The following is a 49,644-nucleotide window of genomic DNA, read 5'->3' as shown; positions in this document are numbered from 1 at the left end:
GACAATCCGCCACACGTCCAAACCTCCACGCATCCCGGGCGTGTCGCCGCCGAAAACCCCGGAAACATCACGATCCCGCCCCAGAACGCCGCACACGGCGTCTCCGACCCGGTCGACGGAGCCGGCGGACGCCTCGACGAGGCGGCTCCGCCGCACGTGTCGGCTCTCCAACCGGGCAGGCGGACACGCGGCTACCCGGACACCCGGGACACCGGGACACCGGGACACCCGGGACACCGGGACACCGGGACACCGGGACACCGGGACACCGGGACACCGGGACACCGGGACACGATCGAAGCGTGCGACTAGGAACTACGCCAGCGGCAGCAGCTGGACCGCGCCGAGCGAGACGACCGCGATGAACAGCCACGACGCGAGACCGACGGCGACCGCGCGGCCTCCCGTCCGGACGAGCTTCTCGAAGCGGATCCCGGTTCCGAGTCCGAAGAGCGCGAGTCCGAGCAGAACCGTCTGGGCCACGTCGGCCGCACCGACCACGGTCTCGGGGATCGGCAGGAACGTGCGGATGACGACGGCGATCAGGAACCCGACGACGAACAACGGGACGATCGGCGGTCGCGTACCCGCGCCTCCCCCTCGTCGGCGGATGACCACCGAGGTGATCGCGACCACGGGTGCCAGCATGACCACCCGGGTCAGTTTGACCACGACGGCGATGGCGAGCGCGGAGGCTCCGGCGGTCTGAGCGGTGGCGACGACCTGCCCGACATCGTGGACGCTCGCCCCGGTCCACGCGCCGAACTGCATGTCGGTGAGCCCGAGCGCGGCGCCGATCGGCGGGAGTATCGCGATCGCGGCGGTTCCGCAGAGAGTGACCAGGGCGACGGGCGTCGCTGCGTCGCGCCCTCGATCCCGAGTGACTGCGCTCATCGCACCGATCGCCGACGCGCCGCAGATCGAGAAGCCGGCCGCGAGGAGCAGCGGCTGATCACCGGGGAGTCGCGCCCACCGGCCGAGAGCCCATGTCACGAAGAACGTGGCCGCGAGGATCGCGATGACCACGACGATCGTCAGCCAGCCCAGACCGGCGACGTCGACGAGGCTGAGCTTCAGACCGAGGAGCACCACTCCGATGCGCAGCAGTCGCTTGGCCGAGAGGGTCAGACCCGGAGCGAGGACCCCGTCGAGAGCCGATCGAGCCTGCGGGATCTGCGCCACCACGATGCCGAGCAGTACGCAGACCGTGAGGATCGGCACCGCCGGAAGCAGCAGATGCACACCCCACGCCAGACCCAGGGCGATCGCCGCGACCGCCACCCCCGGCACCCATGGCGCGCGTCGGCGCGAGATGTCAGGGGTCGAGGTCACGGGGAGTCCGGGTCAGACGCGGTTCTTGGCGGGGTTGATCAACGAGCCGATGCCCGAGATCGCGACCTCGACGGTCTGACCGGAGGTGAACGGGCCGATGCCGGAGGGGGTGCCGGTGAGGATCACGTCACCCGGCAGCAGGGTGAACACGTCGGTCACGTACTCGATCAGCTCGGGGATCTTGTGGATCATCTGCATCGTCGACTCGCGTTGCATGACCTCGCCGTCGACGCGGGTCTCGATGGTCGCGTCGCTCCAGTCGAACTCGTTCTCGATGTACGGACCGAGCGGCAGGAACGTGTCGTACCCCTTGGCGCGCGTCCACTGACCGTCGCTGTTCTGCACGTCGCGAGCCGTGACGTCGTTCGCGATCGTGTAGCCGAAGACGACGTCCTCGTAGTTCTCGGCCTTGACGCGCTTCGCGATCGAGCCGATCACGATGGCCAGTTCACCCTCGAAGTCGACCTGACCGACGTCCGGCGGCAGCTGGATCGAATCGCCGAAGCCGATGACCGTCGTGTTCGGCTTCATGAACAGGAGCGGCGCCTCCGGAGGGGTCTGCCCCAGCTCGTCGGCGTGGTCGTGGTAGTTCAAGCCGACCCCGACCACCTTGGAGCGGGGGATGACCGGCGCGAGGATCTTCGCCGACCGCAGCGAGATGCGCTCGCCCGTGGTCTCGTAGCCGCTGTACATCGGGTCGCCCGCGAGCACGATCAGCTCGCGCTCGTCGACGATGCCGTAACGGGGGTCTTCGCCGGGGGTTGCGAACCGTGCGATCTTCATGCGTCGAGCCTCGTCATCCATCCGTGAACATCGGGTCGCCGACCGTACTGGATGTCGGTCAGCTCGGCACGGAGCGACATCGTCAGCTCTCCGCCTTCGGCTGCGGGAGAGCCGATGTGCACGCCCTCGCCCTTCAGTTCGGCGATCGGCACGACGACCGCGGCGGTGCCGCACGCGAACACCTCGACGATGTCGCCCGAAGCCACACCGTCGCGCCACTCGTCGAGGGTGACCCGTCGACGCTCGACGCGGTGCCCCCGCGCCTCGGCCAGTTCGAGGATCGAGTCGCGGGTGATCCCCTCGAGGATCGAGTCGCTGTCCGGGGTGACCAGGGTGCCGTCCCGCTTGACGAGCACGACGTTCATGCCGCCGAGCTCTTCGATGTAGTTGCTCTCGGACGAGTCGAGGAACAGCACCTGCTGGCAGCCGTTCTCGTAGGCCTCCTGCTGCGGGAGCAGGGACGAGGCGTAGTTGCCGCCCGTCTTCGCCGCACCCGTGCCTCCTTTGCCGGCCCTCGCGTAGTTCGTCGTCAGCCAGATCGAGACCGGCGAGACGCCGCCCGTGAAGTACGCCCCCGCGGGGCTGGCGATCACGTGGTAGGCCACCTCGTGGGCGGCGCGAACACCGAGGAACGCCTCGGTCGCGATCATGAAGGGCCGCAGGTACAGGCTCGTCTCGGGCGCCGAGGGCACCCAGTCGAGATCGGCGCGGACCAGCTGCCGGACGGACTCGACGAAGTCGTCGGTGCTCAGCTCGGGCAGGGCGAGCCTGCGCGCCGAGCGCTGCAGCCGCCGGGCGTTCGCCTCGGGGCGGAACGACCAGACCGACCCGTCGGCGTGACGGTAGGCCTTCATGCCCTCGAAGATCTCTTGCGCGTAGTGCAGCACCGAGGCCGACGGGTCGAGCTGCAGCGGGCCGTAGGCGTGGACGGCCGCTTCGTGCCACCCGCCCTCGAGGCTCCAGCGGATGGTGACCATGTGGTCGGTGAAGTGCTTGCCGAAACCCGGGTCGGAGAGGATGACCTCTCGCTCGGCCGCATCGCGTGCGGTCGACGACGGCCTGAGGTCGAACTGCAGACCGAACCCGGACGAGGTGCCGTCGGTCGGAGCGTCGGTGGTGGTCATGATGCCCTTCGAGCAGAGGCGGAGGAGGACGCGGACGCCGCGGGGCCGGCGGTCTGCAGACGCTCGGCGATCGCCGAGCCGATCTCGGCGGTGGTGCGGGGCGCCGCCGAGGAGGCGCGGGTCGAGCGGTCGGCGATGTCGCCCTCGACCGCCGTCGTGACGCGTGCCGCGGCGTCGGGCAGCCCGAGGTGCTCGAGCAGCAGGGCCACCGAGAGGATCGCCGCCGTCGGGTCGGCCTTCTGCTGCCCGGCGATGTCAGGGGCCGAGCCGTGCACCGGCTCGAACATGCTCGGGAAGACGCCGTCGGGGTTGATGTTCGCCGACGCCGCGAGACCGATGCCCCCGCTGACGGCGCCCGCGAGGTCGGTGAGGATGTCTCCGAAGAGGTTGTCCGTCACGATGACGTCGAACCGCGACGGGTCGACGACGAGGTGGATGGTGGCCGCGTCGACGTGCTGGTAGTCGACCGTCACGTCGGGGTACTCGGCCGCGACCGAGTCGACGAGCCGCTGCCAGAGGCCACCGGCGAACACGAGCACGTTGGTCTTGTGCACCAGCGTGAGACGACCGCGCCGAGCCCGCGCCTTCTCGAACGCGAAGCGGACAACGCGCTCGATGCCGTGCGCGGTGTTCACGCTGACCTCGTTGGCGATCTCGTGCGGCGTGCCCTGGCGGAGGACCCCGCCGTTGCCGACGTAGGGACCCTCGGTGCCCTCTCGGACGACCACGAAGTCGACCTGGCCCGGATCGGCGAGGGGCGACGGGACACCCGGGTAGACCTGCGTCGGACGCAGGTTGACGTAGTGGTCGAACGCGAATCGCAGCTTGAGCAGCAGACCGCGCTCGATGATGCCCCCGCGCAGACGCGGGTCGCGCGGGTCGCCGCCGACCGCGCCGAGCAGGATGGCGTCGTGCGACGACAGCGCCTCGAGGTCGTCGTCGGTCAGGATGTCGCCCGTCTCGAGGTAGCGGGCCGCACCGAGTCGGAACTCGGTCACCTCGAACACGGCGTCGTCGCCCGTCGCGGCGGCGAGCACCTTGAGGGCCTCGGCCACGACCTCGGGGCCGATGCCGTCGCCGGGAACGGCGGCGAGTCGGACGGTGCGCGACATGGGACTCCTCAGCGTCTCGGGATGGACCGGCACCACTTTACCCGTGCGCACCGACACCGCAGACGGTCAGTCGTGGGCCGACGCGCGACGTAGGGACACCAGCGCCACCACGACGGCGACGACCATCACGCCGGCCCCGACTCCGGCGGTCGCGACGAGACCCTCGTCGAAGGCGTGGGTGGCCGCGTCGAGGAGGCGACCGGCGACGGAGGCGTCGAGGGACCCCGCTGCGGACACCGCGCCTCCCAGGGTCTCTCGGGCGGCGTCTCCGGCCTCGGCGGGCACCCCGTCGGGGATCACGAGGCTGCCCCGGTAGATCGCCGTGAGCATGCTGCCGAGCACGGCGGTGCCGAGCACGGCGCCGACCTCGTAGGCGGTCTCGGAGACGGCCGACGCCGCCCCGGCGCGGGCCGGCGGGACGGCCGCGATGATCTGATCGTTCGAGATCGTCTCGGCGGCCCCGACCCCCAGCCCGACGAGCGCGAACGCGACGACGAAGAGCACCACCGGCGCCTCGGCCCCCGACAGCCACACCGTCGCGTACCCGATCGCGGCGGACGCCAGCCCGGCGGCGACGATGACGCGCGGGGTCACCCTCCGGACGATCGGCACCACGATCAGACCGGCGACGATCATGACCGCGAGACCCGGCACGAGGGTCAGGGCCGCCTGGAGGGGCCGCAGCCCGACGACCAGCTGGAGGTGCTGCGTCGTGAAGAAGAGGAACCCGACCAGCGAGAGGATGGCGAGCAGGTTCACGACGATCGAGCCGGCGAACACCGGGTTCGAGAAGAGCCGGACGTCGAGCAGCGGGCGCTCGCGGCGCAGCTGACGGCGCACGAAGAGCCAGCCCGAGACGATCCCGAGGGCGGCGAGGGCCACGACGTCGACACCGGGGCCGTGCGTCGCCAGCAGTTTGATCGCGGCGACGACCGGCGCCATCGCCGTGAGCGAGAGCAGCACCGACACCGGGTCGAACGGCCCCGGCTCGGGGTCGCGGCTCTCTACGAGCAGGATCGGGGCGAGCACCAGCAGCGGCACGAGCACCGGGACCGCGATCAGGAAGATCGATCCCCAGGCGAAGTGCTCGAGCAGGATGCCCCCCACGATGGGCCCGAGCGCCGACCCGGCGGCGAACCCGCTCGCCCAGATCGCGATCGCCAGACGACGCTGGTCGCGGTCGAGGAACGTGCTGCGCAGCAGCGAGAGCGTCGCCGGCATGATCATCGCGCCGAAGAAGCCCAGCACGGCGCGAGCGGCCACCAGAGTGCCGGCGTCGGGCGCGAAGGCGGCCCCGAGCGACACGAGGGCGAAGCCCGAGGCGCCGATCAGCAGCAGCCGCCGGCGACCGAACCGGTCGCCCAGGGACCCCATCGCCACGAGCAGCCCCGCGAGCACGAGCGAGTAGACGTCGACGATCCACAGCTGACCCGCCGCGCTCGGACGCAGCGCGGTCGAGATCTCGGGCAGCGCGAAGCTCAGCACGGTGTTGTCGATCGACACGAGCAGCACCGGCAGCATGAGCACCACGAGGGCCGCCCATTGGCGGGTGCCGGCCCGGGTGGGCGTGCCGACGGCGGAGGAGGCGCGGGTCATGGTGCGGGGTCGCTTTCGTGATGAGTGGCGGGGCGGGACGGACGGGGCCGCGGGCGGAGTCGGGCGGGATCGTCTGGCGTCGACGCGTGCTCGGCACCGGAAACCGTCCAGGCGGTACAGTAAACCGTCCGGACGGTACAGTATCAGAATGAGTCCTCGACCGTCGGCCCGCGAGAAGATGCTCGACGCCTTCGAACTGCTGGTCGTCGACGGCGGCGAACGCGCCGCGACGTTCGACGCCGTCGCCGCGTCGGCCGGCGTCTCGAAGGGCGGGCTGCTGTACCACTTCCCCAGCCGCGAAGCGCTCGTCGACGGCGTCGTCGACCGGCTCGCGGCACTCCTCGACGACGACGTGCACCGCATGACCACCGCCCCCGACGGGGCGATCGACTACTTCCTCCGCACCTCCTCGCCCCCGCCCGTCATCGCCGAAGCGCCGTTCGACCGCTGCATCAGCACCGTCGCCCACCTCGCCTCGAGCGGTCAGTGGCCGCGTGCCGTCGACGCGCTCACCGACATGCAGCAGCGCTGGTACGACGTCGTGCTCGACGCGGTCGGCGACCCCGCCGTCGCGCGCATCGTGTCGCTCGTGTCGGACGGCCTCTACTTCGGACCGGGGCAGTCGACGGCGGCGTCGGGCGCGGTCGACCCGAACCGCGCCTCCATCGACGAGGTCATCGCCGTGCTGCGGCGCCTCTCCGACGCGCGCTGAGACCGGGACGGGTCAGCCTCGCGTCAGCCGACGACGATGCAGGCGGGGCTGCCGATCGAGAAGACGTCGACGGGCGCGCCGGGTAGACCGGTCTCGGGGTCGAGCGGGAGCACCGACACCGTGTCGGAGGCCTGGTTCGCGCAGTAGAGCATGCCGGGGGTGATGGCGAAGTGACGGGGCCACTCACCACCGCAGGGCGCCTCGCCGACGAGGGCGAGCCGGTCGCCCTCGACCGAGAAGACGCTGATCGTGTCACGACCGCGCGTCGCGACGTACACCCGACCGGCGTCGACCGCGACGTGCGACGGCAGGATGTCGGGAGTCGACGACGACCCCTCGAACACCTCGACCGAGTGGTCGACGACGAGCTTCCCGCCGACGCGACGGAGCACGTGCAGGCGCGCGTCGAGCTCGCCCACGACGACGAGCCGGTCGTCGAGCCACACGAGGTGCCGGGGCCCGGAGCCCGAGGGCAGGGGGTGGACGGCGATCTGCTCGGGGTCGAGCGTGATCGGATCGACGACGTACTCGACGAGCCGGTCGGTGCCCAGATCGCTGACGACGATGGTGCCCCAGGGCGTCGGGGTGACCTGGTGGGCGTGCGGGCGCTCCTGCCGATCGAGCACGGGGCCGTGCCCGACGGGCAGCGCCAGCGATCGGGTCACCCGGGCCGGGTCGGAGGGGTCGCCGGAGAGCACTCCGATGCCGCCGGCGACGTAGTTCGCGACGACGAGGGCGCCCGACACCGGATCGACGACGAGATGGCAGGGAGAGGACCCACCCGAGGAGGCGCTGCTCGCGGCCACGAGGGAGCCTGCGGACACCGTGTACGACAGCACCCGGCCCTCGGCGGTCTCGGACGCCGCGTGCAGGGCGCCGTCGACCACGACGAGGAACGACGGGTCGTCGGCCTCGACGACCTGCGCGGCCTGCCACGGGACACCCGGCGCCGGGCGCTCGAGCACCGTGATGCCCGCGCCGCGGCCGCCGCTGGTCGGCGTGTACGAGCCGATGTAGAGGCGCTCCGGCGCGGGGACGGCCGTGCCCTCGAGGCCCGGGGTGCTCATCGCGTCAGCTCCGCCCGCCGGCCGCGGCGCCGGTCGGCTCGGTGCCGTTCGCGATGCGCTCGTGGTGGTGGATGACCTCGCCCACGATGAAGTTCAGGAACTTCTCGGCGAAGGCGGGGTCGAGGTGCGACTGCTCGGCGAGCTGTCGCAGCCGTTGGATCTGGACGCGCTCGCGTTCGGGGTCGCTGGCCGGCATGCCGGCCGCGGCCTTCAGATGACCGACCGACTGCGTGAACTTGAAGCGTTCGGCCAGCAGGTGCACGAGTGCTGCGTCGATGTTGTCGATGCTCTGCCGGATGCCGGTCAGTTCGTCGATCGCTGCCCGGTCGGTGCTGCTGAGGGGGCTGTCCGCCCCGAGGGGACTGTCGAGTGCCATTCACCGAGCCTAGCGAAGGCAGCCCCCACGAGACCGAGGAGGCGCGCCCCGGGATCTCGGGGCGCGCCTCCTCGGTGGGGTGCTCGGGTCAGTCGACCAGGGTCAGCGTGACCTCGACGTTGCCGCGCGTGGCGTTCGAGTACGGGCACACGTGGTGCGCCGCGTCGGCGAGCTCTTGACGACGCTCGGGCTCGACGTTCGGGGTGTAGATGTCGAGCTCGACGGCCAGGCCGTAGCCGCCCTCGCCGTTGCCGCCGATGCCGACGCTCGCGGAGACGGACGAGTCGGTCGTGTCGACGCCGAGCTTTTTGCCGGCGCCGTGCATCGCACTGAGGAAGCAGGCGGCGAAGCCGGCCGCGAACAGCTGCTCGGGGTTCGTGCCCTCGCCGGAACCACCGAGTTCTTTCGGCGGACGGGTGTCGAAGTCGAGACGGTCGTCTTCGCTTCGGACGTGACCGTCACGGCCCCCGCCGGAAGCGTGGGCGATGGCGGTGTATGCGATTTCCAGTGTCATGGGAGCAAGCGTGTTCCACGAGTCTGGGCGCTTGCTGAGGAGGCCAGCCGCTGCTCGAGACCGGCCCGCACACTCGGCCATTCGTCGCTGAGGATCGAGTAGACGGCCGTGTCGCGCCACGACCCGTCGGCCCGACGCTGCATCCGCCGCTGCACGCCCTCGAAGGCCGCGCCGAGGCGGAGGATGGCCGCCCGCGAGCGGTCGTTCAGCACGTCGGCCTGCAGCTGGATGCGGCCGAACCCGTGCTCGAAGGCGTGACCGAGCACGAGCAGCTTCGTCTCGGCGTTGACGCCTGAGCCCCAGACCTCGGGCGCGTAGGCCGTCCAGCCGACGTGCGCCGACTCGTTCGCCAGGTCGAACAGACCCAGCGTGGTCGTGCCGACGAGGGCCCCCGAGGAGGCGCTGCGCACCCCGAACACGCTCGCGGACTCCCACAGCAGGTAGCCCTCGACGAACCGCGCCCAGTCGTCGTAGTCGGCACGGTAACCGGCCGGGCCGCCGCCCCAGCCGCCCGCGAACACCTCGGGGCGGCCGATGGCGGCGTGCAGCTCGGGCAGATCGGAGGGTTCGAGCGGACTCACCGTGACGACAGAGCCGGACAGGGAGGCGGGGGCCGGGCGACGCGCGGTCATCGGACCGACCGGGTCAGCCGAGCAGGTCGTGACGGACGACGATCGCGTCGCGACCGGGGCCGACGCCGATGGCCGAGATGCGCGCGCCGCTCATCTTCTCGACGGCGAGGACGTACGCCTGCGCGTTCGCGGGCAGGTCGTCGAAGGTGCGGGCGCCGGTGATGTCTTCGGTCCAGCCGGGGAAGTCCTCGTAGATCGGCGTCGCGTGGTGGAAGTCGCTCTGCGAGACGGGCACCTCGTCGTGGCGGACCCCGTCGACGTCGTACGCGACGCAGACCGGGATCTTGTCGAGACCGGTCAGCACGTCGAGCTTGGTCAGCACGAAGTCGGTCACGCCGTTGATGCGCGCGGTGTAGCGGGCGATCGGGGCGTCGTACCAGCCGCACCGACGCGGGCGACCCGTCGTCGTGCCGAACTCGAAGCCGTTCGCCCGCAGGAACTCGCCCGAGGCGTCGAAGAGCTCGGTCGGGAACGGGCCGGCGCCGACGCGCGTCGTGTACGCCTTGACGATGCCGATGACGCGCTCGATGCGGCCCGGGCCGATGCCCGAACCCGTCGACGCGCCGCCGGCCGTGGCCGACGACGAGGTGACGAACGGATAGGTGCCGTGGTCGACGTCGAGCATGGTCGCCTGACCGGCCTCGAACAGCACGATCTTGTCGGCCTCGAGCGCCTGGTGGATCTCGAGCGCCGTGTCGGCCACCATGGGCCGCAGCCGCTCGGCGTACGACAGCAGCGACTCGACGACCTCGTCGACCTCGATGGCGCGACGGTTGTAGATCTTGACGAGCAGGTGGTTCTTCTGGTCGAGCGCCGCCTCGACCTTCTGACGCAGGATGCCCTCGTCGAAGATGTCCTGGATGCGGATGCCGACGCGGTTGATCTTGTCGGCGTAGGTCGGGCCGATGCCGCGACCGGTGGTGCCGATCTGGCGCTTGCCGAGGAACCGCTCGGTCACCTTGTCGAGGGTGCGGTGGTAGTGCGTGATGACGTGCGCGTTGGCGCTGACCCGCAGACGCGAGACGTCGATGCCGCGGGCGATCAGGGCGTCGAGCTCGTCGAAGAGGACCTCGATGTCGACGACGACGCCGTTGCCGATCACCGGCGTCACGCCGGGCGAGAGGATGCCGGAGGGCAGCAGGTGCAGCGCGTACTTCTGGTCGCCGATCACGACCGTGTGACCGGCGTTGTTGCCGCCGTTGAACTTGACGACGTAGTCGATGCGGCTCGAGAGCAGGTCGGTGGCCTTGCCCTTGCCCTCGTCGCCCCACTGGGCTCCGATGATCACCACTGCGGGCATGGTTGCCTCCTCATGTCGGGGGAACGCACCGGCTGAGGTGCACTTGAGTCTATCGACAGCCTTCTCACAGCTGCCCGGCGACTGCACTGGCGCATTTGTGGTCTCTTACGACAAACTACGGGGATGAGTCTCGTCGCCGGGGTCGACTCCTCGACCCAGAGTTGCAAAGTCGTCGTCCGTGACCTGTCGACGGGCGAGCTCGTCCGGCAGGGCACGGCCAAGCACCCCGAGGGCACCGAGGTGCCGCCCGACGCCTGGTGGGAGGCGCTGGTCGCCGCGATCGCCGCGGCCGGCGGTCTCGACGACGTCGCCGCGATCTCCATCGCCGGGCAGCAGCACGGGATGGTCGCGCTCGACGCCGACGGCGAGGTCGTGCGCGACGCGCTGCTCTGGAACGACACCCGCAGCGCCCCCGCCGCCCGCGACCTGATCGCCGAGGTCGGCGCCGACGAGTACGCCCGACGGACGGGCACCGTGCCCGTCGCCTCGTTCACCGCCACGAAGCTGCGCTGGCTGCGCGACGCCGAACCCGAGAACGCCGCCCGGGTCGCGGCCGTCGCCCTGCCGCACGACTGGCTGACGTGGCGGCTGCTCGGGTACGGGACCCGCGCCTCCTCGGCTCTCGGCCCCGACCTCGACGCCCTCGTCACCGACCGCTCGGACGTCAGCGGCACCTCCTACTGGAGCCCCACCGACGAGGGGTACGACCTCGAGCTGTTCGAGCGCGCCCTCGGGCGACCCGGGCGCGAGGCCGTCGGCGGCGATCGAGGTGACGCGTCCGGGGGCGTCGCGGCGGGCGAGGGGTCCGAGAGCGTCACCTCGACGACCGACGCGCGCGTCGTGCTGCCTCGCATCCTGCGGGCCGAGGAGGCGGCGGGCACGACGATCGCGCACGGCGCCGTCCCCGCGGGGATCGTCGTCGGTGCGGGAGCGGGCGACAACGCCGGCGCCGCGCTGGGGCTCGACGCCACCGTGGGCGACCTCGTCATCAGCATCGGCACGAGCGGCACGGCCTTCGCTGTGACCGACTCCCCCGTCACCGACCCGAGCGGCACCGTCGCCGGGTTCGCCGACGCCGCCGGCGGGTACCTGCCGCTCGTCGCGACCCTGAACGCCGCCCGCGTGCTCGCCTCGATCGGCTCGCTGCTCGGCGTCGACCACGACGAGTTCGCCCGACTCGCCCTCGCGGCCGAACCCGGCTCGGGCGGACTGTCGCTCGTGCCGTACTTCGAGGGAGAGCGCACCCCCGACCTGCCCGAGGCGACCGCCACCCTGGCGGGGCTGACCCTCGCCTCGACCACCCGCGAGAACCTCGCCCGCGCCGCCGTCGAGGGGATGCTCTCGGCCCTCGCCGACGGCGCCGCCGCCGTGCGCGACCAGGGCGTCGAGGTGCGCCGCGTGCTCCTGATCGGCGGGGCGGCCCTCAACCCCGCCGTCCAGGCCGTCGCCGCCCAGGTCTTCGACGTGCCGGTCGTCGTGCCCGAACCCGGCGAGTACGTCGCCGACGGCGCGGCCCGCCAGGCGGCCTGGGCCCTCTCGGGGAGCCGGCCCCGATGGGGGCTGTCGACCAGCGCCTCCTTCGATCCGGAGCCTCGGCCGGGCATCGGCGCCCGCTACCGCGCGGCCCAGGCGCTGGGGTCGCTCGCGCGCCCGTAGACGTGCGGGGTGCGGCGGGTTCGCGTCATCGGCGGCGGGTCAGCGCTGACCCGCCGCCGATGACGCGGACCCGCCGCACCTGGACTCAGGGGAGGGCCACCTAGAATCGGGGCATGCCAACGGAAGCCGGTTCGGCGCCCTCCACGATGACCGAGAACTACCTCAAGGTCATCTGGAAGGCAGACGAGTGGGCCGTCGACGGCGACGCCCCCGGCATCACGACGAACGAGATCGCGGCCACGCTCGGGGTCGGCGCCTCGACGGTGTCGGGCAACCTGCGCAAGCTCGAACGCGACGGCTTCATCGACTACGAGCCCTACCGCCGCATCGCCCTGACCGACACCGGTCGAGCCGTCGCGATCGCCGTCGTGCGCCGTCACCGGCTGATCGAGACGTACCTCGTCGAACGCCTCGGCTACGGGTGGGACGAGGTGCACGACGAGGCCGAGATCCTCGAGCACGCCGTCAGCGACCGTCTGCTCGAGGCCTTCGACGTCGAGCTCGGCCGACCGACCGCCGACCCGCACGGCGACCCGATCCCCGCGAGCGACGGCACCACCGTGCGCCCCGTCGCCCACCGGCTGGGCGAGTTCGCCGAGGGCGAGTGCGGCTACGTGGTGCGCGTCTCGGATGACGAGCCCGAGCTGCTGCGCTACCTCAGCTCGCTCGACCTGCGGGTCGGCGCCCACGTGCGGATCGGCGAGCGCCGCGACTACGCGGGGTCGTTGCAGGTCGTCGTCACCGACGCCCACGACCTCCCCGTCGAGACGGTCGAGCTGGCCGGGCCGGCCGCCGCCTCGGTCTGGGCGAACTCCGAGCCGCACACGCACGTCTGACCCCGGGGCGGGTGCGACGGGCGGCTCGCGCACCCGGTCTCGGGCCGGACCCGATCGACGCGGCCGGGCGGCCGGGGCAGACGGGCGGCTAGGGCAGACGGGTGCCGGCAGGGTCGGCGAGGAGGCGCGCGAAGGCGAGCTCGGCGGCCCCGATGGTGAGACGGTCGGCTCCGAGCTCGGCCGGGACGATGCGCAGATCGTCGGCCGAGCCGGGCAGCGCCTGAGCGGTGACCCCGGCGAGCAGACGCTCCGGCTCGGCCGCGAGCAGCGACGCGAGGAACCCGCCCAGCACGATGAGGCTCGGATCGAAGACGTTGACGACGTTGCGGAGGGCGATCGCCAGGAAGTCGACCTGGCGCTGCACCTCGACCCGCGCCTCCGACCCCGGGGTCGACGCGACGAGCGCCGCGGCGAGCTCGTCGACCTGCGACCGGTCGAGACCGGTCACGGCCAGCAGCTCGGCCTGACCGACCTCGGTCTCGAGGCAGCCGGTCGCCCCGCAGTGACAGAGTCGCCCGACCGAGTTCACGAGCGTGTGACCGAGTTCGCCCGCGTACCCGCCGGCTCCGACGAGCGGGGCACCGCCGACGAGGACTCCCCCGCCGACACCGCTCGCCCCGCCGTTGAGGAACACCAGGTCGTCGACCCCGCGCCCGGCCCCGAAGCGCCCCTCGGCGAGGGCCGCGGCGGACGCGTCGTTCGCGGCGCTCGCCGGCAGACCGGCGGCGTCGGCGACGAGCTCGGCGAACGGCTCGTCGACCCAGCCGAGGTGCGGAGCCAGCCGGACGAGCCCTCCATCGGCGCGGACGAGACCGGGCACGGCGAGGCCGACCCCGACCTCCACCACGCCGGGCGATGCGGCGCGCAGCTCGTCGATGACCGAGGCGGCGACAGCCGCCGCGCCCCGTGCCGTCGGGATGCCGTCGGTCTCGTGGCGGATGCGCGTGCGGACGACGCCGTCGAGCCCGACCACCCCGACGGTGACGGCGTCGATCTCGGGGTTGACGGCGTACGCGACGACGTCGCGGCTCGCGGCGACCACGGGGCTCGGTCGGCCGACCCGGGCGATGCCCACGGGGTCGGTCTCGACCACGAGTCCGCGCTCGGCGAGCTCGCCGACGAGAGCCGCGATGGTCGATCGGTTCAACCCGGTCGCCTGCGTCAGCGCCGAGCGCGAGCGCGGGCCTGCCGCGTGCACGAGCCCGAGCACCGCCGACAGGTTCGTCTGGCGCACACCGTCGGCGCGCGCCCCGGGTTCGATCGTCACGTGGCCTCCTCGGCCGAGCGTACCGGCTCGCGGCACGCGGGCCGCAGGCGCCGTGTCAGTCCCAGCCGTTGCCGAAGCGCTCGAGCTGCGGAGCCACGCGCGTCGACCCGGACGAGGAGGCGGTGGTCTCGACCGACACCGCGCCTCCTCGTCTCGTCACGACGAAGTCGGCCGTCTCGCCGTCGGGCGTCGTCACGGTCACCGTGCGGGCGCCGTCGCCGCCGGGGAGCACCCGCAGCACGAGCCCGTCGAGGTAGTCGTGGTCGGGGCGGTCGTCACGCCCGCCCATCGGGATGACGGCACCCTCACGGACGTACAGCGGCAGGGTCAGCACCCCGTGGGTCTCGGTGCGCCAGACACCCGCCCCCGCGTCGACGACCTCGCCCGTGAACCAGTTCGTCCAGCGCCCGGCCGGCAGGTAGACCTCGACGGTGCCGTCGGCGGAGAACACCGGCGCCACGAGCAGGTCGTCGCCGAGCAGGTACTGCGTGTCGATGTGCGCCGCACCCCGGTCGCCCGGGAACGCCAGCGCCATCGGCCGCATGACCGGCAGCCCGGTGCGGGTGGACTCGAGCCCCGCGGCGTAGAGGTAGGGCATCAGCCGCAGCTTGAGCTTCGTGAAGACCCGGGTCACCTCGACGGCCTCGTCGTCGAACGCCCACGGCACCCGCACCGAGCTGCTGCCGTGGAACCGGCTGTGGCTCGAGAGGAGACCGAAGGCCGTCCAGCGCTTGTAGACGTCGGGATCGGGCATGCCCTCGAAGCCGCCGATGTCGTGACTCCAGAACGAGAAGCCGCTCATCGCGAGCGACAGACCGCCACGCAGCGTCTCCGCCATCGATTCGAAGGTCGAGGTGGAGTCGCCGCCCCAGTGAACGGGCAGCGCCTGGCCGCCGGTCGTCGCCGAGCGCGCGAAGACCACGGCGTCGCCCTCGCCGCGGACCTCCTCGAGGACGTCGAAGACGGCGCGGTTGTAGAGCTGCGTGTACCAGTTGTGCATCCGCTCGGGGTCGGAGCCGTCGTGCCAGACCACGTCGGTGGGGATGCGCTCGCCGAAGTCGGTCTTGAACGCGTCGACGCCCTGGGCCTGCAGCCGACGCAGATGGCCCTGGAACCAGGCCGTCGCGTCGGGGTTCGTGAAGTCGACCAACCCCATGCCCGCCTGCCAGAGGTCCCACTGCCAGACGCTGCCGTCGGGGTTCCTCACGAGGTAGCCGGCGTCGGCCGCCTCGCGGAACAGCGTCGAGCGCTGCCCGATGTACGGGTTGATCCAGACGCAGACCCGGAGGTCGCGCTCGTGCAGACGCGCCAGCATGCCCTCGGGGTCGGGGAAGACCCGAGGGTCCCATTCGAAGTCGCACCACTGGAACTCGCGCATCCAGAAGCAGTCGAAGTGGAAGACGCTGATCGGCATGTCGCGCGCGGCCATCTCGTCGACGAAGGCGGTGACCGTCTCCTCGTCGTAGTCGGTCGTGAACGAGGTCGAGAGCCACAGGCCGTACGACCAGGCCGGCACGTGCGCCGGGCGACCGGTGAGCCGCGTGTACCGGTCGAGCACATCGGCCGGGGTCGGGCCGGCGATCACCAGATAGCGCAGGGTCTCGCCCGCGACCGAGAACTGCACGCGTTCGACCGCCTCGGAGCCGATCTCGTACGAGACGTGCCCCGGGTGGTCGACGAGGACGCCGTACCCGCGGTTCGTCAGGTAGAACGGCACGTTCTTGTAGGCCTGTTCGCTCGACGTGCCGCCGTCGGCGTTCCAGACGTCGACGGTCTGCCCGTTCTTCACGAGCGGACCGAAGCGCTCGCCCAGCCCGTAGACCAGCTCGCCGACGCCGAGCGACAACTGCTGCGAGACGTACGACGGGGCGTGGTCCGTCGCCGTGCCCGGACGCCCCGCGCCCTTCAGCACGGCGCCGACCATGGCGCCGTCGATCCGCGCGTCGGGGGCCACCTGGTGGTACCCGACCGACTTCGCACCCGAGCGCGTGAGCACGGTGTCGCCGTCGCGGAAGACGAGGTCGAAGGGGCCGCCGCGACCCAGGGAGGCGGTGAGCCGCCCCGAGGACAGCGTCGCGCCTCCTTCGGTCACTTCGGCGACGCCGACCCCGGCCGGGCCGCCCTCGGCGCCGACCAGGTCGAAGCCGATCTCGTCGCGACCGCCGGCGAAGTGCGTGACCTCGACGGCGATCACGCCCTCCATCGGCGAGCTGAGGCTCACGGTGAGCACCGGCCGGTTGAGCGTGTCGCCGCGGTGCGCGATGACCTTGGTGGGGGCCGTGACGGCGAGCGAGCGCCCGTCGTCACCGGTCTCGACGTCGTGGACCTCCTGGCCGAAGAGGGAGGAGACGCCGGGACGCGTCTGCCAGAAGCCGTCGGTGAACTTCATGGGGTGCCTTTCGAGCGGTGCGCGCTACTTGACCGCACCGGCGGTGATGCCGCGGGTGAGGGTGCGCTGGAAGAGGAGGAAGAACACGAGGGTCGGGATCAGGCCGAGCAGCGCCGAGGCGCTGGTCGTCGTGACGTCCATCAGGCGGTCGCCCTGCAGCGCCGTGATGGCCACCGGCACCGTCTGGTTCGCGTTCGAGACGAGGAAGGTGAGCGGGATGAGGAACTCGTTCCAGGTCCAGATGAAGAAGAAGATCGCGAGCACCGACAGGGTCGGGCGGCTGATCGGCACGATCACGCGCCAGAGGATCTGCCACCGGCTGGCCCCGTCGAGCGAGGCGGCCTCGAGGACCTCCTTCGGGAAGGTCCCGTAGACGCTCGACAGGAGGTACGTGCCGAACGCGCTCTGGATCACCGTGAAGATGATGATGACCGCCCAGATGTTGTCGTAGAGCCCCACCTGCTTGAACAGGAAGTACAGCGGGTAGAGCAGGGCCTCCTGAGGCAGCATGTTCGCCAGCAGGAAGAGCACGATGATCCAGGTGCGGCCGCGCACCCGCCCGATGCCGAGCGCGTAGGCGTTGAACACCGAGATGACGACGGCGAACACCGCGACGAGGCCGGCGATCACGAAGCTGTTCCAGAGCTTCTGCGGGAACTCGACGCGGTTCCAGAAGTTCACGAGACCGTCGAAGTAGAGCGACGTCGGCAGGCTCAACGGCCCGCCGGCCGTGTAGTCGGCGGGCGACTTGAACGAGTTGACGAGGATCAGCAGGAACGGCAGCGCGATCAGCACGCCGAACAGCACGGCCGCTGCGAGGATCGCCCAGTCGGCGGCCGTCTTCTTGCGCCCCCGCTGCTTCGCCTTCGGGAGGCGCGGGTCGGCCACCGCAGGACGGATGCGGTCGTCGTCGACCGGGGGTACGACGGTCGTGGCCATCAGCGGCCCCTCTCTGCTCGTTCGGCCCGGTTCTGGGCCTTGATGAAGAACACCGTGATGACGACGATGACGAGGGTCAGCGCCGTCGCGATCGTGGCGCCGTAGCCGACCTGCTGACTCTGGAAGAACTCGCTGTAGGCGTAGTAGCTCGGCACGATCGTCGAGTCGCCGGGCCCGCCGCGGGTCAGGGCGTAGATCGGACCGAACACCTTGAGCGCCGCGATCGTGCAGGTGAGCACGACGACGAAGATCTCGGGTCGGATGATGCTGACGGTGATGGCGCGGAACCGCTGGAACCAGCCGGCCCCGTCGAGCTCGGCGGCCTCGTACAGCTCGGGGTCGACCCGCTGCAGGGCCGCCATGAAGATGACCACGGGGTAGCCGAGCTGCACCCAGACCATGACCACCATGATGCTGAGCAGCGCCGTGTCGGGGCTGCCGAGCCAGTTGTGCTGCAGCGCCCCGAGCCCCACCGCCTCGAGCACGGTGTTGAGCGCGCCGTTCTCGGGTCGGAGGATCCAGCCGATGACGATCGCGGCGATGGCCACGGGCAGGATCTGCGGCAGGTAGTACGTCGCCCGGAGGAACGACGCGAGTCGGCCGCCGAACTTGCGGCCGATCAGGTCGAACAGCATCGCGGCGAGCAGCAGGCCGAGCAGGGTCGGGACGACGACCATCGCGATGATCAGGAACACGCTGTTCTGGAACGACGTCCAGAAGCGCTCGTCCGACATGAGCTCGCGCCAGTTGTCGAGGCCGGCCCAGGTCGGCGGCCGGATGCCGCGGTAGTCGGTGAAGCTGAGGTAGACGTTCCAGACCAGAGGGACCAGCACGACCACCGTGAAGAGGACGAACCCCGGGATCAGATAGAGCCAGAACCCCCGGCGACCGGAGCCCGGCAGCAGGCTCTCCTCCGGGGGGAGGGCGGGGCGGGCCGCGCGACCGGAGTCGCCGGCGCCGCGGCGGGGGCGCCCGGAGCCCGGGAGGGCCGGCGACGTGGGCCGACCCTCCTGGGCGCGCTGCGCCTCCTTCGTGTCGACGGAGGTCATCGCGTCACTCTCCGGTGATGTCGTCGACGCCGCTCTGGTACTGGTCGCCGAGGGTGCTGAGCATGTCGTCGGGTGAGGTCGAGCCGTTCACGAGCTCTTGTGTGCCGGCGACGAGCTGGTCGTAGAAGGTGGGCGTGGGCCAGTCGGGGTAGAAGGCGAGCCCGTCGCGCTCGAGGAGCGTGTTGAAGTTCGCGATGAGCTCCTGGCTCTTCGGGTCGGTGATGTCGGCCGGGTCGGCCTTGACGGGCACGCCGCCGTTGTTGCCGATGAGGTTCTGGATCTCGGGGCGCATCGTGATGTCGATGAACTTCGTCGCGAGGTCCTTGTTGGCGGCGTTCTCGGGGACGACCCAGAGGTTGCCGCCCGAGCCCGGAGCCATCTCGCTGCCCGGGAACAGGAACGTGCCCCAGTCGAAGGTCGCCTCGTCGGCGACACGGCCGGCCCACCAGCTGCCGGAGACCATGATCGGCGCGCCGCCGCTCATGAACGTGGTGCCCATGTCTTCCGCCTTGATGCCCGTGACGTCCTTCGAGATCCAGCCGTTGTCGACGTACTCCTGCAGCTTCTCGGCCGCGTAGGTCAGCTCGGGGCCCTGCCAGTCGACGTCGCCCTCGTAGAGCTGGTAGTCGTCGACGAACGAGCGGTCGGCCTGCGAGAGGGCGAGCTGGTAGAAGAGCTGCCCCAGCGGGTACTCGGCACCGGCCTCGGCGAGCGGGGTGATGCCGGCGTCGGCGAAGGTCTGCAGCGCGGCCTCGAACTCGTCGTACGTGGTCGGCACCTCGATGCCCTGCTCGGCGAAGGCGTCCTTGTTGTAGAAGACCTCGACGTACTCGCCGTAGTTGGGGATGCCGTACCAGCTGCCCGAGCCCATGATGCCGCGCTCGTCGTACTTCGACGTCGTGGCGATCGACGGGGCGAGGTCGTCGTCCCAGCCGTACTCCTCGACGGCGTCGTCGAGGTTCGACAGCAGCCCCTGGCTGGCGAGCAGACCGGCCGTGGCGTTGCCCTTGTTGTACTCGAGGATGTCGGGGGCCTCGTCGGAGTTCAGCACCTGGCTGGCGGTGGAACGGATCTGCTCGAAGCTCTTCGCCTCGAACTCGACGGTCGCGCCGGTCTCCTCCTCGAAGGTCTCGATGGCCTGGTCCCAGGCGATGCCCATCGCGCTGGTCTCGCTCTCGAAGTGCCAGAGCTTCAGCGTGTTCGGGTCGGATGACCCTCCGCCGCCGGCGGAGCAGCCGGCGAGCAGTGCGGCGGTGGCCACGAAGGCCGTGCCGGAAGCGGCGATGCGTCGTTTGTTCAAGGTTCTACCTCCTCGTAGAGTGCCCGTCGCCTTTATCGTCGAAGCGTTTCGACGATGAACAAGGGGCGACGGAGCGGGTGGTGATTCGGTGGTGCGGTGGTGCGGTGGTGCGGTCGGGTGGGTTCAGGAGGCGCGGGTCGGCTCGATGACCGACCCCTTCGCCAGATAGGTGGGCGCGATCAGCTCGACACCGGTGTCGACGCGGCCGTCGATGCGGTCGAAGGCGGCCTCGACCGCTCGCGAGCACATCTCGTCGATCGGCAGCGGGATGGTGTCGAGCGGCGGGTCGAGCTCGTCGGCGGGGTAGCTGGCGCAGGCGGCCAGCACCGAGAGGTCTCGAGGGATGTCGACGCCGAGCCTGCGCAGATGCTGCATCGCGGCCTCGGCGGTGGGCTCGCTGCAGTGGAGCACCAGTGCGGTCATGCCGGGCAGTCGACCGCGGAGCTCGTCGACGGCGCGGATCGCGGAGGCACGACCGAGGTCGGTCGCGACGGTCAGGCTCTCGACGCCCCGATCGGCGGCGCGGGCCGCGAAGGCGTCGTCGAAGCGTCGGATGAAGCCGGTGTCGCGCTCGAGGTACGAGGCGGGGTGGCCGATGACGCCGATCGACCTGTGGCCGTGGTCGGCGAGGCGGTCGACGACGAGACGCGCGGCCGACTCGAAGTCGAGATCGATGCAGGCGAGGTCGTCGACGTCGCGCGGGATCCCGATGAAGCCGGCCGGGAGTTCGAGCTCTCGCACGAGGTCGACGCGCTCGTCGACCGTCGCCACGCCGAGGGCCACGACCCCGTCGACGAGCGAACTCGAGGCGACCCGGCGGATGCCCGAGACCTCGTCGTCCGTGGCGAGCAGCAGGACGTCGTAGTCGCGACGGCGCGCGGCCTCGACGACCGCGGTGACGAACCGCATCTGCGTGGGCTGGTGGTTGTCGGCACGGATCGGCGCGCTGAGGGCGAGGATGTTGGTGCGCGCGCCGGCCAGCATGCGGGCCCCGGCGTGCGGGCGGTAGCCGAGACGCTCGACGGCGTCGGTGACCCGCTGCCGCGTGCTCGAGGCGATCGAACGCTTGCCGGAGAGGGCGTACGACACGGTCGAGATGGAGACGCCGGCGGCCTGCGCCACATCGTGGATCGTCGCCATCGTGACCTCACCGTCTCGTCGTCGTGTCGTCCGACCCGTCGAGGCGAAGCGCTTCGACGAGGTTCGAGAGGAGACGATACGACAGCTCCGACCGATGCGCAAGGTGTTTGTCGCCGCCGTCAACAAATGCCCGCAGCCCCTCGACCGAGCCGCCTCGGACGTATAAGTTGTAAGCGACAACAATCGCGACCAGCGCCTCCGGCGACTCGCGCCATCGACCATGAAAGGGACACCGATGTCCGTCACCCCCACCCGCGAAGACAAGTTCTCGTTCGGCCTCTGGACGATCGGCTACACCGGAGCCGACCCGTTCGGCGGCCCCACCCGCCCCGACCTCGACGTGGTCGAGGCCGTCGAGAACCTCGACCGCCTGGGCGCCTACGGCCTGACCTTCCACGACGACGACCTCTTCGCCTTCGGGTCGACCGAGGCCGAGCGCCAGAAGCAGATCGACCGCCTGAAGGGCGCGCTCGACGCGACCGGCATCGTCGTGCCGATGGTCACCACCAACCTGTTCAGCGCACCGGTCTTCAAAGACGGCGGGTTCACGTCCAACGACCGCGGCGTGCGCCGCTTCGCGCTCCGCAAGGTGCTGCGCAACATCGACCTCGCCGCCGAGCTCGGCGCCGAGACCTTCGTCATGTGGGGCGGCCGCGAGGGCGCCGAGTACGACAGCGCCAAAGACGTGCAGGCCGCCCTGTCGCGCTACAAGGAGGGCGTCGACATGCTCGCCCAGTACGTGACCGACAAGGGCTACGGTCTGCGCTTCGCCATCGAGCCGAAGCCCAACGAGCCCCGCGGCGACATCCTGCTGCCGACGCTCGGCCACGCGATCGCGTTCATCGACACGCTCGAGCGCCCCGAGCTGTTCGGCGTCAACCCCGAGGTCGGCCACGAGCAGATGGCGGGCTTGAACTTCACGGCCGGCATCGCTCAGGCGCTCTACCAGGGCAAGCTGTTCCACATCGACCTGAACGGTCAGCGCGGCATCAAGTACGACCAGGACCTCGTCTTCGGTCACGGCGACCTGCAGAACGCGTTCTCGCTCGTCGACCTGCTCGAGCACGGCGCCCCTCAGGGCGGCCCGTCTTACACCGGCCCCCGCCACTTCGACTACAAGCCGTCGCGCACCGAGACCATCGACGGCGTCTGGGAGTCGGCCGCGGCCAACATGCGCATGTACCTGCTGCTGAAGGAGCGCGCGCAGGCGTTCCGCGCCGACCCCGAGGTGCAGGAGGCGCTGGTCGCCAGCCAGGTCGCCGAGCTGTCGACCCCCACCCTCGCCGAGGGCGAAGGCTACGACGCCCTGCTCGCCGACCGCGCCTCGTACGAGGACTTCGACGCCGACGCGCACTTCGGCGGCCACGGCTACGGCTTCGTCCGCCTGCAGCAGCTCGCGGTCGAGCACCTGATGGGCGCTCGCGGCTGAGGGCGGACGCGCCAGCGTTCGCGCCGCGAGCGCTGACGCGCCCCAGCGCGTCAGACGGAGCTAGATGCGGCTGAGGCCGATGACGGGTCGTCCACTCACCGGTGGGCGACCCGTCGTCGTGCGTCGACCCCGATCAGTGCCGCATGGACGCGCGGTGCGACGATCTCGGCCCACCGGCGGTGCAGGGTCGACCACGAGAACAGGTCGCGGACGGTCATGTCCGCGAGGGCCGCGAGCGGGAAGTCGACGTGGTCGACGCCGATCAGCTCGCGCGAGAGGCGCTCGGTGACCGCGTTGAGCCGGTCGACCTGCCCCGTGATCAGACGGGAGGCGAGCGGCGGGATCGGTCGGAACTGGGCCATCGGCGGGATGGCGGCGAAGACCACGGCGCACTCCTCGCCGGCCTCCTGCCGGATGCGGCCGACGAGCAGCCGCAGATCGCGCTCCCACGCGCTGGGGCTCGTGGCCGACAGCACGTCCGCGATCCCGAGGAACACGACGGCCGCGCTGGCCCCCTCGGCCGAGAGCGACGGCATGGTGACGGCGGTGCGCGCCGTGAGGACGGGCGAGGTGAGCTCCGACCAGGTGAGGCCTCGACCCCGGGAGCGAGCCACGCGCGAGGCGACCTGACTCGATGTCGTCATGCCGTGGCTCAGCACGCCCATGCCCGCGACGGCGATGCTGCCGATGAAGGCGATCCGCTCGGGGGACGGCCCGGTGATCGCCGGGCTGCGCTCGTCGCGGGGGAAGACGGCGGACGCGAGGTCGCGTCGGTACATCTCCAGATGGAAGGCGAGCAACGGCCGCCCGAGGGTGACGAGGACGGCCATCGGCCCCGAGAAGCGGGTGGCGACGGTGCGGTCGGGGTGGGGCTGGGGCATGCGGTCCTGGTGACGTCATCGCCGCGGGCGGCGAGGGGATCTCCGAGCGAGACCGCTCACGAGTCTCTGGGGGAAGCGCCCGTCGATCCAGACGCATTCGCAATGGGGACAATGCGTGCGTTCCGCTCATCGTCCCCTCAAATGCGGACACGGCCGGACGAAGCGCTGATGAGAAGGTCTTTCCATCGAGGGGAGGCACTCGAGAGGTACGAGTGGACGCGGGAACGGCCCCACGAATTGGGGCCACGTCGTGACGACCCAGGGGGCCATGTTGCACACGACTGTGCAAGATCATAAGATCGCACCGTGACCACGACTCCTTCGACCCGGCGAGCGCCCCGGCGCGACGCCACCGCCAACCGCGAGGCGCTGATGGCGGCCGCCGTGCGCCTCCTGAACACCGACCCGGGGGTGCCCCTCGAGGCCATCGCGGCCGAGGCGGGGCTGTCGCGGCGCAGCGTCTACGGGCACTTCGCGACCCGCGACGACCTCGTGCGCGAGGTGACGCTGCGCGGCGCGGCGCGCATCGGGGCCGCGGCCGTCGTGCAGCCGAGCTCGAGCGATCCGGTCGTGCAGCTCGCCGCCCTCGGCGCGCGCCTGTGGTCGGAGGTCGAGCACGTGCGGGTCATGGCCCAGTTGACCGTCCGCGGCCCGTTGATGCACGTGGTCGGCGAGGCGCTGGCGCCCCTGCGGGCGTTCGTCCGCGAGACCGTCCGGCGCGGCGTCGTCGAGGGCCGGATGCGCTCCGACATCGACGTCGACACGCTGGCGCACCTGGTCGAGGGTGCCGCGTTGTCGGTGCTGGACGAGGCGACCGCGCGCGATCTCGGTCGCGCCGAGGGGCACCGGCTCGTCATGCTGGCCGTGCTCGCCGTCGTCGGCCTCGGCTGGCGCGAGGCCCAGGAGCTCATCGCGGGCAGCCCCGAACTCGAGCTGGGCGCCCCGGCGGCCGGCGGCGCCCCCGCCGACGCCTCCGCACCCCTCGGCGACCCCACCGACGCGGCGGTGTCCGCATGAGACTCGAGCTGCTCGGCGCGGCCGTCGGCGACGGCCCCGGCGCCCCTCTCGCCCCGCTCTCCGTCACCGCCGACCGGGGCCTCCCCGGCTTCGTCGCCGTCGAGACCGAGAACGGCCCCACCGTCGCGAGCCTCGTCGCCGGCGGACGGATGGCACCCGAGCGCGGCCGCGTCCTGCTCGACGGGAGCGACGACGCCGACGCGATCCGCGCCTCCTTCGCCCTCGTCGACACCCCCGGCGTGGCCGAGCCGTTCGGCTCGCTCACCGTCTCGCAGGTCGCCCGCGAGGAGCTCGCCCTGGCGGGTCTCCGCAGCGACCGCGCCTCCGTCTCCCTCCTCGTCGAGTCGCTCGGTCTCGACGAGCACCGGCGCACCCGCCTGCACGCGCTCCCCACCGAGCGCCGCGTGCGACTGCTCACCGAACTGGCCGTGCTGCGCCCCGACGTGCGCGGAGTCGTGCTCACGACGCCCGAGCGGCACGGCGGCGACGTGCACGCCTGGCTCGACGTCGTCGGCGATCTGGTCGCCCGCGACTACACGGTGCTGACCGTGACGAGCTACGCGGCCCTCGCCCAGGCCTCGATCCCCTCGCCCGACGTCGACGACGACGCCCCGTCTCCGACACCCGAAAGCGACCCCTCGTGAAGATCGTCACCCTCGTCCGATCCGAGTTCCAGCGGCTGACCTCGACGGGGCTCGCCCGCCTCGCCCTCGTCGCGCTGATGACGGTGCCGCTGCTCTACGGCGGCCTGTACCTGTGGGCCAATCAGGACCCGTACGCGAAGCTCGACAAGGTCCCCGCCGCGCTGGTGGACGCCGACTCGGGCGCCGTGTCCGACGGCGAGACCGTCGACTACGGCGCCGATGTCACGAAGGAGGTGCTCGACGGCGGCGACTTCGACTGGCACGAGACGACCGCCGAGGAGGCGCGGGCCGGCCTCGAAGACGGAACGTACGACTTCACGTTCACGATCCCGACGGACTTCAGCGCCGACCTCGTGTCGGCGTCGAGCGACGACCCGCAGCGCGCGCAGATCGTGCTCGCGACCAACGACTCCAACAGCTATCTGTCGACGACCATCGCCGAGCAGGCCGCCAAGACCATCAGGGCGTCCGTCACCGAGCGGGTCGGCAAGGAGGCCGCGACGCAGCTGCTCGTCGGGTTGTCCGACATCCGCACCAGCCTGGGCGACGCGGCCGACGGCGCCGCGCAGCTGAACGACGGCCTCGGGACGAGCGTCGGGGGCGCGGATCGACTCGCCACGGGTGCGGCCGACGCCCGTGACGGCGCCGACCGGCTCGCTGCCGGCGCCTCCGACGCCCACGACGGCGCCGACCGGCTCGCGACGGGGGCCGCCTCGGCGGACACCGGCGCTCGCACACTCGCCGACGGCGTCGGAGCGCTGAGCACCGGCGCGACGACGCTCGACGCCGGGTTGCAGCAGCTGCGCTCGAGCACCGCTGAGCTGCCCGCGCAGACGCAGGCGCTCGCCGACGGCGCCGCCCAGGTGGCGGCGGGTAACGATCAGCTGGCGACGACCGTCGCCGGGGCCGCCGCCGACAGTCAGACCGCGGTCGACGCGCTGCCCGAGGCGCAGGCCGCCGCGCAGTCCGACATCGCCGCCGCTCTGGCGGCGCAGGGCTACGACGCCGATCAGATCGCGGCCATCGCCGCCACGTTCGCCCCCGTCACCGACGACCTCACGACACGACTGACCGGCGCGAACACGCAGCTGCAGGCGCTGAACGGCTCGGTCGCGCAGCTCTCCGCCGGTGCCGACCAGGTGGCCGCGGGCACGAGCACCCTCGCCGAGCAGACCCCGGCGCTGACCTCGGGCATCTCGTCGGCCGCCGACGGCTCGGCGCAGCTGTCGACCGGCGCCGCGACGGCGGCCTCGGGGGCGACCGACCTCGCGACCGGACTCGGCATGCTCGACTCGGGCGCCGCCTCCCTCGCCGACGGCCTCGGCACCCTCGACGCGGGCGCGACCACACTCGCGTCGGGGCTCGACACGCTCGCCACCGGCACCGTCGATCTGCACGACGGCCTCGTGCAGCTGCGCGACGGCAGCACGACCCTCTCGGACGGGCTGCAGAACGGGCTCGCGCAGATCCCGGCGAGCACCGACTCGAGCCGTGACGACCAGGCGTCGGCGATCTCCGACCCGGTGTCCGTCACCGATCGCGCCCTGACCAGCGCCGGCACGTACGGCGCCGGGCTCGCCCCGTTCTTCATCAGCCTCGCGGCGTGGATCGGCATCTACGCGCTGTTCCTGATCGTCAAGCCGCTGTCGAAGCGGGCGATCACGGCCGTCAAGGCGCCGGGTCGCGTCGTGGCCGCCGGCTGGCTGGCGCCCGCGCTGCTCGGCCTGGTGCAGATGGTGGCGCTGTTCGGCATCGTGACCGGCCCGCTCGGCTTCGACGTCGTGCACCCCTGGGCCATGGTGGGGCTGATGGTGCTGGCCTCGGCCACGTTCGCGGCGATCATCATGATGCTGAACGTGCTGCTCGGCAGCGTCGGGCAGTTCCTCGGGCTCGTGCTGATGGTCGTGCAGCTCGTCACCGCCGGCGGCACGTTCCCGTGGCAGACCCTGCCCGCTCCGCTGGCGGCCCTGCACTTCGCCCTGCCGATGAGCTACGCCACCGACGGACTGCGCCAGGTGATGTACGGCGGCAGCCTCCCGACCGCTGCCGGAGACGCGGGCGTGCTCGCCTGCTGGCTGCTGGGAGCCCTGCTCGTCTCGTACCTGGCCGCCGCCCGGATGACCCGCCGACGGACCCTCCGCGACCTCCGACCGTCGCTGATCGGCTGACACCCGGCCGCCCTGGGCGGCACCGCCCGAGGCGGGGAACCGAGGAGGCGCGGGTCGAGACCATCTCGACCCGCGCCTCCTCCCGTGGCATGTCGCCTTGACGTGCCACATGCCGGTGAACAAAACTGTCGTGATGCACACGCACCGCGCGACACCCTTGCCCGCCGTCCTGGCCTACCCGATGCATGGGCAGACCAAATTCACGACCGAGGGGTACCGGACGCGCGACGCCCACCTCGTGGAGTGGCTCGGGCGCCTGACCGGAGACCGCGGGGGCGTCGCCGTGGTGTCGCGACCGGAGCCTGCGGTGCTCGCGGTCGGGGCGTCGTGGCGGGGCGGGCGGCCGGGGCGGCGACGACTGGGCGGGCCCCCCGGTGTCGCGGCAGGGACGCGGCCGATCGAGACGACCACCTGGCGGCTGCCCGACCCGCGCGACCGACGGCGGTGGTGGGTCCGCTCCGCCGACGCCTACCCGGGGCTGACCCATGCCTGGCGCGATGTCCCCGCCGTGGTGTGGAACCCCTTCACGGCACTGGCCCTCCCGCACGCGAACCCGTTCGTGACCGGACGCACGACCGTGCTCGACCTGCTCGACGACTGGACCGTGCACCACGCGTTCGCGGGCATCCGATCCGACGTCGAGCGCGCCTACGCCGCCGCCTTCGCCTCGGCCTGCCAGGTGACGGCCAATGCCGAGGGCACGGTCGAGCTCGCCCGCCGCTTCGGCCGCGACGACGTCGTGCTGCTGCCGAACGGCTGCGACCCCGAGCGGTTCGACAGCACGTCGGCCGCGACGGGTCCGCTCACCGTCGGCTACGTCGGCAAGATCGGACGGCGTCTCGACCTGGGCGGCATCGTCGCCTGCGCCGAGGCCGAGCCCGACGTGCGCTTCGTCTTCGCCGGCCCCGTGCTCGACCGCGAGTACCACCGGCCCCTCGCGTCGGTGCCCAACGTGACGCTGCTCGGCGACGTGCACTACGACGACGTGCCCGCCCTGCTGCGGACCTTCGACGTCGGCTGGGTGCCGCACCGGGTGGGGAGCGGGGAGCGGGCCGGGGGCCGGGGCGGCGGGGGCGAGGTGGGGGGCGACATCATCAAGACCTACGAGTACCGGGCGGCCGGACTGCCCGTGCTGACGACCCCGGTCGACGGCTGCGATCGCCGCGGCCTCGACGAGGTCGCCGTCCTCCCCATCGATCGGCACGCCGAACGGATCGGCGACTGGCATCGGTCGGGCCCCCGCGTCGCCCGCCGCCCGGCCACCATCCCCCGCGAGGCGACCTGGCGGCTCAAGGCCGAGACCGTCCTCGGCGCCCTCGCCCCGGCGACGGTCGCGCGGAACCCCCGATGAGGGTGGCTCTCGTCGCCGCCCCGCTGATGGCCCGGAGCGGGGTGCACCGCTCGGCCCACGACCTCGTCGCGGCCGCCCGGGCGCGGGGTCTCCCCTGGACCGCCCTCCTCGGCATGCGACCCGACGCGGCCGGGGCGCCGATCGACGCCCCGGGGGTCACCGAGACCATGCTCGTGCGCCACGGCGTCGACGTGCTCCGCGAGGTGCATCGCGCCGTGCGCGCCGACCCCGACGTCCGACGGGCCGATGTCGTGGTGTCGCTGGTGCCGCAGAGCGACATGGTGATCGCGGCCTCACGCGCCCTGCGCCACACGCCGCGGGTCGCGTGGGTGCGGGGTCTGCCCTGGCCCGCGGCGGGCGAGCAGCGTGGTCTCCGTCGACGGCTGCTCACCGCCCTCGAGTCCAGGGCGCTCCGCACCCTCGACGACGTCTGGGCGACCTCCCCGCTGCTCGCCGGCCAGGTGTCGAGGGCGCGGGTGCCCGCGATCGTGCCCGCCGGCGTACCCGGTCTCCCCCGCACGAGCCACGGCGATCAGGAGGGGCCGCTCGTCTGGGCGGGTCGGCTCTCGGTCGAGAAAGGGCCCGGCGAGTACCTCGATCTCGTGCGTCGCGTCGGGGGTCCGGCGCGCCTCCACGGCTCCGGTCCGCTGGAAGACGGACTCCGCCGTCGACGGATCCCCGGTCTCGACTGGGCCGGCTGGCTGCCGGCCGAACGACTCTGGCGCGACGCCGGCATCGCCGTGACGACCTCGTACCGCGACGCCTTCGGCCGCAGTCCGGTCGAGGCCGCGTCGGCCGGCGTGCCCGTGCTGCTCAGCGACGGGACGGGCGCGGCACCGGCCCTGTACGTCGATCCCGAGCTCCGGCGGCGATTCGTGCTGCCCCTCGGCGACCACGACGCGTGGGACTCCGCCGTCCGCGACCTCCGCGGCGACGCCGATCTGCGGCGCCGAGTCTCGGACCACGTGCACGCGAACGCCTCCGAGCTGACCATCGAGCGATCCCTCGACCACGCGCTGCAGCGGCTGCGCGCACTGGCACCGCACCTCCACCCCACCACCGAACGGACGACAGGCTCATGACGCTTCTCGACCTCGTCGGCGCCCTGCGCCGGTCCGCCCTGCTCGTCGTCGCGATCACACTGGTCGGCGTCGCCGCCGGCGCGGCCGTCGTCGCGCTGACGACCCCGCTCTACACGTCGTCGACCCTCCTCTTCGTGTCGGTCCGTTCTGCGGCGGCCACGACGGCGGGCGAACTCGTCCAGGGCAACGCCGCCGCCCAGCAGAGGGTGCAGTCGTACGTCGGCGTCGCGACGAGCCCGCGGGTGCTGCAGCCCGTCGTCGACGAGCTCGACGACGGGACGACCCTCTCGTCGCTCGCCCCGCAGGTGTCCGCCGAGACCCCGGTGAACACCGTGAACATCCGCATCACGGTCGTCGACGCGGACCCGGCACGGGCCGCGAGTCTGGCCGGGGCGATCGCCGAGAGCTTCCGCACGGTCGTCGTCGACGAGCTCGAGACCCCCGCGCCCGGCGGCACGAGTCTCGTCGGGGTCGAGACGCTCGCTCCCCCGGTGGTCGCGACGGCGCCGTCCAGCCCCGACCTCGCCGTCGACGTGCTGCTGGGCGGCCTCGCCGGCCTGGCCGTCGGCGTCGCGGCCGCGGCGCTCCGAGCCCGTCTCGACACGCGGATCCGCAGTCGCGCCGACATCGAGGCGGTCACCGGCGGCACCCTCCTCGGGGCGCTCGGCTTCGACCGCGACGCCGAGCAGAGACCTCTGGTCGTCGCCGCCGACCCGCGCAGCCCGCATGCCGAGTCGTTCCGCTCGCTGCGGACGAGCGTGCAGTTCATCGGCCTCGACCGGACGGCGCGCTGCCTGGTCGTCACGTCCGCACTGCCCGCCGAGGGCAAGACGACGACCGTGGCGAACCTCGCGATCGCCCTCAGCGAGACCGGGTCGCGGGTGATCGTCGTCGACACCGACCTGCGCCTGCCTCGGCTCGCCGACGTGCTGGGCCTAGAGGGGGTCGTCGGGGTCTCCGACGTGCTGCTCGGCAAGGCGAGTCTCGCCGACGCCGTCCAGCCGTGGGGGCGGGGCGGACTCGACGTGCTGCCGGCCGGGACGCTGCCGCCGAACCCGAGCGAGCTGCTGGGGAGCAACCGCATGGCCGATCTGCTCACCGAGCTCGCGCGGCACTACGACCACGTGCTGCTCGACGCCCCGCCGCTGCTGCCGGTCACCGATGCAGCCGTGTTGAGCCGCCTCGCCGACGGTGCGATCGTCGTGGCCGCGGCGGGCCGATCGACCCGAGGGCAGCTGACCGCCGCCCTCGAGATGCTGACGGCCCTCGACGCGACGTCGTTCGGCGTCGTCGCGACGATGCTTCCCGCGACCGGGCCGCAGGCGTACGGGTACGGGTACGGGTACGGGTCCGCCGGGCCGCAGGGGCGGAAGCGTGCCGCGGCCTCGGAGCCGCGCCCACCCCGCGCGACCGAGGAGCCCAGCCCCGCGCCGTCCTGAGCCCGGCCGCACGCCCCGCCGCCTCCTCCACCTCGCCCCGCCTCCTCCACCTCGTGCGTGCAAATCGCGACCAAGTCGGCGTCTGAAGGCGGTTTCGGGGGCGATGAGGAGCGTTTCGGCACCGTTTTGTCGGGTTCGGCACGCCCAAGCCCACCGGCGCGGTCGGGTTCGGCACGCCCAAGCCCACCGGCGCGGTCGGGTTCGGCCCGCCAGACGCGAGCGACACAGCCGTCCCCGCCCACTCAGCCGACGCAGCCGACTCAGCCGACTCAGCGGAGGAGGGCGCGCAGCTCGGTCTCGTAGGCGGCGCAGACGTCGCTCCACGCGTAGTGCCTCCGGGCCCGCCGCCGCCCCGCCTCGCCCAGCTCGGCCCGTCGCCCGGGGTCGTCGAGCAGATCCGTGACGGCGAGGGCGATCGCGCCGGGCTCGGGGGCGACGAAGACGCCGGCCGCGCCGAGCACCTCGCGGTTGTACACGGTGTCGCGGGCCACGACCGGGGCGCCGCAGATCATCGCCTGCACGAGTGCCGGGTTCGTGCCGCCGACGCTGTGCCCGTGGAAGTACACGCCCGCGTTCCGCCAGAGGGCGAAGAGACGGCGGTCGTCGCGGAGGTGCCCGAGGTGCACGATCTTCGGCGAGCGCGCCGCCAGCTCGGCCACGCGGTCGTCTAGCTCGCCGCCGTAGCCGCTCGATCCGACGATCACCACGGTGTGCCGGCGAGCGACGACCTCGGCCGCCGCGACGAACTCCGCCACCGTGTTCTCGGGGACGAAGCGGGCGACGAACAGCGCGTATCCGCCCGGCTCGAGGTGGTCGTCGGCGATCGACAGCTCGGCGGTGACGGGGTCGGGTTCGTCGGCTCCGTAGGGCACGAAGACCCCGTCGACCCCGAACTCGTCGAGCCAGCGACGCTCGATCTCTCGGGCGTCGCAGACGATGCGGTCCGCCCAGCGCGCCGTCGCCATCGCCCCGCCGCGGAAGACCGCGCGCGCGACGCGACCCCACTTGGCGCGCTCCCACTCGATGCCGTCGACGTTGACCAGCGTCGGGACACCGCGCCAGCGCAGCAGCGGCAGCCAGAAGCCGTTCGCGCAGTTCATCACCAACGCGACGTCGGGGCGCCTCCGCACGGCGTCGACGATCGCGGTGAACCCGTAGGTCAGCGTGCTGAGCGACCGGGTCTCGAGCCCCCTGGTCTCGCGGCGCAGGATGCGCGGGTCGGCGCCATCGGCGCTCGTCGCCCCGGGTCGACCGTAGACGGTGACGTCCCACCCGGCGTCGGCGAGCGCGGGGGCGAGTCGGCGGACGGCCGTCTCGAACCCGCCGTAGTGGCTGGGGTAGCCGCGAGTCCCGATCACCGCGACTCGGGGGCGCCGCCCGGACGGGTCGAGGGGGCCGCCCGGGATCGCGGCGGCAGGACGACGGGACGGGTGGCGGGTGGGTGTCATGCGAGGCTCTCCGGTCGGTGGGGGTCGGGCACGGTCGGTCGGCCCGCGAGCGCCGTCGCCCCGGCGGCGAGGACGGTCATAGAAGGCCAGAAGACGTAGTCGAAGGTCACGAGCATCCCGACGAAGACGGCGCAGAGGGCCCGGGCGAGGGGATCGCGCGTCGCGAGGGCGACGACGAGCACGGCGATCATCAGGGCGACGCCGATCACCCCCTGCGTGGCGAGGGTGGTGACGAGCTGGTTGTCGAGCACCCAGAACCCGTCTTGGGGGAACAGCCCCTCGTCGTAGAGCCGCTCGACCGTGCCCACGCCGCTGCCGAACAGGACCTCGGCGAACGGGCGACCGAGGAGGCGCGGCACCGATCGGAGGGTCCCGGCCCGGTTCTCGTACGAACCGGACGACAGGAACCGGTCGGACGCCACACCGAGCTCGTCGACGAACACGACGACGACGACCACGACCCCGAGGAGCGCCGCCGCGGCACGGACGACCCCGCGCCCCTCGGTGGCCGACACGATCAGCACCGCGACGGCGAGCACGGCGGCGAGCACGATGCTGCGACTGCCCGAGAGGAGCATCCCGGCGACGAGGGCCGAGCCGACGAGCACCCTGACCGGGCCGGGGACGCGGCGCCGCGCGGTGATCGTCACCACGAAGGCCACGCAGAGCACGACCCCGTAGGGGATGGGGTGCCCGAGCGTACCCTGGACCCGCTCGAGCCCGCCGGGCAGGAGCGTGTTCACCAGCACGTACGCGTTCACGTCGCGGTGGCGCAGCCCCCAGGGCACCGGGTCGCCCGTGACGAACTCGACGACACCGAGCGCGACCTCGAGCAGGCCGAGCACGACGACGCCGACCCCGAGCACTCGGAGGTCGGTCTCCGTCACGCGCAGCAGGCACCACGCTGCGCCCACGGCGAGCAGGCCCACGCGCACCGTCAGACCGATGGCCTCGGGGTAGCCGACGGCGGTGGTCACGAGGGCGAGGGCGAACGACGTCGCCGTCAGCCCGACGACGATGACGCCTCGACGCCTCACGGGTGCCCCCGGCAGCACCGCGGCGACGGCCAGCAGCACGATCGCGCCGTGGACGGCCCCGGTGCGGACGCTCTCGGGGGCCGCCGACGACGCCGTGCCGACGAGCAGCCCGAGGGCGACCACGAGGAGGGCGCCGCGGCGTGCGGCGGAGGGCACGAGCAGAGCCCCGACCACCATGACGGCCAGGACGATCAGCCCCGTGGCGACGACGCCCGGGACGGTCGCCGGCATGCCGCTCACGCGACGGCCCCCGAGGAGGCGCGGTGCGCGCGGACGAGGAGGGGCACCACCACCGCCGCCTGCACCCCGATCGCGACGGCCTCGGCCGCCGCGAGACCCGCGAGGGCGCCGGTCGCGCCGCCGATCGCTCCGCCCCACAGCACGCCCGTCACGCCGACCACGGCTGCTGCCGTCGCCGCGGTCGTCGTCGTGCGGACCGCGTCGAGGGTCACGAGGGCGAGCCCGAACGCCCTCGACTGGCAGGTCAGGGCGACGAGCAGCGCCGTCGCGACGACCGAAGACCCCTCGACCGTGACGGCACCCGTGAAGACGACCGCCACGACGGGCGGCATGGCCGTCAGCACCGCGACGGCCGACGCCGCGGCCAGACCGGCGTTGAGGACGAGCGACGCGACCGTGCGGCGCGCGGCCACCGTCTCGTCGGGCGAGCCGACCCAGACCTGGAGTCGCTGGGGCACGACCGCGACGATGCCGAGCCCCGCGCGGGCCAGCCGGTCCACGGCGGCGAAGGCGGCCACTGAGCCGGGCGCGACTGCCTGCAGCAGCGCGGCCGGCAGGGTCTTGTACAGCGCGGTGACACCCCGCCCGGCGGTCACCACGAGCTGCCCGCGGACGATCGACGGCACGGCCAGCAGACGCTCGCGGGCCGGAGCGACCCGGACGCCCGCCGCCCGCGCGGTGGCGACCAGCGTGACCGTCACGGCGAGCAGCGAGGCGAGGCCGTACGCCTCGAGCGGTCCGCCAAGGGCGATGACCCCGGCGGCCGCCAGGGCGAGGACGACCCGCGGCAGGGCCTCGCAGAGCAGCGTCAGCCCCGGTCGGCCGAGACCCACGAAGAGCCAGGTCGGGCTGAGCGCACCACCGGCGACGCCGAGGGTCAGCAGCACCGCCGCCCCGCGGTGCTCGTCGACGAGCAGCGTCACGGTGACGACCGCGACGGGCGCGAGGACGGCGAGCGCGACGAGGCGAGAGGCGAGGGCGTCGTGGTGGATCTCGGCGTGCCTCTGCGGATCGCGCGCGACGCGCTGCGGGCCGACGACCACCCAGCCGAGCTCGGCGACCACGGCGACAGCGGCCCCGACGGACAGGGCGACGGCGCAGACCGCCCAGCCGTCGGCCCCGAAACGCGTCGTCACGGCCGGCACGACGGCGAACGGGGCGAGTGCGACGACGACGGGCGAGGCGCCGTAGAGCAGCAGGGTCGTCAGGTGCCCGACGAGGTGCCTCACCGTCCGACGCCCGGGACGCCCCGGTGCGCCCGCTCGCCGAGGTGCGCGCCGAAGTGGGCGTCGAGTCGAGCGAACCCGCGTGCGACGAGGGCCTCGAGCGCCGGTGCGATCGGTGCGGCTCGCTCGTCCGAAGCGATCGCCGAGGCTGCGACGGCGCCGGTGCCGCTCGGGCGCCCGCGCCTCTCGGCCACGTCGATCAACGCGGCGGCCAGGGAGGCGGCGTCGCCCGGCTCGGTCTGGACGAGCAGCGGCCCCACCACGGCCTGCAGCTCGTCGAGCGCCGCGCTGCGCTGCGTGACGACCGTCCGCCCGGAGGCGAGGCCCTGCCAGACCTTGTTGGCGACGACCGAGAGCGCCTTGGGCGAATCGCCGAAGACGCCGAGCACCACGTCGCTCCGCCCGATCAGGGCGGGGAGCTCGCTCTCGGCGACGGGGTCGACGAACCGGCAGGAGGCGCGGAGACCGTTCCGCTCGACGAGCCGGCGGATGCCGTCGCGGCGGGGTCCTCCCCCGACGAGCATCAGCTCGACCGGGCGTCGCCGCCGCACGAGGGCGAGCGCCTCCACGACCCTCTCGGTGCCGTGCAGGGGGATGTAGTTGCCGTAGTAGAGCACCCGGAGGACATCCGAGGGCGGGGGCGGCGGCAGATCACGGGCCCAGGCGGGGGCCCCGACGGGGAGGGCGACGACGGGGGTCGACCCGGCCGCGGGGCGGAGCGCCTCGGCGCGGGGCTCCGTGTCGATGAGGACCACGTCGGCGAGCCGGACGGCGAGCCGATCGAGCAGCCGCAGCCGCAGCGCCCGTGCCGATCTCGGCGGGACGACCCCCCAGTCGAGCACCGCCGTCTCGTGCAGCCCGATGAAGCGGTCGACCACGAGGCGGGCGCCCCGTGCTCTCGCCACCAGCCAGGCCCACGGCGCATGAGTCGTCCGCATCTCGGCCAGCACCACGACGTCGGCGTCACGGGAGCCCTGCCAGAGACCCCGGGCGTCGGCGAGCGCCCGGGTGAGGCGCGAGCCGTGCCGCCGGCGGGCGACGACGGTGATCTGCGCACCGAATCGATCGGCCAGGTAGGCGCGGATGCGCGCGTTGCGGGGGTACGCGACGTCGTGGACGCCGTAGTAGAGGACTCTCACGGCCCGCCTCAGAGGGCGACGACGTGGTCGCCCGTCAGCACGTGGCGGGTGTCGAAGGTGGGCACGCCGTGCAGGAGCGACAGGTCGACGCCGTCGTGATCGGTGACGACGACGGCGGCGTCGACCTCGGCCACCACGTCGCGGACGAGATCGACCCGGCGGATGCCCGCGGGCCAGTAGCGCTCGTGCACGTGCGGGTCGACGGCGACGACCTCGGCGCCCTGCTGCAGCAGGGACTGGGCGATCTTCAGCGCCGGCGCCTCGCGCACGTCGCCGGAGTTCTTCTTGTAGGCCAGACCCACGAGCAGCACGCGCGACCCGCGGACCGATCGAGAGCAGTCGTTGAGCATCGATTGGACCCGCTCGACGACGTGGTCGGGCATGTGCTCGTTGACGTCGTTCGCCAGATCGACGAACCGGAACGGCTGACCCAGCTGGCGACGCACCTGCCACGACAGGTAGCTCGGGTCGATCGGCAGGCAGTGCCCGCCGACGCCCGGGCCGGGGGTGAAGCGCATGAAGCCGAACGGCTTCGTGGAGGCCGCGTCGATGGCCTCCCACACGTCGACGCCGAGGCGGTGGGCGAACACGGCGAGCTCGTTGACCAGCGCGACGTTGACGTGGCGGAAGGTGTTCTCGAGGAGCTTCGTCAGCTCGGCTTCGCGGGTGCCCGAGACCGGGACCGTGCGGAGGACGAGGTCGTCGTAGAACCGCGTGACGGCCGCCAGCGAGGCGGCGTCGATGCCCGAGACCACCTTGGGGGTCTCGACGAAGCCCCACTTGCGATTGCCCGGGTCGATGCGCTCGGGGCTGTACCCGACGTGGAAGTCCCGCCCGGCGCGGAGCCCGGAGCCGTGCTCGAGCAGGGGCACCACGAGCTCCTCCGTCGTGCCCGGGTACGTCGTCGACTCGAGGATGACGGTGGCGCCGTGCCGCAGTCGCCCCGACAACGACCTCGAGGCGCTCTCCACGAACGAGAGATCGGGCAGCCCGTCTCGGAGCGGCGTGGGGACGGTGATGACCGCGACGTCGAAGGCCTCGCCGATCTCGTCGTAGTCGGCGGTGACCCGGTAGCGACCCGAGTCGGAGGCCGCCCGGAGGGCCTCGTCGGTGACGTCGTCGACGTACGACGAACCCGCCAGGAGACCGCCGATGCGATCCAGGTCGAGATCGACGCCGACCACCCGGTACCCGACCTCGACCGCCCGCATGGCCAAGGGCAACCCGACGTACCCCTGCCCGACGACCACGACTGTGCTGCTCATGTCAACGCCCCTCTCGACGCCCCCTCGTGGGGAGTCTGGGACGATCTAAGCACAGACGATATAGCAACCGAAGAATATTACATGGGGCTGTTCATGACTCGATGCCGTCGACGGCCGCCGGGTCGGCGTCGTGCAGGAAGGTCGCGAGGCGCTCGACCTCGGAGGTCTCGCCGATGGCCGCCGCGCCCCGACGCAGCGCGTAGAGGGAGCGGAGCACCCCGCGGTTGGGCTCGTGACTCCACGGGACGGGGCCCTGGCCGCGCCAGCCGGCGCCGCGGAGCGCGTCGAGTCCGCGGTGGTAGCCGACCCGTGCGTAGGCGTAGGCCTCGAGATGGGCCCCTCGCGCCTCCGTCTCGTCCGACAGGAGAGCCCAGGCCAGCGACGACCGAGGATGCGCGGCCGCCACCTCGGCGCGGGTCATGGTCTCGAGGGCGGCCAGCACCTCGGGCTCGGCGGGCAGGAGCGTCTCGGGCACGCCGAGGAGGTTCTGAGAGGGCATGCGGATCAGGTTATCCGGCGACGGGGCTGATCGCCTGACCCTTCCGATCGGCAGTATTTCATGTAAAGTATCTCATGTTTGCCGATCTGACTGGAGAATGATGTCCGAGCCCCACGAGCCCCTCGTATCCGTCGTCATCCCCGCCATCGCCGTCGACGACCATCTGCTCCAAGCGGTCTCGTCGGCGCTCGGCCAGACCTGGTCGCGGCTCGAGGTCGTCGTGGTGCTCGACGGGGCGACGGGGGACGAGAGCGACCTGCCGGTCGACCCGCGCCTCCTCGTGGTCCGCCTCGAACGACGGAGCGGGACGCCCGTCGCCCTTAACACGGGGATCGCCGCATCGCACGGCGAGTTCGTCGCCCGCCTCGACGCGGACGACCTGGCCGAGCCCCAGCGCATCGCGCGGCAGATGTCGGCCTTCGCGTCGCGACCCGAGCTCGTGGCCCTCGGGTCGTCCGTCACGGTCGTCGACGCCGACGGGGCACCCCTCCGGCACCTCGTCGCCCCCACCGGGCCCGATCTCCGACGCTTGCTGCTCACGCGGAACGCCCTGACGCACTCGGCCACGACCTACCGCCGCTCGGCGTTCGACCTCGTCGGCGGCTACGACACGCGCTGCACGCGCATGCAGGACTACGACCTGTGGCTCCGCCTCGCGACCGTCGGCCCGATCGACAACGTGCCCGAGGCGCTCATCTCCTACCGCGTGCACGACGGGCAGCACAGTCGGCGGACTCCGCCGTGGGGCCCGGCGACCCGCAGCGTGCTCGCCGGCCGACGCCGACTCGCGGCCGCGCTCGGCTCGCCGCCGGCGGCCCAGCGGGCCCGCGACGCGGTGTGGATCGCCGCCCAGTTCGTGCGTCACGTGGGCCTCCGCCGCCCCCGGTACCTCCCCTCCCGGCTGACGCGTGGTCCGCGCCGGGGCGTGCTGCTCGTCACGACCGCCGACGGCAGCCTCGACGTGCTCTACGCGGGTCAGCTGCGGCGCTGGATCGCGCGAGGCGTCGGCCCGCTCGCGGTCGCCTCCGCCGACACGGGCCGTCTGGCGGCGGTCGGGCGCCGGGAGCGCGTGGCGACGCACGCGCTCCCCCTCGTCCGCGAGCCGGCTCCCGTCGACGACGTGAAGGCGCTCGGGGCGGCGACGAGGCTGCTGCTGCGTCTTCGCCCTGCCGTCGTGGTCTACGGAACGCCGAAGGCCTCGCTGGTCACGGCCCTGGCGGCGACGATCGCTCGGGTGCCCCGACGGGTCCATGTGCTGCACGGGCTCCGGCTCGAGACCCAGACGGGTCTCCCCCGTCGCATCAGCCTGCTCGCGGAGCGTCTCGTGGCCGTGCTGTCGACCGAGACGGTGGCGGTGAGCCGCCCCCTCGTCGACGTCTGCCGCGAGCTCGGCATCCCGACCGGCCGCACGACCGTGCTGGGCCACGGCTCGGTGGGCGGCGTCGACGTCGAGCGCTTCGAGGCGGCGGGTCGCGACCCCGAGCGGCGGCGCACCGTCCGGTCGGCGCACGGCCTCGACGACGACGACCTCGTCGTGGGCTTCGTCGGGCGGGCCTCCGTCGACAAGGGGCTCGTCGAGCTCGTCTCGGCGGTCGAGCGGCTCCGCCGGGAGGGCCTCGCCGCGCACCTCGTGATCGTGGGCCCCGACGAGGGCCTGGCCGAACTCCCGCCCGAGACCCGTCGGCTGCTCGGCCAGGAGGGGTTCGCCCTGCACGGTCCCGTCGACCACGCGTCCGAGGTGCTGGCCGCGTTCGACGCGTTCTGCCTCCCCTCGCACCGCGAGGGGCTGGGCTCGGTCGTGCTCGAGGCGAGCTGCGCCGGGGTGCCCGTCGTCGTGAGCGACGCCCCGGCCCTCGCCGAGGTCGTGAGAGACGGCGTCACCGGGCTCGTCGTCCCCCGACGGGACGACGTCGCGCTCGCGGACGCCCTCCGCACCGTCCTGACCGATCGGCGAGTCGCCTCGGCCCTCGCCACGGCCGCCGCAGCCTCGGTGGCCGAGCGCTTCGATCACCGCGACGTCTGGGATCGGGCCGCCGAGCACCTCCTCGGGCACCTCAGCGCGGCGGGCGCTGCGGGCGCCGCAGACCCGGCGAGCGCTGCGGACCTCGCCAGCGCCGCGGACCTCGCGGGCGCAGCGGGCGTCAGAACCGGTGCCGACGCACCCACGCGTGCATGACCACGGCGGCCGCCGCCGACGCGTTGATGCTGCGGGTCGAGCCGAACTGCGAGATCTCGAGCACGGCGTCGGAGGCCGCGATGGCCTCGTCGCTGAGACCCGGGCCCTCCTGACCGAAGAGCAGCACGCAGCGCTCGGGCAGGTCGAACGTCTCGATGGGCACCGATCCCTCGACGTTGTCGACCGCCAGGACGGGCAGCCCGGCCTCCCGCGACCACGCCAGGAAGGACGCGACGTCGGGGTGGTGCAGCACGTGCTGGTAGCGGTCGGTGACCATCGCCCCGCGCTTGTTCCACCGCCGCCGACCGACGATGTGGACGGTGTCGGCGGCGAAGGCGTTCGCGCTCCGCACGATCGACCCGATGTTCATGTCGTGCTGCCAGTTCTCGATGGCCACGTGGAAGGGATGGCGGTGCTCGTCGAGATCGGCGACGATCGCCTCCATCGTCCAGTACCGGTACCGGTCGATCACGTTGCGGGAGTCGCCGTCGCGGAGCAGCTCGACGTCGTAGCGCTCGTCGACGGGCCAGTCGGACTCGCCGCCCGGCCAGGGCCCCACGCCGTGCAGGGGCTGCAGGGCATCGGCCGGCGTCGGGTCGGAGGCGTCGTCCTGGGGCATCAGGCCAGGGTACGGGTGTCCGCGTCGAGGAGGCGCGCCTCCTGAGCTCCTGGAACGTCGCGTCGTGATGGCGAGGGCGGGAGCCGGGGGCACCTCAGTAAGGTGGCCGCATGGCTACCCGCGACGAAGTCGAATGCTGGCTCACCGACATGGACGGCGTGCTCGTGCACGAGAACCATGCTCTGCCGGGGGCGGCCGCACTGATCCAGCAGTGGCAGGACGAGGGCACCCCGTACCTGGTGCTGACGAACAACTCGATCTTCACACCGCGCGACCTCGCGGCCCGGCTGCGGGCCTCGGGGCTCGACGTGCCCGAGGAGCGCATCTGGACGTCCGCGCTCGCGACCGCCGACTTCTGCCGCTCGCAGATGCCGAACGGCTCGGCGTTCGTGATCGGCGAGGCCGGCATGACCACGGCGATGCACGAGGCCGGGTTCATCATGACCGAGACCGCCCCCGACTACGTCGTCGTGGGCGAGACGCGCAACTACTCGTTCGACGCCATCACCAAGGCCGTGCGACTGATCCGCAGCGGCTCGCGCTTCATCGTGACGAACCCCGACGCGACCGGACCGAGCGCCGAGGGGGTGCTGCCCGCCACCGGGGCCATCGCGGCGATGATCCAGGCGGCGACGGGGAAGTCGCCGTATGTGGTCGGCAAGCCGAACCCGATGATGTTCCGGTCGGCCATGAACCGCATCGGCGCGCACAGCGAGAACACGGCGATGATCGGCGACCGGATGGACACCGACATCATGGCGGGCATCGAGGCCGGCCTGCACACCATCCTCGTGATGACCGGCATCAGCGACCAGGCCGAGATCGAGCGGTACCCCTTCAGGCCGAACGAGATCCTGACCGGAGTGCACGAGCTCGTGCGGGCCGAGCCGGTCGAATCCGACGTCGTCCCGTCGGAGTTCTGACCCTCTGCTCGGCCCGCTCGACGGCGGATCAGAGGTCGACGACCACCGCCGCCCAGGACAGGCCGACGCCGAACCCGACGAACAGGGCCTTCTGCCCGCGGGACACCTGCCCGCTCGCCAGCCCGGCTTCGAGCGCCAGGGGGATGGACGACGACGTCGTGTTGCCCACGTCGTGCATCGCGACGACGAACCGGGCCGGATCGATGCCGAGCTTCTTGCGCAGGGTCTCGAGCATGAAGGCGTTCGCCTGATGCAGGACGAACACGTCGATGTCGTCCATCGTGAAGCCGGCCAGCTCGAGTGAGCGGTCGACGACCTCCGGGACCACCCGCAGCGAGAACGTGAACACCTCGGGGCCGTTCATGTAGAGGTCGCGCCCCGACGGCGTCAACCCGCGGGCCGCCGGCAGCGACTTCGGAGCGAGCACCGACGGGTCGGCGAACCCGCCACCGGGGACGATCAGGTGCTCCACCCCCGACCCGTCGGTGCCGTAGGCGAAACCGGTGAGGGCCGGCGCCTCCGCCGATGCCGTCACGAGGGAGGCGCTGGCGCCGTCGCCGAAGAGCGACCGCAGCTGCCGGTCGGCCGGGTTGATGAAGCGCGAGATCGTGTCGACCGTCACGAGCAGGATCGTCCGGGCCTGCCCCGACTCGATCAGGCCCTTCGCGACCCCGAGGGCGTAGACGTAGCCCGAGCAGCCCACGGTGAGGTCGAGCGCGCCCACATGGTTCCGGAGACCGAGCCGGTGCTGCACGAGAGAGGAGGTCGACGGCATGGTGAAATCGGGGCTCTGCGTGCAGAGGAGCAGGAAGTCGACGTCGTCGCGATCGACGCCGTGCTCGCGGAAGAGACGCTCGGCCGCGCCGACGGCCAGGTCGGACGAGGTCTCGCCGTCGACCACGTGGCGGCTGACGATGCCCGTCTTCGCCGCGAGGCGGTCGATGTTCTCGGGGGCGAATTCGCGGTTCAGCTCGTCGTTGTCGACGACCCGCGGGGGGACGAACGACGCGACCGGCCCGAGGGCGGCGTAGCGGAAGGGAGCCGAGGAGGCGCGGGTCGTGCTCATCGCGCCGCCCCCGGGAGCATCACGGCCGGCACCCCGAAGACCGTCGACCCGGGGCGGACCCGGCGGAGGACGACGCTGCCGGCGCCGACGCGGGCAGAGGCGCCGACCTCGACGCCCGGGCGCAGGATGGCGCCCGTGGCGACGAACGCCCGGTCGCCGACCGTCACCCCGCCGAGCAGGGCGGCCCCGCCGCTGACGGTGGCGACGTCGCCGACGACGACGTCGTGACCCAGGGCGGCGGACGTCTGGAGCCAGACGTGCGCCCCGACCGTCACATCGGTCGAGACCACGACGAACGGATAGACGACCGACCCCTCGCCGATGCTCGACCCCGGGAGGAGGACGGCGGTGTCGTGGACGAAGGTCGCGTAGACGGCCCCGGCGGCATCGAGCCGCTCGACCACGGACGCCCGCGACCGCGGCTCGCCGATCGCGCACAGCACGAGGTCGGACGAGTCGGGGACGTACGCGTCGATCGTGGAGACGACGGGTGCCGGAGACCCGGGTCGTTCGCCGGAGTCGTCGATGAAGACGACCTCGTCGATGCGCTGGTCGGCGAGGAACCTCGGCGACGACCGCACCATGGCGAGCAGCTCGCGGCCGGCCCCGCCGGCGCCGACGAGGACGAGGCGACGACGCGTCTCGACGGGATCGAGACCCCCGGTCACGCGATGACGGGTGCGGTCAGGGCCTGGACGTCGGCCAGCGTGACGCAACGAGCCAGCGCCTCGGCGTCGACGACGACACCGCACGCGGAGTCGGCCTCGGCGATGAACATCGCGTTGGAGAGGGAGTCCCAGCCGATGTCGGAGAGGCGGTCGGTCAGTGCCACGGAGCCGGGCTCGGCGTCGACGAGATCGGCGGCGAGGGTGAGCAGGTCGGTGTCGTTCATGTGTCCTCACGGGGTCGAGGAGCACGGCTGTGCCCCGACCATCATGCTACCCGTGGTACATGTATTTCACAATATCAATCCTCACTTTCCGTGAGGCGCACCGGTCGGCCCGGAGGGCGGCCGGTTCAGAGCAGGGCCGAGACCACCGCCTCGGGTCGCATCATCGCGTCCGACGCGACGTCGGCCAGCACCGCCGGGCCGCCGGTGGAGGCCGCCTCGGGTGCGGCGAAGGCCGATCCGACGAGGAGGAACAGGACCAGCAGGGCGAGCACGACGACGACACCGGCCGCCACCCCCAGCAGGATCTTGCGTTCGCGAGGCCACGCCTCGATGCCGCCACCCGAGGAGGTGCGGCGAGGCCGGGTCTCGTCACCGCGCCTCCTCGGACCGGGCTCGTCGATCGGGGCCGACGACCCGGATGGGGCGGAGAAGCCGGCGAAGGGGTCGGACTCGGGCTCCGGCGCCGCCGAACCGCGACGTCGCGGCCCGGGCTCGTCGTCGTCGCCGAACAACGGGACGAAGGGCGCATCGGACGGCGTCGACCGTGCCCGGCGAGGCAGGACCGAGGTCGCGGCGTCGTCGGCCGGCTCGTCGTCGACGACGTCGTGCTGCCCACGCTCGGAAGGGTCGTGCGCGCCTCGCCTCGCGCTGGACTCCGAGTCGTCGGAATCGACGGGGTCGACTTCGTCGGAGAGCGACCACGAACCGGCAGGCAGGGTCTCGGCGGAGTCCGGTTCGGCGACGGGCTGGCGGACGATGCCGAGGATCTCGGTGAACGTCGGTTCGTACTCGTCGTCGCGGTCGGAGGGCGACGGATCGCCTGCGGCGTCGCGCGGAGCCGGTTCGGGCGCAGTCGCCGCGGGCGCCACGGCCGGCGGGGGCAGCTGACCCGCCGCCTCGGCGAGACGTCGCTCGCGGCGCGTCATCTCGTGGTGCTCCTCCACCCACCAGGGGTCGGCCGACGAGGCGGCGGCCGGCGTCGTCGCGCCGACGGGGGCCGCGTCGGAGTCGCGGCCGGGGGTCTGGACGGACTCGGGACGGGATGCGGGCTCGGGCTCGGGCTCGGGCTCGGGTGTGGGATCGCGTGCGGGCTCGGGCTCGGGTGCAGGTTCGGCCTCGGCCTCGGCCTCGGGTGCAGGCTCGGCCGCGGGCTCAGGCTCAGGTGCCGCCTCGGCCTCAGGCTCCGGCGGAGTGCCGGAGGGGGCCTCAGACACCGGCAGCGCCCGGGTCTCGTTCAGAGGTGCGGGCTCGGGTGGATCGACGACGGGAGGGGCGTGGTCGACGACCCGCTCCTCCTCGGGGCGGTCGTCGGCGGGCAGGGTGAACGCCCGGGTCTCGGCGTCGGAGGTCACGATGTCGTGCGCCTGCGTCGGCGGCAGGTCGTCTTCGAGGTGCGGCTCGGGCACCGGCTCAGGCTCAGGCCCCGGCTCGGGCTCGGGCTCGGAGGGCAGCGCGCTCCAGTCGAAGGTGCGCGGCTCGGCGGCGAGGTCGGACGCGGTCGGAGTCGTGAGGATCGCGGTGAACGGGCCCGGCTCGTCCGTGGACGGAGAGCGCGGAGGATCGGCAGGAGCCGAGGGGGCCGGCGACGATGCGGGCGCGGGGGTCTCGTGCGGGGGCTGCTGCTCGCGAGACGGAACCGCGGGGGCCTCGCGCTCGTCGGCCGCAGCCTCAGAGGCGTCGGACGGAGGTTCGGTCGGGGTCGGCTCGGCCGAGGCGGCCCGGCGCAGCGCCGCGAGATCGAGCGCCATGGGGTGCCCGGAGCTGCGCGAGACGGTCGACTCGTCGGTCGGCGCCGGGGGGACGGGCAGGGACGGTGCGCGGCGCGGCACGACGGGGACCACCGGGACGGACGCGGCGACGGCGCTGGGCGACGAGGGCTCGGGGTCAGTCTCAGGGGTGGGGGACATCGCAGGCCGGATCTGCAGCTCGGGCTCTGACGGCTCCGTCACCGGCTCCGCCGCCGCCTCCGGAACGGGTTCGGGCTGCTCGGTGTCGTCGGGCTCGGGCTCGGGCTCGGGCTCGGGCTCGGGGCCACCGAACTGCGCGGCGAGCCAGTCGGCGGGGTCGCGCTCGGCATCGTCGGCGTCGCGACCGGTGGCCTCGTCGGTCACGGCCGCAACCCGAGATCGTCGAGATCGATGGCGGCGAGATACGGGTAGCCGGCGGCCTCGATGACCTCGCGGGCGCCGGTGCTGCGGTCGACGACGACGGCCACGGCGGCGATCTCGGCGCCGACGGCCTCGAGCGCCTTGGCGGCCGCGAGCGGCGAGCCGCCGGTCGTCGACGTGTCTTCGAGCACGACGACCCGCTTCCCGGCGAGCTCGGGGCCCTCGACCTGCTTGCCCCGCCCGTGGTCTTTGGGCTCTTTGCGGACCACGAACGCGTCGTAGTCCTTGCCGAGGGCGGCACCCTGGTGCAGCACGGCGGCGGCGATCGGGTCGGCGCCCATGGTCAGACCGCCGACGGCGAAGACGTCGGGGACCTCGTCGATGAGGTCGACCATGACCCGGCCGATCAGCGGAGCGACCCGGTGGTCGAGGCTGACCTTGCGGAGGTCGATGTAGTAGGTCGCCTTCTTGCCGCTCGTCAGAGTGAAGTCGCCGTGGAAGACGGCTTCGGAGCCGATGAAGTCGATGAGCTGTGTGCGTGCGTCGGTCACGCGCCCAATGGTACGGCAGACCCCTCCACAGGCACCGGCTCGGCCTCCTGGCGACCACGGGGGCGGCGTCACGGGACCGGCACCGCGCCTCCCCGGTAGCGTGGTCGGCATGCGAGTCGCCACCTGGAACGTCAACTCCGTCCGCGCCCGAGTGGGCCGTGTCGTCGACTGGCTGGTGCGCGAGGACATCGACGTCGTCGGCCTGCAGGAGATCAAGTGCAAGCCCGAGCAGTTCCCGTTCGACGCGTTCCGCGAGGCGGGCTACGAGGTCGAGCTGCACGGCCTCAGCCAGTGGAACGGCGTGGCCTTCGCCAGCCGCCTGCCGATGGACGACGTCGAGATCACCTTCCCCTCGCAGCCCGGCTTCGCCAAGGGCCAGGAGGGCCCCGATCAGCCGAAGGAGGCCCGCGCCATCGGCGTCACCGTCGAGGGGGTCCGACTCTGGAGCCTCTACGTGCCCAACGGCCGCGAGCTCGGCGACCCCCATTACGACTACAAGCTCGACTGGCTGTCGAAGCTCGCCGCCGAGACCCGGGCATGGCTCACCGAGAAGCCCGATCTGCCCCTGGCCCTGATGGGCGACTGGAACGTCGCGCCTCTCGACGCCGACGTCTGGGACATGTCGGTCTTCGAGGGCAGCACGCACGTCAGCGCTCCGGAGCGCGAGGCCTTCGCCCGGTTCGAGCAGGTCGGCCTCACCGACGTCGTCCGCCCGCGGATCCCCGAGGGCTACACCTACTGGGACTACAAGCAGCTCCGGTTCCCGAAGAACGAGGGCATGCGGATCGACTTCATCATGGGCTCGAGCGCGTTCGCCGACCTCGTGACCTCGGCCGCCATCCACCGCGACGAGCGGAAGGGCGACGCCCCGAGCGACCACGTGCCCGTCGTGGTCGACCTCGACCTCGACACCGAGCTGGACGACGATCGGCCGATGATCTTCTGATCGGGGGCGCAGGCTACGCGAGCAGCGCCGCGATGACGACGAGCACCGGCACCGCGACGATGGTCGTGACGAGCACCGTGTCGCGGGCGACGACCACCCCCGTCCGATAGCGCTGCGCGTAGTTGAAGACGTTCTGCGCCGACGGCAGCCCGGCCAGCACGACCGCCACGAACAGCTCGTGCCCCTCGAAGCCGAAGACGAACGAGCCCAGCAGCCACGCGACGAGCGGCATCACGCCGAGCTTCAGCACGGTCGCGAGCACGACGTCGGCGCGACCCTCGCGGGCCTGCAGCGGTCGGGACCCGACGAGCGACATGCCGAACGAGATCAGCACCACGGGCACCGCGGCGCCTCCGACGAGCACGAACGGCTGCATCACGGCCTCGGGGATCTCGAACCCGGTCACGGCGACGACGACGCCGAGGGCCGACCCGATCAGCAGCGGGTTCGTGAACGGCCGCGCGATCGTCCGGCCGAGGCTGCTGCCGCGATTGGTGGCGGTGTCCATGACGGCGAGCACGATCGGCGTGAGCACCAGCAGCTGGAACAGCAGGACGGGCGCGACGAACGTGGCGCTGCCCAGCACGTAGGTGGCGACGGGCAGACCGATGTTGTTCGCGTTCACGTACGCGCCTCCCATCGTCCCGATGGCGGTCTCGGCCGCCGACCTCTTCAGCACGAGCTTCAGCACCAGCACCGAGATCACGGCCGCGACGAGCGACGCGGCGGCGCTGACCACCAGGAGGCGCGAGAACAGCAGATGGACGTCGGCCTGCGAGATCGTCGTGAACAGCAGGCAGGGCGTCAGCACGAAGAACACCATGCGCGACAGCACGTGGTGCCCCTGCGGCCCGAGGAGGTCGATGCGGCCGACGACGTAGCCGACGGCGATCACCGCCCCGATGATCCCGAACCCGATCAGCACTCCGCCCATGCACCCATCTTGGTGCAGACGGCAGGCGACGCGGTCAGGCCGTGCGCTCGCCCGACCCTCGGAACTCCGTCATGGTCGCGACACCGTCGGCCGAGACCCCCTCGCGCGACAGGACCACGCGCACCGTCCGCAGGAGGATCCGCGCGTCGAGCAGCGGGGACGCCTCGTCGACGTAGCGGACGTCGAGGGCGAGGCGGTCCTCCCACGGGATCGCATTGCGGCCGGCCACCTGCGCCAGCCCGGTCAGCCCGGGGGCGACCTCGTGCCTCCTCGCCTGCCGCGGGGTGTAGCGGTCGAGGTAGATCGGCGGCAGAGGCCGCGGGCCGACGAGACCCATGTCGCCCCGGACGACGTTGACGAGACCCGGCAGCTCGTCGAGGCTCGTCGACCGCAGCAGAGCACCGAACCGCGTCAGACGGTCGGCGTCGGAGACGAGCCCCCGGCTCGGATCGACGGGCAGCATGCTGCGGAACTTCCAGAGTCGGAAGACCCGGCCGTCTCGACCCGCACGGTCTTGACGGAAGAGGATCGGGCGACCGAGCCGCAGGGCGACCGCCGCGGCCGTCACGAGCAGCACGGGCGACAGCACGACGAGGGCGAGGGAGGCGGTGGTCGCCTCGAACGCCCGCCGCGCGACCCGCGCAGGACGTGAGCGCCAGGCCGCACGCGAGCGCCAGCCCGCACGCGAGACCCCGGTCGGCCGGGTGGTCGGGGCGGCGCGACGCGTCGGCGCCCCGTCACGCACGGACGCCCGCCGCATCGAGAGCGACCGACAGGCGTGAGCAGACCCGGTCGAGATCGTCGTCGTCGAGCACGGAGCCGCTCGGCAGACTGAGGCCCCGGTCGAACAGCGACTCCGCAGCACCCGTCACCAGGTGCCCGTTCGACGCGAACACCGGCTGCAGATGCAGGGGCTTCCAGAGGCGGCGGGTCTCGATCGCATCCGCCGCGAGGGCGGTTCCGACGATCGCGACGGCGGCGGGGTCGTCGAAGACGAGCGACGTCAGCCAGGCGTTGTCGGCGTGGCCGGCGTGGCCGGCGGTGAGGCCGCCGTCGGACCCGGCGTCGAGCCCGCCGTCGTGCAGCAGTCGCACACCGGGTCGACCGGCGATCAGCGATCGGTATCGCTCGCGGATCACGTGCCGCCGGGCGATCATCTCGCCGAGTCTGGAGAGCTGCGCCCGACCGAGAGCCGCCAGGACGTTGCTGAGCCGGTAGTTGTAGCCGATCTCGTCGTGCTCGTAGTGCGCCACCGGGAGGCGCGCCTGACTCGCTACGCGCCGCGCATCGGCCGCGAGCTCGGCGTCGTCGGTCAGCAGCATGCCGCCGCCCGAGGTGGTCATGATCTTGTTCCCGTTGAACGACACGGCCGAGGCGCGGCCGAACGAGCCCGCCGGACGCCCGTGGCGGCTCGCCCCGAACGACTCGGCGCTGTCGCAG

45 protein-coding genes (1 of these 45 running past the window's edge) are annotated in these 49,644 nt (G+C 72.4%); 13 read left to right on the top strand and 32 right to left on the bottom strand.

Annotation, left to right across the window (positions count from 1 at the left end; all coding sequences use genetic code 11):
• Positions 1-315: 315 nt before the first annotated feature.
• From SOM11_RS11910 to SOM11_RS11890, 5 genes are all read right to left on the bottom strand, one after another.
• Complete coding sequence (locus tag SOM11_RS11910; protein WP_320478147.1) at positions 316-1,332, bottom strand: YeiH family protein; 1,017 nt, start codon at positions 1,330-1,332, stop codon at positions 316-318.
• Between the two features lie 12 nt (positions 1,333-1,344).
• The gene (locus SOM11_RS11905; RefSeq protein WP_320478146.1) at positions 1,345-2,115 is read right to left on the bottom strand and encodes a fumarylacetoacetate hydrolase family protein; all 771 of its coding nucleotides are present in this window, start codon (positions 2,113-2,115) and stop codon (positions 1,345-1,347) included.
• Positions 2,112-3,239: a branched-chain amino acid aminotransferase gene (locus SOM11_RS11900; protein ID WP_243215723.1), complete on the bottom strand. Its 1,128-nt coding sequence runs from the start codon at positions 3,237-3,239 to the stop codon at positions 2,112-2,114. The genes SOM11_RS11905 and SOM11_RS11900 overlap by 4 nt, the downstream gene beginning before the upstream one ends.
• Positions 3,236-4,351: a 3-isopropylmalate dehydrogenase gene (locus SOM11_RS11895; RefSeq protein ID WP_320478145.1), complete on the bottom strand. Its 1,116-nt coding sequence runs from the start codon at positions 4,349-4,351 to the stop codon at positions 3,236-3,238. The genes SOM11_RS11900 and SOM11_RS11895 overlap by 4 nt, the downstream gene beginning before the upstream one ends.
• Positions 4,352-4,417: 66 nt before the next feature.
• Positions 4,418-5,947: an MFS transporter gene (locus SOM11_RS11890; protein ID WP_320478144.1), complete on the bottom strand. Its 1,530-nt coding sequence runs from the start codon at positions 5,945-5,947 to the stop codon at positions 4,418-4,420.
• Positions 5,948-6,095: 148 nt separating this feature from the next.
• On the opposite strand from SOM11_RS11890, the gene SOM11_RS11885 reads away from it, so the two are divergent.
• Entirely contained in the window at positions 6,096-6,659 is a 564-nt protein-coding gene (locus SOM11_RS11885; RefSeq protein WP_320478143.1) for a TetR/AcrR family transcriptional regulator, read from the top strand.
• Positions 6,660-6,682: 23 nt separating this feature from the next.
• Here SOM11_RS11885 and SOM11_RS11880 read toward each other — a convergent pair whose 3' ends face one another.
• The 5 genes from SOM11_RS11880 to SOM11_RS11860 form a co-directional block, all read right to left on the bottom strand.
• Positions 6,683-7,726 (bottom strand): lactonase family protein, encoded by a 1,044-nt coding sequence (locus SOM11_RS11880; RefSeq protein ID WP_320478142.1) that lies wholly within the window; start codon positions 7,724-7,726, stop codon positions 6,683-6,685.
• A 4-nt stretch (positions 7,727-7,730) separates the two neighbouring features.
• Positions 7,731-8,102: a chorismate mutase gene (locus tag SOM11_RS11875; RefSeq protein WP_320478141.1), complete on the bottom strand. Its 372-nt coding sequence runs from the start codon at positions 8,100-8,102 to the stop codon at positions 7,731-7,733.
• Between the two features lie 88 nt (positions 8,103-8,190).
• Complete coding sequence (locus SOM11_RS11870) at positions 8,191-8,610, bottom strand: organic hydroperoxide resistance protein (RefSeq protein WP_279293206.1); 420 nt, start codon at positions 8,608-8,610, stop codon at positions 8,191-8,193.
• A 2-nt stretch (positions 8,611-8,612) separates the two neighbouring features.
• Positions 8,613-9,248: a GNAT family protein gene (locus SOM11_RS11865; protein WP_320478140.1), complete on the bottom strand. Its 636-nt coding sequence runs from the start codon at positions 9,246-9,248 to the stop codon at positions 8,613-8,615.
• A 13-nt stretch (positions 9,249-9,261) separates the two neighbouring features.
• Positions 9,262-10,548: an adenylosuccinate synthase gene (locus SOM11_RS11860; RefSeq protein ID WP_320478139.1), complete on the bottom strand. Its 1,287-nt coding sequence runs from the start codon at positions 10,546-10,548 to the stop codon at positions 9,262-9,264.
• 123 nt (positions 10,549-10,671) lie between these two features.
• On the opposite strand from SOM11_RS11860, the gene SOM11_RS11855 reads away from it, so the two are divergent.
• On the top strand, positions 10,672-12,204 hold the full coding sequence (locus tag SOM11_RS11855; RefSeq protein WP_320478138.1) for a xylulokinase: 1,533 nt from the start codon (positions 10,672-10,674) through the stop codon (positions 12,202-12,204).
• A 113-nt stretch (positions 12,205-12,317) separates the two neighbouring features.
• Positions 12,318-13,040, top strand: a complete 723-nt coding sequence (locus SOM11_RS11850; protein ID WP_243214439.1) for a metal-dependent transcriptional regulator — start codon at positions 12,318-12,320, stop codon at positions 13,038-13,040.
• 88 nt (positions 13,041-13,128) lie between these two features.
• Here the strand turns inward: SOM11_RS11850 and SOM11_RS11845 are convergent, their stop codons facing one another.
• The 6 genes from SOM11_RS11845 to SOM11_RS11820 all read right to left on the bottom strand — a co-directional run bounded on the left by SOM11_RS11845 (position 13,129) and on the right by SOM11_RS11820 (position 21,124).
• Positions 13,129-14,307, bottom strand: a complete 1,179-nt coding sequence (locus SOM11_RS11845) for an ROK family transcriptional regulator (protein WP_320478137.1) — start codon at positions 14,305-14,307, stop codon at positions 13,129-13,131.
• 55 nt (positions 14,308-14,362) lie between these two features.
• Entirely contained in the window at positions 14,363-16,696 is a 2,334-nt protein-coding gene (yicI, locus tag SOM11_RS11840) for an alpha-xylosidase (protein ID WP_320478136.1), read from the bottom strand.
• A gap of 24 nt (positions 16,697-16,720) precedes the next feature.
• Entirely contained in the window at positions 16,721-17,635 is a 915-nt protein-coding gene (locus tag SOM11_RS11835) for a carbohydrate ABC transporter permease (RefSeq protein WP_192061547.1), read from the bottom strand.
• Complete coding sequence (locus SOM11_RS11830) at positions 17,635-18,684, bottom strand: carbohydrate ABC transporter permease (RefSeq protein ID WP_192061548.1); 1,050 nt, start codon at positions 18,682-18,684, stop codon at positions 17,635-17,637. Before SOM11_RS11830 ends, SOM11_RS11835 begins: the two co-directional genes overlap by 1 nt.
• Before the next feature lie 4 nt (positions 18,685-18,688).
• Positions 18,689-19,984, bottom strand: a complete 1,296-nt coding sequence (locus SOM11_RS11825) for an ABC transporter substrate-binding protein (protein ID WP_244637295.1) — start codon at positions 19,982-19,984, stop codon at positions 18,689-18,691.
• 123 nt (positions 19,985-20,107) lie between these two features.
• On the bottom strand, positions 20,108-21,124 hold the full coding sequence (locus tag SOM11_RS11820) for a LacI family DNA-binding transcriptional regulator (RefSeq protein ID WP_320478135.1): 1,017 nt from the start codon (positions 21,122-21,124) through the stop codon (positions 20,108-20,110).
• Positions 21,125-21,359: 235 nt separating this feature from the next.
• Between SOM11_RS11820 and xylA the strand changes: the two genes are divergently transcribed.
• A complete protein-coding gene (xylA, locus tag SOM11_RS11815) occupies positions 21,360-22,553 on the top strand; it encodes a xylose isomerase (protein ID WP_192061551.1) in 1,194 nt (397 codons plus the stop codon).
• 95 nt (positions 22,554-22,648) lie between these two features.
• Here xylA and SOM11_RS11810 read toward each other — a convergent pair whose 3' ends face one another.
• Positions 22,649-23,434, bottom strand: coding sequence for a GDSL-type esterase/lipase family protein (locus SOM11_RS11810; RefSeq protein ID WP_320478134.1), 786 nt, complete (start codon positions 23,432-23,434; stop codon positions 22,649-22,651).
• Positions 23,435-23,740: 306 nt separating this feature from the next.
• Here SOM11_RS11810 and SOM11_RS11805 point away from each other — a divergent pair, with 306 nt between their 5' ends.
• The 6 genes from SOM11_RS11805 to SOM11_RS11780 all read left to right on the top strand — a co-directional run bounded on the left by SOM11_RS11805 (position 23,741) and on the right by SOM11_RS11780 (position 31,135).
• On the top strand, positions 23,741-24,451 hold the full coding sequence (locus tag SOM11_RS11805) for a TetR/AcrR family transcriptional regulator (RefSeq protein ID WP_320478133.1): 711 nt from the start codon (positions 23,741-23,743) through the stop codon (positions 24,449-24,451).
• On the top strand, positions 24,448-25,095 hold the full coding sequence (locus SOM11_RS11800) for a hypothetical protein (RefSeq protein ID WP_320478132.1): 648 nt from the start codon (positions 24,448-24,450) through the stop codon (positions 25,093-25,095). The genes SOM11_RS11805 and SOM11_RS11800 overlap by 4 nt, the downstream gene beginning before the upstream one ends.
• Entirely contained in the window at positions 25,092-27,263 is a 2,172-nt protein-coding gene (locus tag SOM11_RS11795; protein WP_320478131.1) for a YhgE/Pip domain-containing protein, read from the top strand. Before SOM11_RS11800 ends, SOM11_RS11795 begins: the two co-directional genes overlap by 4 nt.
• Positions 27,264-27,396: 133 nt before the next feature.
• Positions 27,397-28,614, top strand: a complete 1,218-nt coding sequence (locus SOM11_RS11790) for a glycosyltransferase (protein ID WP_320478150.1) — start codon at positions 27,397-27,399, stop codon at positions 28,612-28,614.
• Complete coding sequence (locus SOM11_RS11785) at positions 28,611-29,696, top strand: glycosyltransferase family 4 protein (protein ID WP_320478130.1); 1,086 nt, start codon at positions 28,611-28,613, stop codon at positions 29,694-29,696. The genes SOM11_RS11790 and SOM11_RS11785 overlap by 4 nt, the downstream gene beginning before the upstream one ends.
• Positions 29,693-31,135, top strand: a complete 1,443-nt coding sequence (locus SOM11_RS11780; protein ID WP_320478129.1) for a polysaccharide biosynthesis tyrosine autokinase — start codon at positions 29,693-29,695, stop codon at positions 31,133-31,135. The genes SOM11_RS11785 and SOM11_RS11780 overlap by 4 nt, the downstream gene beginning before the upstream one ends.
• A gap of 269 nt (positions 31,136-31,404) precedes the next feature.
• Here the strand turns inward: SOM11_RS11780 and SOM11_RS11775 are convergent, their stop codons facing one another.
• From SOM11_RS11775 to SOM11_RS11750, 6 genes are all read right to left on the bottom strand, one after another.
• Complete coding sequence (locus tag SOM11_RS11775) at positions 31,405-32,583, bottom strand: glycosyltransferase (protein ID WP_320478128.1); 1,179 nt, start codon at positions 32,581-32,583, stop codon at positions 31,405-31,407.
• Positions 32,580-33,851 carry a hypothetical protein gene (locus tag SOM11_RS11770; RefSeq protein ID WP_320478127.1) on the bottom strand — a complete coding sequence of 424 codons (1,272 nt, stop codon included), beginning with the start codon at positions 33,849-33,851 and terminating at the stop codon, positions 32,580-32,582. The genes SOM11_RS11775 and SOM11_RS11770 overlap by 4 nt, the downstream gene beginning before the upstream one ends.
• Before the next feature lie 5 nt (positions 33,852-33,856).
• Positions 33,857-35,089, bottom strand: a complete 1,233-nt coding sequence (locus SOM11_RS11765; protein WP_320478126.1) for a hypothetical protein — start codon at positions 35,087-35,089, stop codon at positions 33,857-33,859.
• On the bottom strand, positions 35,086-36,225 hold the full coding sequence (locus SOM11_RS11760) for a glycosyltransferase (RefSeq protein WP_320478125.1): 1,140 nt from the start codon (positions 36,223-36,225) through the stop codon (positions 35,086-35,088). The genes SOM11_RS11765 and SOM11_RS11760 overlap by 4 nt, the downstream gene beginning before the upstream one ends.
• A gap of 8 nt (positions 36,226-36,233) precedes the next feature.
• The gene (locus SOM11_RS11755) at positions 36,234-37,490 is read right to left on the bottom strand and encodes a nucleotide sugar dehydrogenase (protein WP_192061562.1); all 1,257 of its coding nucleotides are present in this window, start codon (positions 37,488-37,490) and stop codon (positions 36,234-36,236) included.
• A 91-nt stretch (positions 37,491-37,581) separates the two neighbouring features.
• A complete protein-coding gene (locus tag SOM11_RS11750) occupies positions 37,582-37,989 on the bottom strand; it encodes a DUF3151 domain-containing protein (protein WP_320478124.1) in 408 nt (135 codons plus the stop codon).
• A gap of 100 nt (positions 37,990-38,089) precedes the next feature.
• Between SOM11_RS11750 and SOM11_RS11745 the strand changes: the two genes are divergently transcribed.
• On the top strand, positions 38,090-40,165 hold the full coding sequence (locus SOM11_RS11745) for a glycosyltransferase (RefSeq protein ID WP_320478123.1): 2,076 nt from the start codon (positions 38,090-38,092) through the stop codon (positions 40,163-40,165).
• Here SOM11_RS11745 and SOM11_RS11740 read toward each other — a convergent pair.
• The gene (locus SOM11_RS11740; protein ID WP_192061565.1) at positions 40,131-40,784 is read right to left on the bottom strand and encodes a TrmH family RNA methyltransferase; all 654 of its coding nucleotides are present in this window, start codon (positions 40,782-40,784) and stop codon (positions 40,131-40,133) included. The two genes, SOM11_RS11745 and SOM11_RS11740, sit on opposite strands and share 35 nt — an antisense overlap.
• 110 nt (positions 40,785-40,894) lie before the next feature.
• Between SOM11_RS11740 and SOM11_RS11735 the strand changes: the two genes are divergently transcribed.
• Complete coding sequence (locus SOM11_RS11735) at positions 40,895-41,707, top strand: HAD-IIA family hydrolase (protein WP_192061566.1); 813 nt, start codon at positions 40,895-40,897, stop codon at positions 41,705-41,707.
• Between the two features lie 28 nt (positions 41,708-41,735).
• Here SOM11_RS11735 and SOM11_RS11730 read toward each other — a convergent pair whose 3' ends face one another.
• From SOM11_RS11730 to pyrE, 5 genes are all read right to left on the bottom strand, one after another.
• Complete coding sequence (locus SOM11_RS11730) at positions 41,736-42,773, bottom strand: ketoacyl-ACP synthase III (protein ID WP_320478122.1); 1,038 nt, start codon at positions 42,771-42,773, stop codon at positions 41,736-41,738.
• Positions 42,770-43,441, bottom strand: a complete 672-nt coding sequence (locus tag SOM11_RS11725; RefSeq protein ID WP_320478121.1) for a NeuD/PglB/VioB family sugar acetyltransferase — start codon at positions 43,439-43,441, stop codon at positions 42,770-42,772. Before SOM11_RS11725 ends, SOM11_RS11730 begins: the two co-directional genes overlap by 4 nt.
• Entirely contained in the window at positions 43,438-43,665 is a 228-nt protein-coding gene (locus SOM11_RS11720; protein WP_243213886.1) for an acyl carrier protein, read from the bottom strand. The genes SOM11_RS11725 and SOM11_RS11720 overlap by 4 nt, the downstream gene beginning before the upstream one ends.
• 125 nt (positions 43,666-43,790) lie before the next feature.
• Positions 43,791-45,776: a hypothetical protein gene (locus SOM11_RS11715; protein WP_320478120.1), complete on the bottom strand. Its 1,986-nt coding sequence runs from the start codon at positions 45,774-45,776 to the stop codon at positions 43,791-43,793.
• On the bottom strand, positions 45,773-46,324 hold the full coding sequence (gene pyrE, locus SOM11_RS11710) for an orotate phosphoribosyltransferase (RefSeq protein ID WP_320478119.1): 552 nt from the start codon (positions 46,322-46,324) through the stop codon (positions 45,773-45,775). Before pyrE ends, SOM11_RS11715 begins: the two co-directional genes overlap by 4 nt.
• A gap of 109 nt (positions 46,325-46,433) precedes the next feature.
• Here pyrE and SOM11_RS11705 point away from each other — a divergent pair, with 109 nt between their 5' ends.
• Positions 46,434-47,270, top strand: coding sequence for an exodeoxyribonuclease III (locus tag SOM11_RS11705; RefSeq protein WP_320478118.1), 837 nt, complete (start codon positions 46,434-46,436; stop codon positions 47,268-47,270).
• 13 nt (positions 47,271-47,283) lie between these two features.
• Here SOM11_RS11705 and SOM11_RS11700 read toward each other — a convergent pair whose 3' ends face one another.
• The 3 genes in view from SOM11_RS11700 to SOM11_RS11690 are tightly spaced (at most 34 nt apart) and all read right to left on the bottom strand, a layout consistent with a single transcriptional unit that may run on beyond the window.
• Positions 47,284-48,204, bottom strand: a complete 921-nt coding sequence (locus SOM11_RS11700) for an AEC family transporter (RefSeq protein WP_320478117.1) — start codon at positions 48,202-48,204, stop codon at positions 47,284-47,286.
• A gap of 34 nt (positions 48,205-48,238) precedes the next feature.
• On the bottom strand, positions 48,239-48,949 hold the full coding sequence (locus SOM11_RS11695; RefSeq protein WP_243213892.1) for a sugar transferase: 711 nt from the start codon (positions 48,947-48,949) through the stop codon (positions 48,239-48,241).
• A protein-coding gene (locus tag SOM11_RS11690) for a DegT/DnrJ/EryC1/StrS family aminotransferase (RefSeq protein WP_320478116.1) crosses the window boundary here: on the bottom strand, positions 48,942-49,644 show its 3' portion. 476 nt of this gene lie beyond the right edge of the window; the window shows 703 of its 1,179 coding nt (coding positions 477-1,179); its start codon lies beyond the right edge, outside the window; the stop codon is at positions 48,942-48,944. The genes SOM11_RS11695 and SOM11_RS11690 overlap by 8 nt, the downstream gene beginning before the upstream one ends.

Source organism: Frigoribacterium sp. CFBP9029, from assembly GCF_034045305.1.
GTDB lineage: Bacteria > Actinomycetota > Actinomycetes > Actinomycetales > Microbacteriaceae > Frigoribacterium.
The sequence above is the reverse complement of the archived record's forward strand: the minus strand, read 5'-3'. Positions and strand labels throughout refer to the sequence as shown.

What these genes read in the sequence shown, in the direction of transcription:
- SOM11_RS11890 (WP_320478144.1), bottom strand. Translation starts at nt 5,947, where the DNA reads ATGACCCGCGCCTCCTCCGCCGTCGGCACGCCCACCCGGGCCGGCACC.
- SOM11_RS11830 (WP_192061548.1), bottom strand. Translation starts at nt 18,684, where the DNA reads ATGACCTCCGTCGACACGAAGGAGGCGCAGCGCGCCCAGGAGGGTCGG.
- SOM11_RS11905 (WP_320478146.1), bottom strand. Translation starts at nt 2,115, where the DNA reads ATGAAGATCGCACGGTTCGCAACCCCCGGCGAAGACCCCCGTTACGGC.
- SOM11_RS11740 (WP_192061565.1), bottom strand. Translation starts at nt 40,784, where the DNA reads ATGCCCCAGGACGACGCCTCCGACCCGACGCCGGCCGATGCCCTGCAG.
- SOM11_RS11745 (WP_320478123.1), top strand. Translation starts at nt 38,090, where the DNA reads ATGTCCGAGCCCCACGAGCCCCTCGTATCCGTCGTCATCCCCGCCATC.
- SOM11_RS11780 (WP_320478129.1), top strand. Translation starts at nt 29,693, where the DNA reads ATGACGCTTCTCGACCTCGTCGGCGCCCTGCGCCGGTCCGCCCTGCTC.
- SOM11_RS11895 (WP_320478145.1), bottom strand. Translation starts at nt 4,351, where the DNA reads ATGTCGCGCACCGTCCGACTCGCCGCCGTTCCCGGCGACGGCATCGGC.
- SOM11_RS11770 (WP_320478127.1), bottom strand. Translation starts at nt 33,851, where the DNA reads ATGCCGGCGACCGTCCCGGGCGTCGTCGCCACGGGGCTGATCGTCCTG.
- SOM11_RS11860 (WP_320478139.1), bottom strand. Translation starts at nt 10,548, where the DNA reads ATGCCCGCAGTGGTGATCATCGGAGCCCAGTGGGGCGACGAGGGCAAG.
- SOM11_RS11865 (WP_320478140.1), bottom strand. Translation starts at nt 9,248, where the DNA reads ATGACCGCGCGTCGCCCGGCCCCCGCCTCCCTGTCCGGCTCTGTCGTC.
- SOM11_RS11750 (WP_320478124.1), bottom strand. Translation starts at nt 37,989, where the DNA reads ATGCCCTCTCAGAACCTCCTCGGCGTGCCCGAGACGCTCCTGCCCGCC.
- SOM11_RS11835 (WP_192061547.1), bottom strand. Translation starts at nt 17,635, where the DNA reads ATGGCCACGACCGTCGTACCCCCGGTCGACGACGACCGCATCCGTCCT.
- SOM11_RS11775 (WP_320478128.1), bottom strand. Translation starts at nt 32,583, where the DNA reads ATGACACCCACCCGCCACCCGTCCCGTCGTCCTGCCGCCGCGATCCCG.
- SOM11_RS11720 (WP_243213886.1), bottom strand. Translation starts at nt 43,665, where the DNA reads ATGAACGACACCGACCTGCTCACCCTCGCCGCCGATCTCGTCGACGCC.
- SOM11_RS11885 (WP_320478143.1), top strand. Translation starts at nt 6,096, where the DNA reads ATGAGTCCTCGACCGTCGGCCCGCGAGAAGATGCTCGACGCCTTCGAA.
- SOM11_RS11730 (WP_320478122.1), bottom strand. Translation starts at nt 42,773, where the DNA reads ATGAGCACGACCCGCGCCTCCTCGGCTCCCTTCCGCTACGCCGCCCTC.
- SOM11_RS11900 (WP_243215723.1), bottom strand. Translation starts at nt 3,239, where the DNA reads ATGACCACCACCGACGCTCCGACCGACGGCACCTCGTCCGGGTTCGGT.
- SOM11_RS11735 (WP_192061566.1), top strand. Translation starts at nt 40,895, where the DNA reads ATGGCTACCCGCGACGAAGTCGAATGCTGGCTCACCGACATGGACGGC.
- yicI (WP_320478136.1), bottom strand. Translation starts at nt 16,696, where the DNA reads ATGAAGTTCACCGACGGCTTCTGGCAGACGCGTCCCGGCGTCTCCTCC.
- SOM11_RS11785 (WP_320478130.1), top strand. Translation starts at nt 28,611, where the DNA reads ATGAGGGTGGCTCTCGTCGCCGCCCCGCTGATGGCCCGGAGCGGGGTG.
- SOM11_RS11810 (WP_320478134.1), bottom strand. Translation starts at nt 23,434, where the DNA reads ATGCCCCAGCCCCACCCCGACCGCACCGTCGCCACCCGCTTCTCGGGG.
- SOM11_RS11875 (WP_320478141.1), bottom strand. Translation starts at nt 8,102, where the DNA reads ATGGCACTCGACAGTCCCCTCGGGGCGGACAGCCCCCTCAGCAGCACC.
- SOM11_RS11700 (WP_320478117.1), bottom strand. Translation starts at nt 48,204, where the DNA reads ATGGGCGGAGTGCTGATCGGGTTCGGGATCATCGGGGCGGTGATCGCC.
- xylA (WP_192061551.1), top strand. Translation starts at nt 21,360, where the DNA reads ATGTCCGTCACCCCCACCCGCGAAGACAAGTTCTCGTTCGGCCTCTGG.
- SOM11_RS11800 (WP_320478132.1), top strand. Translation starts at nt 24,448, where the DNA reads ATGAGACTCGAGCTGCTCGGCGCGGCCGTCGGCGACGGCCCCGGCGCC.
- SOM11_RS11705 (WP_320478118.1), top strand. Translation starts at nt 46,434, where the DNA reads ATGCGAGTCGCCACCTGGAACGTCAACTCCGTCCGCGCCCGAGTGGGC.
- SOM11_RS11850 (WP_243214439.1), top strand. Translation starts at nt 12,318, where the DNA reads ATGCCAACGGAAGCCGGTTCGGCGCCCTCCACGATGACCGAGAACTAC.
- SOM11_RS11820 (WP_320478135.1), bottom strand. Translation starts at nt 21,124, where the DNA reads ATGGCGACGATCCACGATGTGGCGCAGGCCGCCGGCGTCTCCATCTCG.
- SOM11_RS11855 (WP_320478138.1), top strand. Translation starts at nt 10,672, where the DNA reads ATGAGTCTCGTCGCCGGGGTCGACTCCTCGACCCAGAGTTGCAAAGTC.
- SOM11_RS11790 (WP_320478150.1), top strand. Translation starts at nt 27,397, where the DNA reads ATGCACACGCACCGCGCGACACCCTTGCCCGCCGTCCTGGCCTACCCG.
- SOM11_RS11880 (WP_320478142.1), bottom strand. Translation starts at nt 7,726, where the DNA reads ATGAGCACCCCGGGCCTCGAGGGCACGGCCGTCCCCGCGCCGGAGCGC.
- SOM11_RS11755 (WP_192061562.1), bottom strand. Translation starts at nt 37,490, where the DNA reads ATGAGCAGCACAGTCGTGGTCGTCGGGCAGGGGTACGTCGGGTTGCCC.